At 34.8% G+C, this 57,671-nt stretch carries 56 protein-coding genes and 3 tRNA genes (2 of these 59 cut by a window edge); 18 read left to right on the top strand and 41 right to left on the bottom strand.

The window, feature by feature from the left end:
• From BA768_RS02035 to BA768_RS02010, 6 genes are all read right to left on the bottom strand, one after another.
• On the bottom strand, nt 1–1,213 hold the 5' portion of the coding sequence (locus BA768_RS02035) for a GldM family protein (protein WP_065719500.1). It extends 377 nt beyond the left edge of the window; the window shows 1,213 of its 1,590 coding nt (coding positions 1–1,213); its start codon is at nt 1,211–1,213; its stop codon lies off the left edge, out of view.
• Nucleotides 1,214–1,251: 38 nt separating this feature from the next.
• Nucleotides 1,252–1,944: a gliding motility protein GldL gene (gldL, locus tag BA768_RS02030; protein ID WP_065719499.1), complete on the bottom strand. Its 693-nt coding sequence runs from the start codon at nt 1,942–1,944 to the stop codon at nt 1,252–1,254.
• A gap of 58 nt (nt 1,945–2,002) precedes the next feature.
• Entirely contained in the window at nt 2,003–3,415 is a 1,413-nt protein-coding gene (gene gldK, locus BA768_RS02025) for a gliding motility lipoprotein GldK (RefSeq protein WP_065719498.1), read from the bottom strand.
• Nucleotides 3,416–3,523: 108 nt separating this feature from the next.
• Nucleotides 3,524–5,377, bottom strand: a complete 1,854-nt coding sequence (glmS, locus tag BA768_RS02020) for a glutamine--fructose-6-phosphate transaminase (isomerizing) (RefSeq protein ID WP_065719497.1) — start codon at nt 5,375–5,377, stop codon at nt 3,524–3,526.
• A gap of 28 nt (nt 5,378–5,405) precedes the next feature.
• Entirely contained in the window at nt 5,406–6,971 is a 1,566-nt protein-coding gene (locus BA768_RS02015) for a DUF4270 family protein (protein WP_065719496.1), read from the bottom strand.
• Nucleotides 6,972–6,982: 11 nt separating this feature from the next.
• Nucleotides 6,983–7,753 carry a glycogen/starch synthase gene (locus tag BA768_RS02010; RefSeq protein ID WP_034674040.1) on the bottom strand — a complete coding sequence of 257 codons (771 nt, stop codon included), beginning with the start codon at nt 7,751–7,753 and terminating at the stop codon, nt 6,983–6,985.
• 167 nt (nt 7,754–7,920) lie between these two features.
• Between BA768_RS02010 and panC the strand changes: the two genes are divergently transcribed.
• Nucleotides 7,921–8,769: a pantoate--beta-alanine ligase gene (gene panC, locus BA768_RS02005; protein ID WP_065719495.1), complete on the top strand. Its 849-nt coding sequence runs from the start codon at nt 7,921–7,923 to the stop codon at nt 8,767–8,769.
• Between the two features lie 89 nt (nt 8,770–8,858).
• On the opposite strand, the gene BA768_RS02000 is transcribed toward panC, so the two are convergent.
• From BA768_RS02000 to BA768_RS01990, 3 genes are all read right to left on the bottom strand, one after another.
• A tRNA-Lys gene (locus BA768_RS02000) sits at nt 8,859–8,931 on the bottom strand.
• Nucleotides 8,932–9,012: 81 nt separating this feature from the next.
• Nucleotides 9,013–9,095, bottom strand: a tRNA-Leu gene (locus BA768_RS01995).
• Between the two features lie 35 nt (nt 9,096–9,130).
• A tRNA-Lys gene (locus BA768_RS01990) sits at nt 9,131–9,203 on the bottom strand.
• A 116-nt stretch (nt 9,204–9,319) separates the two neighbouring features.
• Here BA768_RS01990 and BA768_RS01985 point away from each other — a divergent pair.
• Nucleotides 9,320–9,835: a shikimate kinase gene (locus tag BA768_RS01985; RefSeq protein WP_034674037.1), complete on the top strand. Its 516-nt coding sequence runs from the start codon at nt 9,320–9,322 to the stop codon at nt 9,833–9,835.
• Between the two features lie 22 nt (nt 9,836–9,857).
• Here BA768_RS01985 and BA768_RS01980 read toward each other — a convergent pair whose 3' ends face one another.
• Nucleotides 9,858–10,301, bottom strand: a complete 444-nt coding sequence (locus tag BA768_RS01980) for an RNA-binding S4 domain-containing protein (protein WP_034674035.1) — start codon at nt 10,299–10,301, stop codon at nt 9,858–9,860.
• Between the two features lie 55 nt (nt 10,302–10,356).
• Here BA768_RS01980 and BA768_RS01975 point away from each other — a divergent pair, with 55 nt between their 5' ends.
• Nucleotides 10,357–11,088 (top strand): hypothetical protein, encoded by a 732-nt coding sequence (locus BA768_RS01975; protein WP_034674032.1) that lies wholly within the window; start codon nt 10,357–10,359, stop codon nt 11,086–11,088.
• Nucleotides 11,089–11,141: 53 nt separating this feature from the next.
• On the opposite strand, the gene BA768_RS01970 is transcribed toward BA768_RS01975, so the two are convergent.
• The 3 genes from BA768_RS01970 to BA768_RS01960 form a co-directional block, all read right to left on the bottom strand.
• Nucleotides 11,142–12,644, bottom strand: a complete 1,503-nt coding sequence (locus tag BA768_RS01970) for an FMN-binding glutamate synthase family protein (RefSeq protein WP_034674030.1) — start codon at nt 12,642–12,644, stop codon at nt 11,142–11,144.
• Between the two features lie 57 nt (nt 12,645–12,701).
• Entirely contained in the window at nt 12,702–14,048 is a 1,347-nt protein-coding gene (gene mtaB, locus BA768_RS01965; protein WP_065719494.1) for a tRNA (N(6)-L-threonylcarbamoyladenosine(37)-C(2))-methylthiotransferase MtaB, read from the bottom strand.
• A 66-nt stretch (nt 14,049–14,114) separates the two neighbouring features.
• Nucleotides 14,115–14,705, bottom strand: coding sequence for a DUF1572 domain-containing protein (locus BA768_RS01960; RefSeq protein WP_065719493.1), 591 nt, complete (start codon nt 14,703–14,705; stop codon nt 14,115–14,117).
• A gap of 58 nt (nt 14,706–14,763) precedes the next feature.
• Between BA768_RS01960 and BA768_RS01955 the strand changes: the two genes are divergently transcribed.
• On the top strand, nt 14,764–15,123 hold the full coding sequence (locus BA768_RS01955) for a nuclear transport factor 2 family protein (protein WP_034674024.1): 360 nt from the start codon (nt 14,764–14,766) through the stop codon (nt 15,121–15,123).
• 50 nt (nt 15,124–15,173) lie between these two features.
• Here the strand turns inward: BA768_RS01955 and BA768_RS01950 are convergent, their stop codons facing one another.
• Nucleotides 15,174–17,273: a T9SS type B sorting domain-containing protein gene (locus BA768_RS01950; protein ID WP_065719492.1), complete on the bottom strand. Its 2,100-nt coding sequence runs from the start codon at nt 17,271–17,273 to the stop codon at nt 15,174–15,176.
• Nucleotides 17,274–17,408: 135 nt separating this feature from the next.
• On the bottom strand, nt 17,409–18,206 hold the full coding sequence (locus tag BA768_RS01945) for a hypothetical protein (protein WP_065719491.1): 798 nt from the start codon (nt 18,204–18,206) through the stop codon (nt 17,409–17,411).
• A gap of 326 nt (nt 18,207–18,532) precedes the next feature.
• On the opposite strand from BA768_RS01945, the gene glgP reads away from it, so the two are divergent.
• Entirely contained in the window at nt 18,533–20,197 is a 1,665-nt protein-coding gene (gene glgP, locus BA768_RS01940) for an alpha-glucan family phosphorylase (RefSeq protein ID WP_065719490.1), read from the top strand.
• 74 nt (nt 20,198–20,271) lie between these two features.
• Here the strand turns inward: glgP and BA768_RS01935 are convergent, their stop codons facing one another.
• Nucleotides 20,272–20,463, bottom strand: a complete 192-nt coding sequence (locus BA768_RS01935; RefSeq protein WP_034674020.1) for a DUF6496 domain-containing protein — start codon at nt 20,461–20,463, stop codon at nt 20,272–20,274.
• Nucleotides 20,464–20,474: 11 nt separating this feature from the next.
• Nucleotides 20,475–20,948, bottom strand: coding sequence for a hypothetical protein (locus BA768_RS01930; protein WP_034674019.1), 474 nt, complete (start codon nt 20,946–20,948; stop codon nt 20,475–20,477).
• Nucleotides 20,949–21,064: 116 nt separating this feature from the next.
• On the opposite strand from BA768_RS01930, the gene BA768_RS01925 reads away from it, so the two are divergent.
• Entirely contained in the window at nt 21,065–23,194 is a 2,130-nt protein-coding gene (locus BA768_RS01925) for a S9 family peptidase (RefSeq protein WP_065719489.1), read from the top strand.
• A gap of 68 nt (nt 23,195–23,262) precedes the next feature.
• Here BA768_RS01925 and BA768_RS01920 read toward each other — a convergent pair whose 3' ends face one another.
• Nucleotides 23,263–23,541 carry a type II toxin-antitoxin system RelE/ParE family toxin gene (locus tag BA768_RS01920; RefSeq protein WP_065719488.1) on the bottom strand — a complete coding sequence of 93 codons (279 nt, stop codon included), beginning with the start codon at nt 23,539–23,541 and terminating at the stop codon, nt 23,263–23,265.
• Nucleotide 23,542: 1 nt separating this feature from the next.
• Nucleotides 23,543–23,803 (bottom strand): DUF2281 domain-containing protein, encoded by a 261-nt coding sequence (locus BA768_RS01915; RefSeq protein WP_051882612.1) that lies wholly within the window; start codon nt 23,801–23,803, stop codon nt 23,543–23,545.
• 84 nt (nt 23,804–23,887) lie between these two features.
• On the opposite strand from BA768_RS01915, the gene BA768_RS01910 reads away from it, so the two are divergent.
• The 6 genes from BA768_RS01910 to recG all read left to right on the top strand — a co-directional run bounded on the left by BA768_RS01910 (nt 23,888) and on the right by recG (nt 32,646).
• Nucleotides 23,888–25,540 carry a peptide MFS transporter gene (locus tag BA768_RS01910; protein ID WP_065719487.1) on the top strand — a complete coding sequence of 551 codons (1,653 nt, stop codon included), beginning with the start codon at nt 23,888–23,890 and terminating at the stop codon, nt 25,538–25,540.
• A 132-nt stretch (nt 25,541–25,672) separates the two neighbouring features.
• Nucleotides 25,673–27,181 carry a peptide MFS transporter gene (locus BA768_RS01905; protein ID WP_034674015.1) on the top strand — a complete coding sequence of 503 codons (1,509 nt, stop codon included), beginning with the start codon at nt 25,673–25,675 and terminating at the stop codon, nt 27,179–27,181.
• 66 nt (nt 27,182–27,247) lie between these two features.
• Nucleotides 27,248–28,243 carry a YhcG family protein gene (locus tag BA768_RS01900; protein ID WP_034674013.1) on the top strand — a complete coding sequence of 332 codons (996 nt, stop codon included), beginning with the start codon at nt 27,248–27,250 and terminating at the stop codon, nt 28,241–28,243.
• A 39-nt stretch (nt 28,244–28,282) separates the two neighbouring features.
• The gene (locus BA768_RS01895) at nt 28,283–29,794 is read left to right on the top strand and encodes a peptide MFS transporter (RefSeq protein WP_065719486.1); all 1,512 of its coding nucleotides are present in this window, start codon (nt 28,283–28,285) and stop codon (nt 29,792–29,794) included.
• A 21-nt stretch (nt 29,795–29,815) separates the two neighbouring features.
• Nucleotides 29,816–30,349 carry a thioredoxin family protein gene (locus BA768_RS01890; protein WP_051882611.1) on the top strand — a complete coding sequence of 178 codons (534 nt, stop codon included), beginning with the start codon at nt 29,816–29,818 and terminating at the stop codon, nt 30,347–30,349.
• Between the two features lie 212 nt (nt 30,350–30,561).
• Entirely contained in the window at nt 30,562–32,646 is a 2,085-nt protein-coding gene (recG, locus tag BA768_RS01885; RefSeq protein ID WP_065719577.1) for an ATP-dependent DNA helicase RecG, read from the top strand.
• A 10-nt stretch (nt 32,647–32,656) separates the two neighbouring features.
• On the opposite strand, the gene BA768_RS01880 is transcribed toward recG, so the two are convergent.
• From BA768_RS01880 to dapA, 3 genes are all read right to left on the bottom strand, one after another.
• The gene (locus tag BA768_RS01880) at nt 32,657–33,319 is read right to left on the bottom strand and encodes a hypothetical protein (protein ID WP_065719485.1); all 663 of its coding nucleotides are present in this window, start codon (nt 33,317–33,319) and stop codon (nt 32,657–32,659) included.
• Nucleotides 33,320–33,338: 19 nt separating this feature from the next.
• On the bottom strand, nt 33,339–33,836 hold the full coding sequence (locus BA768_RS01875; protein WP_065719484.1) for a GNAT family N-acetyltransferase: 498 nt from the start codon (nt 33,834–33,836) through the stop codon (nt 33,339–33,341).
• A gap of 277 nt (nt 33,837–34,113) precedes the next feature.
• On the bottom strand, nt 34,114–34,986 hold the full coding sequence (gene dapA, locus BA768_RS01870) for a 4-hydroxy-tetrahydrodipicolinate synthase (RefSeq protein ID WP_065719483.1): 873 nt from the start codon (nt 34,984–34,986) through the stop codon (nt 34,114–34,116).
• A gap of 107 nt (nt 34,987–35,093) precedes the next feature.
• Between dapA and BA768_RS01865 the strand changes: the two genes are divergently transcribed.
• The 4 genes from BA768_RS01865 to recO are packed head-to-tail and all read left to right on the top strand — an operon-like array spanning nt 35,094 to nt 39,738.
• On the top strand, nt 35,094–35,849 hold the full coding sequence (locus BA768_RS01865; RefSeq protein ID WP_065719482.1) for a 5'-nucleotidase C-terminal domain-containing protein: 756 nt from the start codon (nt 35,094–35,096) through the stop codon (nt 35,847–35,849).
• Nucleotides 35,849–36,799 (top strand): bifunctional metallophosphatase/5'-nucleotidase, encoded by a 951-nt coding sequence (locus BA768_RS01860; RefSeq protein ID WP_065719481.1) that lies wholly within the window; start codon nt 35,849–35,851, stop codon nt 36,797–36,799. The genes BA768_RS01865 and BA768_RS01860 overlap by 1 nt, the downstream gene beginning before the upstream one ends.
• Nucleotides 36,800–36,802: 3 nt before the next feature.
• Nucleotides 36,803–39,052 (top strand): T9SS type A sorting domain-containing protein, encoded by a 2,250-nt coding sequence (locus BA768_RS01855; protein WP_065719480.1) that lies wholly within the window; start codon nt 36,803–36,805, stop codon nt 39,050–39,052.
• A complete protein-coding gene (gene recO / locus BA768_RS01850) occupies nt 39,052–39,738 on the top strand; it encodes a DNA repair protein RecO (protein ID WP_065719479.1) in 687 nt (228 codons plus the stop codon). The genes BA768_RS01855 and recO overlap by 1 nt, the downstream gene beginning before the upstream one ends.
• A 1-nt stretch (nt 39,739) precedes the next feature.
• Here recO and BA768_RS01845 read toward each other — a convergent pair whose 3' ends face one another.
• From BA768_RS01845 to BA768_RS01820, 7 genes are all read right to left on the bottom strand, one after another.
• Nucleotides 39,740–40,549, bottom strand: coding sequence for a glucose 1-dehydrogenase (locus BA768_RS01845; RefSeq protein ID WP_065719478.1), 810 nt, complete (start codon nt 40,547–40,549; stop codon nt 39,740–39,742).
• A 68-nt stretch (nt 40,550–40,617) separates the two neighbouring features.
• The gene (locus tag BA768_RS01840; protein WP_262484163.1) at nt 40,618–40,929 is read right to left on the bottom strand and encodes a GNAT family N-acetyltransferase; all 312 of its coding nucleotides are present in this window, start codon (nt 40,927–40,929) and stop codon (nt 40,618–40,620) included.
• A complete protein-coding gene (locus tag BA768_RS21405) occupies nt 40,908–41,105 on the bottom strand; it encodes a hypothetical protein (protein ID WP_228388261.1) in 198 nt (65 codons plus the stop codon). Before BA768_RS21405 ends, BA768_RS01840 begins: the two co-directional genes overlap by 22 nt.
• A gap of 2 nt (nt 41,106–41,107) precedes the next feature.
• Nucleotides 41,108–41,755, bottom strand: a complete 648-nt coding sequence (locus BA768_RS01835) for a DUF1684 domain-containing protein (protein ID WP_083206565.1) — start codon at nt 41,753–41,755, stop codon at nt 41,108–41,110.
• Nucleotides 41,756–41,773: 18 nt separating this feature from the next.
• Nucleotides 41,774–42,169 carry a hypothetical protein gene (locus BA768_RS01830; RefSeq protein ID WP_034673983.1) on the bottom strand — a complete coding sequence of 132 codons (396 nt, stop codon included), beginning with the start codon at nt 42,167–42,169 and terminating at the stop codon, nt 41,774–41,776.
• Nucleotides 42,170–42,257: 88 nt separating this feature from the next.
• On the bottom strand, nt 42,258–43,763 hold the full coding sequence (gene mqo / locus BA768_RS01825) for a malate dehydrogenase (quinone) (RefSeq protein WP_065719476.1): 1,506 nt from the start codon (nt 43,761–43,763) through the stop codon (nt 42,258–42,260).
• Nucleotides 43,764–43,932: 169 nt separating this feature from the next.
• Nucleotides 43,933–44,973, bottom strand: coding sequence for an NAD(P)H-dependent glycerol-3-phosphate dehydrogenase (locus BA768_RS01820; RefSeq protein ID WP_034673980.1), 1,041 nt, complete (start codon nt 44,971–44,973; stop codon nt 43,933–43,935).
• A 221-nt stretch (nt 44,974–45,194) separates the two neighbouring features.
• On the opposite strand from BA768_RS01820, the gene BA768_RS01815 reads away from it, so the two are divergent.
• Nucleotides 45,195–46,211 carry a M23 family metallopeptidase gene (locus BA768_RS01815; RefSeq protein ID WP_083206563.1) on the top strand — a complete coding sequence of 339 codons (1,017 nt, stop codon included), beginning with the start codon at nt 45,195–45,197 and terminating at the stop codon, nt 46,209–46,211.
• A 152-nt stretch (nt 46,212–46,363) separates the two neighbouring features.
• Here the strand turns inward: BA768_RS01815 and BA768_RS01810 are convergent, their stop codons facing one another.
• From BA768_RS01810 to BA768_RS01785, 6 genes are all read right to left on the bottom strand, one after another.
• Entirely contained in the window at nt 46,364–47,017 is a 654-nt protein-coding gene (locus BA768_RS01810) for an NAD(P)-dependent oxidoreductase (protein WP_065719475.1), read from the bottom strand.
• Nucleotides 47,018–47,129: 112 nt separating this feature from the next.
• Complete coding sequence (locus tag BA768_RS01805) at nt 47,130–47,540, bottom strand: Rrf2 family transcriptional regulator (RefSeq protein WP_065719474.1); 411 nt, start codon at nt 47,538–47,540, stop codon at nt 47,130–47,132.
• A 69-nt stretch (nt 47,541–47,609) separates the two neighbouring features.
• Nucleotides 47,610–49,076 (bottom strand): serine hydrolase, encoded by a 1,467-nt coding sequence (locus BA768_RS01800; protein WP_065719473.1) that lies wholly within the window; start codon nt 49,074–49,076, stop codon nt 47,610–47,612.
• An 86-nt stretch (nt 49,077–49,162) separates the two neighbouring features.
• Nucleotides 49,163–49,735 (bottom strand): helix-turn-helix domain-containing protein, encoded by a 573-nt coding sequence (locus BA768_RS01795; protein ID WP_065719472.1) that lies wholly within the window; start codon nt 49,733–49,735, stop codon nt 49,163–49,165.
• Between the two features lie 210 nt (nt 49,736–49,945).
• Nucleotides 49,946–50,896, bottom strand: coding sequence for a hypothetical protein (locus BA768_RS01790; RefSeq protein WP_065719471.1), 951 nt, complete (start codon nt 50,894–50,896; stop codon nt 49,946–49,948).
• Between the two features lie 90 nt (nt 50,897–50,986).
• On the bottom strand, nt 50,987–51,421 hold the full coding sequence (locus BA768_RS01785; protein ID WP_074958698.1) for an FKBP-type peptidyl-prolyl cis-trans isomerase: 435 nt from the start codon (nt 51,419–51,421) through the stop codon (nt 50,987–50,989).
• A gap of 230 nt (nt 51,422–51,651) precedes the next feature.
• On the opposite strand from BA768_RS01785, the gene BA768_RS01780 reads away from it, so the two are divergent.
• Entirely contained in the window at nt 51,652–52,653 is a 1,002-nt protein-coding gene (locus BA768_RS01780; RefSeq protein ID WP_065719469.1) for a catalase, read from the top strand.
• A gap of 119 nt (nt 52,654–52,772) precedes the next feature.
• Here the strand turns inward: BA768_RS01780 and BA768_RS01775 are convergent, their stop codons facing one another.
• From BA768_RS01775 to BA768_RS01750, 6 genes are all read right to left on the bottom strand, one after another.
• Entirely contained in the window at nt 52,773–53,822 is a 1,050-nt protein-coding gene (locus BA768_RS01775; protein WP_065719468.1) for a TerC/Alx family metal homeostasis membrane protein, read from the bottom strand.
• A gap of 108 nt (nt 53,823–53,930) precedes the next feature.
• Entirely contained in the window at nt 53,931–54,542 is a 612-nt protein-coding gene (locus tag BA768_RS01770; protein WP_065719467.1) for a TerD family protein, read from the bottom strand.
• A gap of 232 nt (nt 54,543–54,774) precedes the next feature.
• Nucleotides 54,775–55,698, bottom strand: a complete 924-nt coding sequence (locus BA768_RS01765; RefSeq protein ID WP_034673965.1) for a hypothetical protein — start codon at nt 55,696–55,698, stop codon at nt 54,775–54,777.
• Between the two features lie 39 nt (nt 55,699–55,737).
• Entirely contained in the window at nt 55,738–56,907 is a 1,170-nt protein-coding gene (locus tag BA768_RS01760; RefSeq protein ID WP_081874526.1) for a toxic anion resistance protein, read from the bottom strand.
• A gap of 8 nt (nt 56,908–56,915) precedes the next feature.
• The gene (locus BA768_RS01755; protein WP_034673963.1) at nt 56,916–57,470 is read right to left on the bottom strand and encodes a TerD family protein; all 555 of its coding nucleotides are present in this window, start codon (nt 57,468–57,470) and stop codon (nt 56,916–56,918) included.
• Nucleotides 57,460–57,671: the final stretch of a phosphoribosyltransferase family protein gene (locus tag BA768_RS01750; RefSeq protein ID WP_065719466.1), read on the bottom strand. Its footprint extends 613 nt past the window's final position; the window shows 212 of its 825 coding nt (coding positions 614–825); the start codon falls outside the window, past its right edge; it ends in the stop codon at nt 57,460–57,462. Before BA768_RS01750 ends, BA768_RS01755 begins: the two co-directional genes overlap by 11 nt.

The raw sequence follows: 57,671 nt of genomic DNA, 5'->3' as shown, positions 1-57,671 counted from the left end.
GAGTTAAGTTAATTGTATTACCGGTTGTTGGTTTTACATTCCACTTGCCTTTACCTGCACTAGATACATTTCCACTAGAAGCTGTTAATGATAGTTGAGCATTATCTGCACCAAGAATAGATCCTGAAACAGGGTTTTGTAATCCTCTATACATTACATTCATCTTATCAGCAGAAAGCAATAATCCTTGCTCAAGTTTTACCTGTTGAGGACCAGCGATTACATTATAAGTATGTGTGAACGGGAATTGCTGAGCTTTTCCTGTAGCATCTGTTAATGTAATTACACCACCGATCTTTTTCTCCCCAAGACCTCCTGTATTTAAAGGAAGATAACCTTTACCGTTTTCTTGTCTGCTTACTCCGCTAATACTGATCTTGCTACTGTTTGAATAGTTACCTAACATTACAACTGCTTCGGCTTTTTTACCAGCCTGAACATCTGTAGGCGCAGAAACGATCGCTTCATAACTTGTAAACTTGATACTTGCATCAACTTTTTCCTGAAGCATCAACGCCAATGCATCTGACTGTACGTTTCTTGCATCATTCTGAATAATCTCTAAATTGGAAATTGCAGCGATAAGTGGTTGGTGGTAGAATTTATTCTGAAACCAAGTTTTACCGTTCGGAGATTTTCCGTTTGCATATTCTGCACTTAGAGAAGCATTTGCTCTGTCAACTAATTTTTGTAACTGAGGATTCTTTCCGAAAGTAGCATTGATATAATTTTTTACATCATCCATTTTCTTTTTCAGTTCCATCGCATTCGCAGAAGGAGTGTTCTCATCACCTTCTTTGAAAAAATATTCAGTAGTCGCTTCATTATTGTTCAAAGCAGAGAAATTCTCGCTGATATCCATATCTTTTCCGGTTTTCGGATCTTTATCATGGAAATCTGAATTTTTCTTAACAGCATCTTTGCTATCCTGAGCATATTTTACCAAGACATTAATTTTCTCTCTAAGCGTTTTATACTGTTCCCATGGTTCAGCGTAAGTATCTGGTACTTGCTGAGCTTTCGCCTCAAGAGTTTTCTCGAAAATATCTTCGTTCTTCTGTTCTGTTAATAATCTCGTTGCATTTAATGATCTTGTAGAATCATAGTACGATCTGATAATTTCAACATCAATATTTAGGGCCATCATCGCGATGAACACCAAATACATAAGGTTGATCATCTTCTGACGTGGAGTCTGTTTTCCTTTTGCCATTCTCTTTTCTTTAGTTTTGTTTAATTAATGGTTAAGGATTATGACTTCATAGCAGTTAACATACCACCGTAAACTCTGTTTAAGCTGTTTAAGTTAGTTGTTAAACCTTGTAATTCTTGATTAAACTTCTCAGATTGCTCTGCTGATTTCTGCATATCTTCAACATATTTCTTAGCGAAATCAGATTGTTTCTGACCATTTTCCAACTGCATAGCATAAAGAGCATTCATGCTTTCCATGTGTTGAGCAGCTTTGTTTAATTGATCATTGTATTTGTGAGTAGAAGCAGATACATCCACAGTTTGGTTGATCTGATCTACAGAGCTTGAAAATTTATCGATACCTGTTCTTAATCTGTCAAAAAGTTGCACATCAAGTTTAGCATCCTGAAGCATTTTATCTAACTTCCCTGAAAGAGAGTTTTCTAATTCTGCCAAATGCGAATTAGCATTTTTTGAAGACACATTAGAATGTAAAGGGTTGGGGTTTGCATGCTTATCTAATAATTCAGGATAAACATTTTCCCAAGCATAAGACTCTTCGTTTTTTGGAGGGTCGAAAGCAAAGATGATGAAGATAATTGCCTCAGTAATAAGCCCCACTGTAAGAGCGATGTTACCATTAATTGGTCCCAGAGTAATGTGAGTAATTTTAAGCCAAGCTCCAAGAATTACAATTGCAGCACCGAATGAATAAAAGAAATTCATCCAAGCATCTTTAGTCTTAAACATATAAGTTAGTTTTTTTTAAGTTTTAAAATAAATTGATAGTAAAATAATTTGAGCAAAATTATCTGTTAACTCTTTTCGCTTTAACAGCAGCTTCAGGAATATCTTGTACTGTTCTGAAACCGATATAACTTCTCGCAGAGTCTTTGTATTCCCAGTCTCTTGCTCCTGTCATCAACATATAACCAACATCTTTCCAAGAACCTCCTCTTACAGATTTCTTAGTATCTGTTTTAGATTTTGTAGAAGGATTTAAAGTAGAAGAGAATGTGTAAGAAGAATTATCATATCCTGAAATCGTCCACTCAGAAACGTTACCTGCCATATCAAATAATCCGAAAGAATTCTTTTTGAATTTCTTCACTGGAGCAGTGTAAGTGTACGTTCCTTTTTTCTCGTCTTCCATATAGCTACCTCTTTTTGGTTTGAAGTTAGCCAAATAACAACCTCTGTCATCCATTAAATAAGGACCACCCCAAGGATAAGTAGCATTTTGCTTACCTCCTCTTGCTGCGTATTCCCATTCCATTTCGTTTGGTAAACGGAATACTAAAGGTCTTTGTTTTCTTCTTTTTAAGCTTTCGTTATAATCAGATTTCAATTTAGATCTGAAGTTACAGTAAGCTCTTGCCTGATCCCAAGTTACACCAACTACAGGGTAGTCTTTGTAAGCTTTATGCCAGAAATACTGCTCGAATAACGGTTCATTATAAGTAAAGTGGAAATCGTTTACCCAAACTGTTGTATCAGGATAGATTGCAATACTTTCGCTTCTAAGGAAGTTTACACCTCTCTCATTATCAGCGATTGCAGCATCCATATCTCCCCACTTGTAATTGTATTTTAATTTACTTACATCAATAAGTCTTTCGCTACCAACTCTTGAAGAAGCCGGTAAATACATAGACTCCAAAACTTCAGCATATTCAACATCCGGATATTTAGACGTGCTCCAATGCAATGGAATTTTCCAGTCTAATCTCTTTGTATCATCATAGTCATCTCTACCTCCTGCTCCTTCTAAATATTCCTGATATGGTGTTAAATTTTCTTCTTTTTTAGCAAGATAAGCATAGTCTCCGATGCTTTGTCCTCTACCACGACCATCACCTCCTTCACCTGCAGCTTCAGCAAGCATTGTTCTAGCGATAGAATCTCTTACATAATTAATGAAAACTCTGTATTCTGCATTTGTAGTTTCAGCTTCATCCATAAAGAAAGGAGCTACAGTTACCGTTTTCAATGGTGCAGTTTCGCCATTATTGGTAAATGATTCATCAGCCATACCTGCAATAAAGGAACCGCCAGGAATTGCCACCATACCATAAGGTCTTTCTGCAACAAATGATTTTGTTTTTTCTCTTGGTATCAATTCTCCTTTTGTTCCCGGTTTACCTACCGAAGAGGCTCCCCCACCTGAACAAGATACCGATGCTACCGACGCAGACAATAATAAAAGAAATATCCTTTTCATGTTAATTTTTATAATTAAGCCGTAAATATATAATTTTTTTAAGAAACTTTTAAGATTTTTTTTGGAATAACGAAAAAAATCTAAATTTATTTTATTTCCAAGTACATTTTACTCTACTGTTACCGATTTTGCAAGATTTCTTGGCTGATCGACATTCGCTCCTCTGTATACTGCTATATAATAAGCCAGAAGTTGTAGTGGTACTGAAGCAACAATCGGAGAAAAACATTCTGATGTTTCAGGGATTTCGATCACATAATCTGCCATCGCGCTTACCTGAGTATCTCCCTTGTTTACTACAGCGATCACTTTTCCTTTTCTTGCTTTAATTTCCTGTACATTGCTCACAATCTTATCATAATGTCCTTTTTTAGGAGCAATGATAACAATCGGCATGTTTTCATCGATCAATGCAATCGGACCGTGCTTCATTTCTGCAGCAGGATATCCTTCGGCGTGAATGTAAGAGATTTCTTTTAATTTCAGAGCACCTTCCAAAGCAGCAGGATAATTATAGCCTCTTCCTAAATAAAGGAAGTTTGTTGCGTTTATAAAGTCTTTAGCAATATTTTGACTAAGCTCGTGAGTTCCTTCTAATACCTCTTCAATTTTTTTAGGTATTGCATCCAATTCAGAGATAAGACTCATGAATTCTGCATTTCCTAAGTTTCCATTATGTTTTCCTAATTTTAATGCAATTAAAGAAAGAATAGTCAATTGAGCCGTAAATGCTTTTGTAGAAGCCACACCAATTTCCGGTCCTGCGTGCGTATAAGATCCCGCATCTGTAATTCTTGCAATCGAAGAATCTACAACATTACAGATACCATATATAAATGCACCTCTCTCTTTAGCCAATTTCAAAGCAGCCATTGTATCTGCCGTTTCTCCTGACTGAGAAATTGCGATAACAACATCTTTATCGGTAATAATAGGATTTCTGTATCTGAATTCTGAAGCATACTCTACTTCAACAGGAATTCTGGCAAATTCCTCAATTAGATATTCACCGATGAGACCAGCATGCCAAGAAGTACCGCAAGCGATAATAATAATTCTGTTGGCATTTTTAAACCTTTCAACGTGATCCCAGATTCCTGCCATTTTAATGACTCCTTCATTTACAATAAGTCTTCCTCTCATTGTATCGTGGATCGATTTTGGCTGTTCGAAAATTTCTTTTAGCATGAAATGCTCAAATCCTCCTTTTTCGATTTGCTCTAAACTTAATTTAAGCTCCTGAATTTCAGGAATAATTTTAGAGTTATCCTGAATTGTTCTGATGTCAACACCTGATTCTAAAGATATTGTCGCCATATGACCTTCTTCAAGATAAATAGCTTCCTTAGTAAATTCAACGAAAGGAGATGCATCTGATGCAATGAAATATTCTTTTTCGCCAATTCCGATTGCTAAAGGCGAACCTAATCTTGCAACCACCAAAAGTCCAGGATAATCTTCGTGCATTACTGTAATTGCATAAGCTCCGTAAACTTCGTTCAGCGCATATCTTACCGCTGTAGGAAAATCTGTTTCAGCATTTAAATCAGTAAAATACTGGATCAAATTAACCAAAACTTCCGTATCGGTTTCAGATTTGAATGAAAATCCTTTATCAATAAGCATTGTTTTAATTGTATCATAGTTTTCGATGATACCATTATGAACAATTGCAATTTTTCCGTTATTAGAAACATGAGGATGGGAATTTCTGTCACTTGGAACTCCGTGAGTTGCCCAACGCGTGTGTCCCATTCCTATTTTCGCCGTTCCTTTTAAATTATTTGAAATATTTACAAGGTCATCAACTTTACCTTTAGTTTTTTCTACACTAAAGCTGTTGGCTGTATTTTCTAAAACAATTCCGGCACTGTCGTAGCCTCTGTATTCTAATCTTCTAAGACCATTGATAACAATATCATAGGCATCCTGAAAACCTGTATAACCAACTATTCCGCACATAATTAAATCAAGTGTATTTTTTTAAATATTATTTTGTACCGTAAGTTACTCTTAACTTAGCATTTTTAACATTTGAAGGATCCGTCCCTACGAAAACGGTTCTTCCCATAGAGAAAGGTCTTGATGTATATTTGAACCCTGCAAGACTACCCGCTGAAGTAGAGATAAACTGTGCAAGATCAATTTTATAAAATTTGTCTTTATAATCTTTCCCAGATTCAACAATATCTTTTAAAGATTGTGTAACAGTGAATTCATAATAGTATCCTTCTGTTGTATCATAAGTTCTAAAAGGAACAAATGTAGATGCACTTCCCAAAACACTGTAATCTGTTGTATAATCAAAAACTGTTTTTCCATTTGTGTCTTTATCTCCCTGAAGGATTGTAAAGGCAGAAGGTTTTGCATAAGGATTCGACCAAACAGTATCATCGATATACAATCTGATTTTTGCACTGATAATGGCAGCTTTTTGATCCTGATACATTTTTTTAAGCTTATCGATGGTAGGTGCTGGTAATTTTACTCCTATTGAGTTTCCTCCCATTCCTTGAGCGTATAGTTTTTTGTCTCCTATAGTTTGATCTCCGAAACTATACTGTAGTGCACCGCTTCTGTCATACTGATAATATCCAGAATGTGCGTTTGCACTTCCAATGGAGAATGAATATTTTAACTGAGGCCTTGTGTTTGTACCATTTTCATCCTTATCATTTTTATAATACATGATCAGTTCCATATCGTTTGGATAGAACTGGAAAAGGTAACCATCACTTTCCTCTACAGAAATTTTCAATCCTCTGAAATATCTGATGAAGTTGGAAACATCTTTCAATTCCGGCTGACCTTTTTTAGCGATAATTTTAGACTGGAAAAAAGTAGGAGATAAAGGAATTCTGAAACCAGCTGCAGAGGAAAATAGTGAAGAACCATCAGAATCTTTAGTAATCGTAATCGCATTTACGTTACCCGAAAATTCTTTTGAACCTAAAACCGTTGAGTTTACAGCGAAATTTGTATTAGAATAGACAGGGTCATTATATCCGTTCATGAAATCAATAACTTCCTGTACTTGAATGTTCATTTTTTTCTTAGCCTTACCGTATTTTACAGCTGGATAAGTATTGACAACTTTTTTAGCATCGACATTACCATCCGAATAGACATAATTTTCATCCGTGGTTGTAGTAATTGAATCTGAACGATAAATAGGCTTAAGAACCAAAACTACAGAATCCACCACCGCATTTGTTCCGAAGTCGGGATCATTTGCAGGTAATCTCAACTGGGTAAAGTAGGTCGCTTTCTGCATCCCAAACTGACTTTCATTAAAAGCACCCAAAACACCTGTAGCAGAAGTATTGGCTGTAGAACCCAAAAGATTATACAGTGTATTTGCATCTGCTCTGATGGTATCATTATTACTTATATTATAAGCAGTAATATCATAAGGAACTTCTTTTCCGTTTGCCGCACCATCCAAAAACAGCTGCTCACCAAGAGAATCCGGTTCCGGCTCACAATTATAAACCAATACACCACCTAAAATCATTAAAGAAAGGATGGTGAAAATTTTTCTAATATTATAAATCATCAAAATGTATATTAATATAATTTACTGATAGAATCTACATCCAGGTATTCAGATTTTGATGTAGAAGTTTCGTTGAATGCTTTGTCCAGTTCTCCGTCTAAGAATTCATCTCCTTTTACCACTTCATCCACATAGTTCATACTTTCGATCACGAAACTTTGAAAGCTAGGATTATTTAACGCATTTAAATCTGAAATATTATCAAACTTCAGTTTTTCTCCTACGTTTGAAGCCAAAGGCGCATCCTTTTCATTATATAATGAAAGAACAATTTTAGCATCTTTGAAGTAAGAATCAGATTTGTAGTAAGTTTTAAGGTATACAGGCACGAATGAAGACATCCACCCGTTAAGATGAATAACATCCGGAACCCAGTTTAGTTTTTTAATAGTTTCAATCACACCGCGTGCAAAGAAGATGGCTCTTTCGTCGTTATCCTCAAATGCTACACCTTCGTCATCGAAATAGTATTGTTTTCTTTTGAAGTATTCTTCGTTATCGATGAAATAAACCTGAAGTCTTTCCCCCGGTAAAGAAGCTACTTTAATAATTAAAGGCTGATCTAAATCGTTAATAATAATATTCATTCCCGAAAGGCGAATCACCTCATGAAGCTGAAATTTCCTTTCACTTATCTGTCCGAATCTTGGCATAAAAACTCTTACATCATTGCCTTCTTGGTGCATTTTAAGTGCCATTTTGTTTACCACCGCTGCTAAATTTGTATCTTCCTGATAAGGGTACATCTCTGTGGTAATGTACAGTATTTTCTGATTGGGCATATAATTTTATCTAATTTTGAATAATGCTTTAATGTGCAAAATTACGAAAAAACATTCAACATTATTGTAATTAACATTTTTTTACGATAGTTGTAGGTATTATTGTATTAAAACTAAAATTGAATCCCTCAATATTTAGTATTTTTGAATTGTTATTAAAATAAACTATGGAAATTCTAAAAAACAGAAAAACGCTTCAGGATTTCGTTGAAAGACAGAAAGAAATGGGTAAAAGAATTGGTTTTGCTCCGACAATGGGTGCTTTACACAAAGGCCATCTTTCGCTGTACGAGGCTGCAAGAAAAGAAAACGATCTTGTAATTTCTTCAATTTTTGTTAATCCAACACAGTTTAACAATGCTGAAGATCTGGAAAAATATCCGAGAGATGTGGAACGTGATATATTAATTCTTGAAAATTCAGAATTAGTAGATGCTGTTTACATCCCGCAGGTTGAAGACATTTATCCTGAAAAAACAGAAAGCCAGCATTATGATTACGACGGACTGGAAAATGAGATGGAAGGAAAATCAAGACCGGGACATTTTGACGGTGTAGGAACCGTAGTCGAAGAACTTTTCAGACAGGTAAAGCCAGACAATGCTTATTTTGGCGAGAAAGATTTTCAGCAATTGGCCATCATCCGAAAAATGGTTGAGAAAAAACAGCTCCCTGTAAAAATAACAGGAGTTTCAATTTACAGAGCAGAAAGCGGTTTGGCATTAAGCTCTAGAAACCAACGCCTCAGTGAAGAGAGAAGAGAAGACTCAAAAATCATCTATGAAATTCTGGTTAGTGTGAACCGTTGGTTCAAGTTAAAATCAATCGCAGAAATCAAAGAAAAAGTGAAAGAAATTCTCAGCACGCAATCCGGAATGGAATTGGAATATTTTATGATTGCAGATGAGAATACTTTAAAAGAAACCGAAACTGTTGAAGATTCAAAATCGTACAGAGCATTTATAGTAGTGAATGTAGACGGAGTACGCCTAATCGACAATATGCATGTAGGTTAATACAAAAATCAAAGGCTTCCTGACGGAAGCCTTTGAACACCAAATCACAAAATATTAATATGAAAAAAATTTACTTTTCAGTAAACTTGTGACCCGGCTGGGATTCGAACCCAGGACCCATACATTAAAAGTGTATTGCTCTACCAGCTGAGCTACCGAGTCGGTCACATAAAATTAACGTTGACAAATATAAAAATTTATTTTACATAATATCAATTATTAATTAAATATTTTTTTCTGCAGTGCCTGCGACTGGACTCGAACCAGCACATCCTTAGGAAACCACCCCCTCAAGATGGCGTGTCTACCAATTTCACCACGCAGGCAAAAAAATTACTTGATTTGTAATATTTTTTGCTAGTGACCCGGCTGGGATTCGAACCCAGGACCCATACATTAAAAGTGTATTGCTCTACCAGCTGAGCTACCGAGTCGGCCACTTTATTATCAAGTTTCATTGTTAAGTAATGTCCCTTGTTTTTAGTGGTGCAAAGATAGGACTTTTTTCATTATCTCAAAACTTTTTCGCAAATTTGTTTAAAATAAATTCATGGTAATTTCACTGATTGGATACATGGGAAGTGGCAAATCTCACATTTCCAAAATATTAAGCGACAAAATAAATTTTAAACTAATTGACCTCGATAAAGAAATTTCCTGGCGAAATAAATTAACCATCCCTGAAATTTTCGAGAAAAAGGGCGAGATCTACTTTAGAAAGCTGGAAAGAGAGACGCTGGAAGAAATTCTGGCAACCCAGGAAAACATTGTTTTGAGTCTTGGAGGAGGAACTCCGGCTTATTATAATAACATGGAAATTATCAACCATAATTCTAAAAGCATTTTTCTGAGAGCTTCTATCTCTACACTGGTTGAAAGACTTTCGAAACAGAAGGAGAAAAGACCTTTGATTGCCAAAATAACGGATGAAGATCTTCCCGAGTTTATTGCAAAGCATTTGTTTGAAAGAAATATTTTTTACAGTAAAGCTCAGTTTAGCATTAGTACAGATAACAAAACTCCCGAAGACATTGTAAAAGAAATAACAGAAAAGCTCTATCTCTAGAGCTTTTTCTTTTTAAGTATAATTAATTGTCGTTTTCAGATTCTGAATCATCACCTGTTTCTCCGAAGAAATCGTCCCAATCTGTAAAATCTGCTGCCACATCATTTTCCACATAATCATCCATATCACGTCTGTCTTTTTTAGTAGGACGCCCTTCACCTCTGTTTCGGTAATAATCCTGAGACATTTTACGCATTTTCAATAATTCATATTGTTCTTTGTCGGTAACATCTTTGATATGAAGCGGAACCAACTTAGCTCCAAGTCTGCTTTTAGGAATCTGAATGACTTTAATCTTATAGTCGATTTGATTTTTACGGATCTTAATCACATCGCCTTCTTTCACCTCCTTCGAAGACTTCACCACAGACTCACCTATAGAAACCCTGTTCTTCTTTATTTCGTCGGTAGAGATGGTTCTGGTCTTATAAAATCGAATACTCCATAAAAATTTATCTATTCTCATATTTTTTTATACTTTTGTCGTTATATTATTTGTAAAGTAATTAAAGTTTTTTGAAATGAAAAAAATATTTTTGTATATCCTTGCAGGATCATTGTGTTTCGCGGCTTGTAAAAAGGATGATGAAGTGGAAACTTTTGTAGAACCCGAAGACATTAATGTAAGAAACTCATACGATGAGCAGGCTATACAGAAATTCATGGATAACAACTATCTGGATTCTCAGGGAAATATAAAAGCTTTCAGCAGCACAGACGCATCTGATGATAATGAGAAAAAGCTTTCTCAATTAAGCCCACAAACGCTTCCTTCCGGAGTTATCTATATTAAAAGAGACGGGGCTCAGCCCAACCCGGGAGTGACTTTGAATACCGATTCATCATCTACCGATGCAACTCTTATTAAAACAATGATGAGAGCCAACTATTATCTTGCAACAGATGCAGACGGAAATGTAGCACTAACGTATTACGGAAGCTTACTGAATACTTTGGACGGAAGCGGTTCGCCTTATACAGATCCTACATTTTATTATGCTAAGAAAAGTCTTCTATCAGATACGAAACCTCGTAGTTATTATGAAATTCCAGGGTTTAAAGAGGGCTTAAAATACTTTCAAGGATATAACAATCTTCCTAATAGTGAACTTCCCAACCTGCAAGGTGTGATTATTGTTCCGTCAAAAGCGGCTTTCGCAAGAAACGACAATTATTACGGTCTTAAAAACATTACTTTTGTTTTCAATTTCCAAATTTATAATGCACAGACAAGACCTGCAGATCAGCAATAAAACTAAAACTTATAAAAAACACTTCAGACATCTGAAGCGTTTTTTGTTTGGTTCTATCTTACATTTCCTAAAATATCAGGGAAATATTTATCTGAAAGATGTTCAAATTCATCACCTCGCATAAACATTGAGGCATCAACTTCTTCGTAAGAGCTTCTTCCTGCCGCGGCAATCAGTTCATTACAAGTATGAAGCGTATTTTTATGGAAATGATATACTCTTTCTGCTTTGTCGGTTACATCAAGTCCTTTGATCAACATTTTATCCTGAGTTGCCACACCGGTGGGACAGTTATTATTATTGCACCTCAAAGCCTGAATGCATCCCAGAGAAAACATAAATCCTCTTGCATTGTTACACATATCCGCTCCCATCGCAACAGCTCTCAGAATATCTAAACTGGTGAGAACTTTTCCGCTTGCAATCACTCTTAGTTTATCTCTTAAATTATAATTTTTCAGTGTTCTGTTTACGAAAATCAAAGCCGGTTCCAAAGGCATTCCTACTCCGTCTGAAAATTCGGGTGGGGCAGCTCCTGTTCCACCTTCTGCCCCATCAATCGTAATAAAATCAGGATAGATTTTTAAAACATTCATCTGAACGCAAATGTCTTCAAATTCTTTAGTATCACCAATACACAATTTAAATCCAATAGGTTTTCCACCGGAAAGCTCTCTCAGCTGTTTTACAAAATTTAATAATCCTGCTGCATTAGAAAAAGATGAATGGGAAGGTGGTGATATGATCGTCATTCCCGGTGTGACGTGACGAATTTTTGCAATCTCAGGCGTATTTTTTACTCCGGGTAAAACTCCGCCATGACCTGGTTTTGCGCCTTGAGATAATTTAATTTCAACCATTTTCACATTCGGAAGTGTAGAATATTTTGTAAACAATTCAGGATTAAATTTACCTTCATCATCTCTACAGCCAAAATATCCCGTCCCGATTTGCCAACAGAGATCTCCTCCTTCCAGATGATGTGGAGAAATCCCTCCTTCTCCTGTGTTATGATAAAAGTTTCCTTTTTTTGCCCCTCTGTTTAACGAAATCTGTGCTCTATCACTTAATGCCCCGAAACTCATTGCCGAAATATTAAATAATGAAGCATGATAAGGCTGAGAACACTGCTCTCCACCCACCCAAACCCGAGGAAGTTCTTCTTTGGGAGACTTTGCATAAATAGAATGTTTTATTCCTTCATATTTTCTGTGATTCACCTCTAATTGAGTTCCGAAAGGAACGGTATCGCTAAGGTTTTTTGAACGTCTGTACACAGCAGAACGCTGATTTCTCGGAAAAGGTTTTCCGTCTGTTTCTCGTTCGATAAAATATTGCTGCATTTCGGGCGAAATACTTTCGAAAAAATACCTGAAGTATCCTAATACAGGGAAGTTTCTTAAAATAGCGTGCTTGGTTTGATATGTATTATAAACACCTAAAATATAAACCGCTGTCAAAAAAGTTGGAATCCAATAATGTGCTCTGATCAGCAATGCTATCACCCATGTAGCAATTACCAATACAATTCCCCAAGATAAAAACTTATCTCTCATAAGAATGTAGATTTAAAAATGTTAAAGAATAAATTTAATAGAAATAAAGCAAACAGACTAAACTTTTGCTAAAAAACTTTCGTAAGACGATTGCACAGAAACCGTGCCATCTGACAGGATTTTTTCTAAATTCAGAAATTCTATTTGGTTAACGGAGGCCAGATCAAAATCTTTCTGAACTCTCACATAATTTTCTGTGAAACCGAACATTTTACCATCTTTATTTTCGTGTTCCCAAAGTACAGGAAGAGTCTTTCCAAGCTGGGTTTGATAAAATGCCATCTTTTTCTTTTCGGATAATATTCTAAGCATTTTATTACGCTTTTTTCTTTCAGGAATTGGCACAACTCCCTCCATTCCGACAGCTTCGGTGTTTTCTCTTTCAGAATAGGTGAAAACGTGAAGATAGTTAATCGGAAGTTCGTTCAGAAAATTATATGTTTCCATAAATCTTTCTTCAGTTTCACCCGGAAAACCCACAATAACATCCACACCGATTGCAGCATGAGGCATTACTTCACGAATTTTATTAACTCTGTCGTTGTACAATTTCGTTAAATAGCGGCGTTTCATTTTTTTCAGCAAATCATCACTTCCCGATTGCAAAGGAATGTGAAAATGTGGCACAAAGCTTTTGCTTTTAGAAACCAGCTCAATACTTTCATCTTTCAAAAGATTGGGTTCAATAGAAGAAATACGGATTCTTTCAATGCCTTCAACCTGATCCAGTTCAGAAATCAAATCCAGAAAAGTATGCTCGTGTCTTTTGTTTCCAAATTCACCTTTTCCGTAATCACCGATATTTACACCCGTCAGAACAATTTCTTTGATGTCTTTTGCAGCGATTTCTTTAGCATTATTCAATACATTCTCGATGGTATCCGAACGTGAAATTCCTCTTGCCAAAGGAATTGTACAATAGGTACATTTATAATCGCAACCGTCCTGAACTTTTAGAAAAGCTCTCGTCCTGTCTCCGATGGAATAACTTCCTATAAAGAAATCGGTTTCCTCAATCTCACACGAATGAACAATACCTTCACTTTCAGATTTCTCCAGATCATCAAGATAACTCAGAATATTGAATTTTTCTTTAGCTCCAAGAACCAAATCTACTCCTTCAATTTGTGAAATTTCTTCAGGCTTCAACTGTGCATAACATCCAACAATCACTACCAAGCCTTCCGGATTGGCTTTCATTGCACGCTTTACGTGAAGTTTACATTCACGGTCTGCATTTTCTGTCACCGAACAGGTATTGATAACATACACATTAGCCTTTTCATCAAAACTTACTTTATCATAACCAGCATCTGTTAATTGACGGGCAATGGTAGATGTTTCCGCAAAATTTAATTTGCAGCCAAGGGTATGAAATGCGGCAGTTCTGTGAAATTGAGACATTTATTGATACTGAATTTTGTGGGTGCAAAGATAATCAATTTAATATGAATTCTAAATCGATTGAATCTATTGTTTGTATTCATCACGAATTTCCGGGCTGTTTTGATAGCAAACCGGAGAAGAATTCAAACCCGAATTATTCTCAGAAAATTGAGTTTTCATATCTGAATTAAATTCATCTGACTTATTTCTTGCTATGGAAAGTGTTTTCCAGTCTTCATTTCTAAGCATTTTAGCAATAAAAACAATCTGCCCGATATGATAAGGATAATGCGCCAACTGACGGAAAACCGCATCAATTACCGAATGCGGCTCGTTTCTGATATAAATGGTTGAGTGTAAATTTTCATTAGTAATTTGCTTTAAAGCATCAAAAAGGCATTTCCAGCCTTTTTCCCAATAGGCTAAAACCTCATCTTTTGTTTTAAAAGTATTGATAAATTCTTCATCCCGGTTTCGCCAAGATTTTTCTCCGTCTTCAGTCAGAAAGTTCGTCCATCTCGACAGCATATTTCCTGCAATATGTTTTACAATAATTGCAATCGAATTGCTTTCTTCATTAAACTGCCAGAAAATCTGCTCATCCGAAAGCTGCCCAAATGATTTGTCACCAAGCATTTTGTAATACTCAAAACGTTTTATGAATAATTCAGTCATATAATAATTTTAAAACCAAGTTAGCTTTTTTCGCGTATATAAAAGTAAATTACAGCCTATGAATTGTAAGATCAGCCATTTTATGCAGGATTTAAATTCCTTAAATATCGAGAAGCTTGAAAAATGGTTTACAGATGAAACTGTGATATGGATCCCGCCTGCAAAAGAAATTTCCGGAAAAAGCAGAATCTTGGCATTATTTCGAGCAATTTTCAGACGCTATGAAAAAATACAATGGAATGTTGCCGAGATTTTTCATTTGGGAAACAACAAATATTTTTACCAGACATCATCCATTGGAAATATGACAGGAAAGGGAATGTATAAGAACGAAATCTGCACCGTCGTACAGTTTTCGGAATGCGGAAAAATAGTTTATCTCTCTGATTACTTTAAAGATACAAAAGTTTTTAAATAACAAAATCCATCTTTTGGGAGATGGATTTTGTTTTTATAAATAATCGTTAATTATTCTCTATTTTTCACTAATACCCAACCGGTATATTTAATTGGAGTACCTTTTTTATCATTTTCATTCCAGGATACAGAATACCAGTAATTTCCGGTAGGAACTTTTTTGTTTCCTGTGGTTCCGTCCCATTTATAATTATTCATTTTATCTGCCTGGAAAATTTTATTTCCGTATCGGTCGAACACATTGAATATTAAATTTCTTTTATTTGCCAAAGCAGAATAATCGATGATGTCATTTATGCCGTCTCCGTTTGGTGTGATTACATTCACGAGATTGGGAACAACAATTCCGATTTCGATAGGCTCACAATCATAAGCGTCTTTTACATAAATTTTGTGATCACCTCTTTTAATATTCGCAAACACATTAGAATCCTGCCAAGCAATATTATCCATAGAATATTGATACGGAGCTGTTCCGCCATTTACATTTACTGTAACCGTAGTGTTAGAAATATCAACACTTGTAATAACCGGCTGTTCGGAAGAATATACATTTACAGGCTGAAGAACAATACATTCGCCCGTTTTCAGCTCTACCCAATAGCTTCCGACACCAACATCAGTAATGGTTTGTGTTGTTGCACCTGTACTCCATTCGTAGCCGTCAAATCCGGCTCCTGCATCAAGCGTCGTTCTGTCTTCCATACAAATTGTTTTGTCTTTCAGCACAGAAGAATATACAGGAGGAATTACTTCTAAGGTAATCTTGGCAATTCCGTAACAACCTTTTTCATCAATTACTTTTACATAGACTACGGCATTTGGGGAAATAAAATTGTTGGAAGGTATTATTTCGTTTGTACCATTCGTAGCATCTGTAAGAGAAGGATAAAATTTCTTGGTAACACCAGACTGACCTGTCACAGAAGCTATATTAAGATCAAAAGAGGCTGTTTTTAGCTTAACATCATAGGTACAGGCTCTTATTTTAGCATCATTCACGATTACTTCCGGATAAAACTTCAGTGTTATAACAGCATAATCAGAACATCCATCGTTTGTTTTCACATCAGCATACACCGTTCCTTCCGCCGACAAATGGATGATTGGATTAGAAATTTGTCCGGTTCCTGCATTTAATGCAGCCAATGTAGGATAATACGTTATAGTCACATTTGGTCCGCTGAAAACATTGGCAAGGGTTAAATTAAATGTAGCCTGACCGCTTTTATTATTATTACACGCATAAATTGTAGTATCATTTGCGGTAATATTTCCTAATTTAAACTTAAATGCACCAATCTGTCTGCAAGAATTGAGCGCACTGTTCGGGTTTGTAGGATCGTTATAATGAATACTGTAATAGTAAGTAGTTGTCGTATTTACAATGATAGGCGTTGTAATCGGGCTTGCTCCTGAAAGCGCATCATTTTGTGAAGTGTGGTACGAAATCGTAAAATTCGGATTACTGTTTAGAATACCTGCAGAAAGCGAAGTAAAATCAAACAACGCCGGGCTCGAACAAATAAGGATTTCACGAGGGTCGCTAGGATTAGCTCCCGCAACTCCCGGTGGAACAAACGGATTCGGCTGTAGCGCAGGATCTGTGAACGGAGAAGCCAAGGTTGCGGTTCCGCCCCAGGTTAAGGAAAAAGGAGCCGTTGTTGAGCTTCCTGCACCAACCCAATTATCTATATACAGATAATAAGTCTGTCCGGCCACAACATCCAAATATTTACAATATGGAGTAAGAGATCCTCCTGCCGCACTTGTAATAGTACTTGTCATGTTTAATCCTGTTGATGCACCAGCTCCGAATAAAACCGTTGCCGCATTACATCGGATCGGAAAACCTAGAGCGCCACACGTAACATTCGGTCCGTAAACCGCCCAGTCATAATCTGCATCTGGATCATTTGGCACCAAATTGAATGTAAGAGTTCCGCTGGTTGCAATGGTAAGTTTATACCAAATAGAATTATGTTCTCCGGTACTGAGACAATCGCCTAAAGTCTCATTGACCAAGCCGATTCCTGTAGGGCTGTATGTAATATTCGAGTTCCCACACACTGCTAAAGCGGTAGAGCAATCTGCCTGCGAATAAAAAGTCTGAGAAATACAAAATAGAATAAAAAGTAGAGTTTTTTTCATGTCTAATTTGGTTATAAGGTTAAAAGTGAATCAAATATAATAAAATTTAATTAAAATCACCAAATATTGACAAAAACAAAATATTTAATAAAAAAAATATTAATCGATTGAATTTTATGCACTAAATCACAGAAATCACTTGATACTCGTAATATTCCCACAAAGGTTTTCAAGGTGGAAAATCTTATGAAACGGGCTTTTAACTTCGTTTAGATGTTCCTTATCCTGAATGAAAGTATATCGGGAAGCAATAGAATTCATATCCGAAACAATAACGAGCCAACATTCATCTACAGACGTATCGTAGTAAGGAAATTTCTCGTTCTTCTTTTCTATTAATTCTAAAATTTTCTCTGAACACAATTCATCAAAAAGATTCATGCTGTATTCATGAGTTATAAAAACATTTCTTCGATGGAGAGATTTCCTTATAGATTTTACGCAGCCAAAAGGTTTTCCTTTTTTAATGCTTTTATAAATATTCAGAATGATTTCCTGCTGATATTCGAGAGAATCAAACTTAATGTTTGTGTGAAATTCTAAAAAATAAACACCACGATATTTCGTAGTGTCTTCTTGTTCCAATAATATTTCAGCCTGACGGAAAATCTTGTTTAAGCAGCTTTCAACCTTTTTCATTTCAAGATGATTGATCACTTCCGTTAGCTCGATTCCTATTTTTTTATCATTAAATTTTGCAATAAAATCAGGGCTTTCACAGGTGAAATTTTCAAAAGTTACATCGGGAAAATGATGCATAAAAGAATTGAGCAATAAAATCTCTGCTTTTTTCTTGTATTTTTCTCTGTCGTGAAGTTTAGATTCATCAATTTTACGATGATATTTTTCCATCGGCTTTTTTTTCAAATGCCGGTTGAGATAATATAAGCTGAGATTTTTAATTAAATCTTCATCCGAAAACGCCTTTTTCATGTGGTCTTTTTTAAAATTAATAACAACACATGGTTTTCACGGTTAGCCCAAAACTTTTGATTATCAAAAATTTATGAATTAAATATATGAAATTATAGAATACATTTATTAAAAATCAGAAAATTTAAACTTCATTTAATATTTAATTTTTCATCCGAATTTTTATCTTTGAATAAACTATCTTACAAAAAAGTAAGAATTAGCGCAAAATAAAAGAAATAGACATTGATAAAAACTACAATTTTAAATATTAGGCACAGTTTTTCCAATACTGTTTTCACCATCAAATTAATTAATCAAATTATATTTAACAAAATACACATTTAATGGATTTCAGAAATTTTCAGATGCCGTTCAGCATCAACCCAAAATACTCAAAAAGAGTCGCTTATTTTTCAATGGAATTTGCCATTGAGCAGGTTTTGAAAATATATTCAGGAGGATTGGGATTTTTAGCAGGTTCTCATATGAGAAGCGCGTACAACCTTAATCAGGATCTTATCGGAATCGGAATTCTATGGAAATTCGGATATTATGATCAGGCGAGAAATCATGACCAGACTTTACAGCCAACCTGGACAAAGAAAATGTACAGTTTTCTTGAAGATACAGGTATAAAGTTTCAGATTGAGATTCACAGTGCGCCGGTTTGGGTAAAAGTATGGTATCTTGATCCGGAGATCTTCAATACCGCTCCGATGTTTTTACTTTCAACGGATGTTCCGGAAAACGATCATGTCTCAAAAACCATTTGTCACAGATTGTACGACGCCAACGAATCCACAAAACTTGCCCAATATATTTTGCTTGGAAAAGGTGGTGCAAAACTTTTAGATGAAATGAATATCGAAAGAGATGTTTATCATCTAAACGAAGCTCACGGACTTCCCGCTGCATTTCATTTATTAAAAAAATACAACGGAGACATTCAAAAAGTAAAAGAAAAACTGGTCTTCACAACCCATACTCCCGAAGAAGCAGGAAACGAAAAGCACAATCTAAGATTATGCTACGATATGTCTTATTTTTCAGGCTTAAGCATGGAAGAGGCAAAAAAAATCGAAGGCTCAGATGGTGATTTATTTAATCACTCGCTGTGTGCACTGAAAATGGCCAGAGTGGCCAACGGAGTTTCTAAACTTCATGGTGAAGTTTCGAGAGCTATGTGGAGCAAATATCCCGGAATCTGCGAAATAAAATCGATTACCAACGCTCAAGAATTTAAATATTGGGGCGATAAGGAATTGTATATTGCTAAAGATGAAAACAACGATACGCTTTTCGATTACCGAAAGAAAATTTTAAAGAAAAGATTATTCAGGATTGTAGCCGACCAGACCGGAAATTTATTCGATCCGAATGTCTTCACAATCGTTTGGGCAAGAAGATTTGCAGGTTACAAAAGGGCAGATTTGCTTTTACATGATAAAGAAAGATTCAGAAAGCTACTGAACAATCCGAAATATCCTGTACAGATTATTTGGGCCGGAAAACCTTATCCGATGGATTATTCTTCAATTTCTATGTTTAATGTTTTGGTGGAAGAAAGCAAAAACCACAAAAACATGGCGGTTCTTACAGGTTATGAACTTTCTTTAAGCAAATCTTTAAAACAAGGTTCAGATTTATGGCTGAATAATCCGAGAGTTCCTAGAGAAGCTTCAGGAACTTCAGGAATGACTGCCGCAATGAACGGTTCTATAAACCTTTCTACTGATGACGGCTGGATTCCTGAGTTTGCAAAACCTGGAGAAAACTCTTTCGTTGTTCCAAAAGCAGACTATTTGAACATGAGTATTTACGAGCAGGATAATTATGATTTAAATAAATTATATGAAATTTTAGAAAATGAAATTCTTCCTACCTATTATGACCAACATGACAAATGGAGAAAAATTCAGCACAATTCGATGAAAGATGTAAAAGAAAATTTCAATAGTGACCGAATGGCAGATGAGTATTACAATCTTTTGTATAATCATAAGGTGTAATATTTTTGGTTAACATTTCACAGTTCTACAAAATAAAAATCAGCCTGAAAATTTCAGGCTGATTTTTTATTGAATTAATCTTTTTTCTTTTTCTGTTTGGGAACTTTCAGTCCGGCTTCTTTTGCTTCAGAAATACCGATGGCAACTGCTTGTTTTTTGTTTGTAACTTTGTCACCAGAAGAAGATTTTAATTTACCTTCTTTAAATTCCTTCATCACTTTTCCTACTTTTTTCTGAGCTTTTTCTGAGTATTTTGTCTTGCTCATGATTTTAAATATTAAGATTTTGATACTGATACACCGATTTCATACACTTTTGCGTGCTTCAAATATTTTGAGCGCTCTCTGGAAGTTACCGATTCGAATTGGTCATTTTTCAAAACAATAATCGGATCTTCTGCATTCTCAATCTCAAAATTTGCCAAATATCTTTCATCCGGTGGAGATTGGGTAAGTTTAGCTTTAATCTTTTGCAGCTCGTCTGCATATTTTCTGAATCCTGGATCTGTAGAATGAATAAATTTATATTCATCTCCCGCATCTACATAATAATGTAATTTCTTATCAATCAATCCAGCTTCATCTGTAATATAAGGATTGTCGTTTCCGTCTTTAAAAGCCACTTCTACAAGTTTACCACCTTCATGCTGTGTATAGTTTTCAGCATCTGCAAAATTTGCAAATCCTGTAAATACGGTCTGATCATCTAGATCATAACGGTTGAGTTTTCTTTTGTTTTCCTTAGTTTCCATAATTATCTTCTTTATTACCTATAACCTATTCAATTTTTTTGCCAAAACACTTACAATATTGCTTTTTAAATTCGGTTTAATAAAATTATTATCTTTGGATTTCCTTAAAATTAGAAATGAAAAAATTCTTACTTACTTTAACTGTTCTTGCGGCATTTCAGAATATCTCTGCGCAGGAAATTACTTTAGATAAAATATATTCAGGATACTACCGTGGAAAAGGCATTGCCGGAATTACGTCTATGAAAAACGGTGAAAATTATCTTGTGATCGAGCCAACAGGTATTGCAAAATATTCTTATAAAACCTCTCAGAAAGAAGGGAATTTAGTTGACGGAAGTTTCGAAAGCTATGAATTTTCTGATGACGAATCGAAGATTCTTTTGTTAAAAGAGAGTCAGCCGATCTACAGACATTCTTTTTTGGGTGTTTATGATGTAAAAGATTTAAAATCGGAGAAAAATTTAAGTTTAAACGATGGAAAACCTGTTCAGGAACCAAGATTTTCTCCGGATGCGACCAAAATTTCTTTCATTGTAGATAATAATTTGTTTTATCAGGATTTAAATTCAGGAAAAATCACGCAGATTACGGAGCACGGGGTAAAAAACAAAGTTTTGAACGGTTTGGCAGACTGGGTGTATGAAGAAGAATTCGGTCATGCAAGATTATATGAATGGACAAAAAATTCCGCAGATATTTTATTCGTAAAACTGGTTGAAACCGATGTTCCGGAAATTTACATTCCAATTTACGGGAAATCGCTTTATCCGAATGAAATGCGCTACAAATATCCGAAAGCAGGAGAAAAAAATTCTGTAGCTTCAGCGTACATCTATCATTTGGCAGACGGTAAAAAATCAAAAGTTAATCTGGATAATTTTAAAAACTATTACATTCCAAATGTTTTCCAAACGGCAAATCCGGATGAGATTGTTTTAATTACTTCACAAAGAACGCAAAATGCTTCTGATGTTTTAAAAGTAAATACAAAAACAGGTCAGGCAACAAAATTATTCACGGAGAGTGACGACAAATGGATTGATACTGATAATGTAACTTTAGAATTTCTGGAAGACAATTCTTTCCTTTGGGCTTCTGAAAGAGATGGTTTTCGTCATTTATACTGGTACGACAAAGACGGAAAGCTGAAAAAACAGGTTACAAAAGGCAACTGGGAAGTAACAGAATATTACGGTTACAATCCGAAATCTCAGGAAATTTTCGTTCAGACCACAGAGAAAGGAAGCATTAATAAAGTGGTTTCAAAAATTAATATTCAAAACGGAAAATCTCAGCTGATTTCAAATGCAGACGGAAATAACTCTGCAAATTTCAGCAAAAACTATAATTATTTCATCGAAACTTCTTCTACAGCTGCAAAACCTTACACTTATATTTTAAAAGATGGTAATGGAAAGCAACTAAAAGAACTTCAAAACAACGATGATCAGCTTAAAAAATTACAGGCAGACAATTTCTCTGTAAAAGAATTTATCACCATTCCAAATGCAGCAGGAGATCAGATGAACGCATGGATTATTAAGCCTAAAAACTTCGATCCGAATAAGAAATATCCTTTATTCATGTATCAATATTCAGGACCGGGTTCTCAACAGGTTGCCAATTCCTGGGATAACGGAAATGCGCTTTGGTTTGAAATGTTAGCTCAAAAAGGGTACATTATTGCTTGTGTAGATGGTCGTGGAACGGGCTTTAAAGGAGCGAAATTCAAAAAAGTTACTTATAAAAACTTAGGAAAATACGAAATTGAAGATCAGATTGCAGCTGCAAAATGGTTGGGTAATCAAAAATATATTGATAAAACAAGAATCGGAATTTTCGGATGGAGCTTCGGAGGTTATATGGCGAGTTTAGCAATGACAAAAGGTGCGGATGTTTTTAAAACAGGAATAGCCGTTGCACCGGTTACGAACTGGAGATATTATGATTCTGTTTACACGGAAAGATTTTTGCTGACCCCACAGGAAAACCCTGCAGGATATGATGAAAATTCACCAACAACTTATGCGAATTTATTGAAAGGGAAATTCTTATTAATTCACGGAACTGCCGATGATAACGTACATTTTCAGAATTCCATGGAGTTTTCTGAAGCGTTGATTCAGAACAAAAAACAGTTTGAATTTATGGCTTATCCTGATAAAAACCACGGAATTTACGGTGGACAGACGAGACCGCAGCTTTACCAGAAAATGACTGATTTTATTTTGGAAAACCTTTAATAATGGTGGAAGTTGGAAGACGGAAGCTGGAAGTAAAAAATCACTCAGAATTTGAGTGATTTTTTTATTTAGTAACTGTGTGAACTTTTATTATCAATGATAGCAACCAAAAAAATCACATTATTAACTTCCTGATAAATAAGCGAATTGTTTTTATCAATCAAACACCTTCTATAATTCAAAAGTAATGACTTAGGACAAATTTCTTTATGATTCTTTAATCTCAAAATTAAATCTTCAAATCTACTTTCAAAATTTTCAATCTCTCTTAAAGACCATTTTTCAAGTAAATAATCCAAAATACGAAAGTAATTTTGCAAACTCTCTTCAGACCAAACAACTTCCATGTTATTTTGATTTTTCTAAAAGATATTGTTTAATTTTTTCCTTTGCTTCTTCATGAGAATAGGTTTTCTCATTTTTTATATCGTCAAATCCTTTGTTAATTGATTGCTTTTGAGAATCCGTTAAATTATCAGCCCAATCTCTTTCTGTTTTCGCTTCTGAATATTTTGACTTCAAAAATTCAATATAATCATTCACCTGTCCTAAAAATTCTTTCGGGAGAGATTTTAAATTTTGCTCTATCTCTTTAATGCTAATTTCCATCTCATTTAAATTTTACTCAAAGTTAATAAAATTCAAATATTGTTTTTAAAATTTTATATTTGTGAAATTGTAAAAATCTTATACATGAAAACCAAACATCCTAAAGGGCTTCCCTATCTATTTTTTACAGAAATGTGGGAGCGTTTCGGCTATTATCTGATTCTCGGAATTTTTGTGCTGTACATGATCGACAGTGAAAAAGGCGGATTGGCTTTTGATGATAAAAGCGCTGATGATATTTTCGGAACTTTTATCGCATTAACTTATTTAACACCATTTTTAGGTGGATTTTTAGCCGACAGAGTTTTAGGATACATCAAAGCAATCTACATTGGCGGATTCTTGATGGGATTAGGTTATCTCGGAATTGGTTTTTTTAAAGAACTACCTCTATTTTACGCTTCTTTAGCTTTAATCATAATCGGAAACGGATTTTTCAAACCAAGTATTTCTACACTTTTAGGGAACTTATACAACGAAGAACCTTACAAAGCCAATAAAGATGCAGGTTACAATATTTTCTATATGGGAATTAATATTGGGGCTTTTGTCTGTAATATTATTGCTGCTTTCATGCGTAACAAATACGGATGGGGACCCGCATTTATGACCGCGGGAGTCGGAATGTTTGTTGGACTTTTGGTTTTCACCATCGGAAGACAGCATATTCTTCAGGCAAATGTTTTGAAACCTGCACAAGAAGGAGACACTAAAATTTCTGATGTTTTAGTAAAAGTATTTTTACCTGCAGTAATTTTTGGATTGATTGGTTGGTTTATTCCAAACAATATTTTTGGAAGCGACAGTACAGATGCATTTATTTTCGCGTGTATTCCAGTGATTTATTTCTACGTTATGCTTTATGTAAAGGCAAATGCAGAAGACAAAAAGCCAATCGGAGCACTATTGGCAATTTTTGCAGTAAGCTTAATGTTTTGGGCAGTTTTCAAACAAAACGGAACTGCTTTAACGCGTTGGGCAAATTATTATACTGAAAGAACCGTTCCTGCTGCCGTAGAAAAACCTTTAGAAGCAATTTTCTTAGTTGATAAAAAGGATTATCAGGATAAAGAAGTTTCGGTTTACGACGATCAGTATCAAACAGTAAAAGATGCTTCCGGAAAACCTCAAAAAGAGCAAGGAAAAGATATTTATTTCAGAAATGTTTCTGAAGCTGACAAAACGAAATTAGAAGCAAATCCTTCACAAACAGTGAATCTTTACAATACAGAACTATTCCAGTCGATTAATCCGGGTTGGGTGATTTTATTGACTCCGGTTGTCGTTGCATTTTTCATGATGCTTCGCAAAAAAGGAAAAGAGCCAAGTACACCGTCGAAAATCGTTTTGGGACTATTTATCTCGGCTTTATCGTGCTTAGTAATGGTCGGAGCAGTTTATGCAGGACAAAATGGTTGGGTAAAAGTTTCAGCTTTGTGGCTGGTTGCAGCGTATGGAGTTATTACAGTCGGCGAATTATGTCTTTCTCCGATGGGATTATCTTTAGTCTCTAAACTTTCACCGCCAAGATTAACAGCATTGATGATGGGTGGATTTTTCCTTTCAACGTCAATTGGAAACAAACTTTCAGGTGTTTTAGCAAGCTTCTGGTATGATTATGACAATAAAGCCAATTTCTTTATCGTGAACTTTGGGTTATTACTTTTAGCTACCTTACTCGGACTCTCAATCCTCAAAAGATTGAATAAAATTATGAAAGAAAAGGGAGTAAATTAACTTCTAAAAATTCGAAATAATAAGCCGCAGACAATTCTGTGGCTTTTTTATTTTAAAAATAAAATTAAAATCTTGCCAAAAACACAAAAAAAACTATATTTGTGGGTCTTAACAGAAATTTAACAATTACATATGGATACAGCAAAAACAGCAAAAGGTCACCCTAAAGGACTCTACCTTTTGTTTATGACTGAAATGTGGGAACGTTTCTCATATTATGGAATGAGAGCTATTTTCGTTCTATACATGACTAAAATGCTTTTGATGGGAGATGCAGAAGCTTCCGAAATCTATGGAAGTTATACCGGTCTCGTTTATTTAACTCCATTATTGGGAGGATATTTGGCAGATCGATACTTAGGAAACAGAAGAAGTATTGAAATTGGCGGAATATTAATGGCAATTGGTCAGTTCATCCTATTTTTCAGTGCTTCGGCAACCGGAGCAAGTGCTGTAACCTTGATGTGGATGGGATTAACAATGTTGATTATTGGAAATGGTTTCTTTAAACCAAATATTTCGACAATGGTTGGGCAGCTTTATCCTCAAGGAGATCGTCGTGTAGATTCTGCGTTCACGATTTTCTATATGGGTATCAACCTTGGAGCATTTATGTCACCGCTTATTTGTGGTACTTTAGCTGAAAAAGTTGATTTCAAATGGGGATTTTTGGCAGCTGGAATCGGTATGTTGATCGGTCTTGTTACTTTTATTATCTCTAAAAACAAAGTTCTTGTAGATGCCGACAATAAACCTATCGGATTGCCTACAAACAAGTTCGGAATCGCACAATGGGGAATGGTAATTGGATCTATTGGTTTAATTTTCTTTTTAATGAACTTTAAAACAATGTTCAACAGTGATTTGGATGTCATCGGCTACCTTATTTACGGAGCGATGATTCTTATGCCACTGATTGTTTTAACTGATAAAAGCCTTACAAAAGACGAAAAAGACAGAATTATCGTAATTTTCATCTTGGCATTCTTCGTAATTTTCTTCTGGGGAGCTTTTGAGCAAGCTGGTGCATCACTAACGATTTTCGCAGACAGACAAACAGACCGAAATCTTTTCGGATGGGAGATGCCTGCAAGTTATTTCCAGTCGGTAAACGCATTGGCGATTTTACTTTTAGCTCCTTTATTCTCATCTATCTGGTTGAGATTGGGTAACAGAGGTAAAGAGCCTTCATCACCAAAGAAAATGGCTTATGGTTTAGCTTTAATATCTTTTGGATATTTGGTAATTGCTTATGCAGTTTACGGATTAGGAATGATGGATAAAGTTTCCATGTTCTGGCTAATTGGTCTTTATGTAATCCATACAATGGGAGAACTTTGTCTTTCACCAATTGGTCTTTCGATGGTTTCTAAACTATCACCTGTAAGATTCTCATCTTTATTAATGGGAACATGGTTTTTGGCAAATGCTGCGGCAAACAAATTTGCAGGAACATTATCAGCATTAATTCCCGGAGGTGGAGAAAGCGGAGAAGCTCCAAAAACAACATCTTTCATGGGATTCCAGATCACAGATTTATTCGATTTCTTCATCGTTTTCGTTATTATGTGTGGTGTAGCTGCTTTAATCCTTTTCGTTATCAGCAGATGGCTTGAAAAGAAAATGCACGGAATAAAATAAATAACATTATTTCAAAATAATAATTAAACCTCTGATTTTTTCAGAGGTTTTTTTTACATTCGTAAGATGGAAATTTCCGAAGATATTTTATTTCAATCCATAAAGGAAATTATTATTCAGTCGCGCGAAAAGGTTTTTCGGATTGCGAACTCTACTCTACTGCTCACTTACTGGCAAATCGGACAACTCATTATTGAAAACGAACAAAAAGGCAAAGAACGGGCTGAATATGGAAAATTTATCCTTAAAAATCTCTCTAAGAAACTTACTTTAGAATTCGGAAAAGGTTTTGATTATACGAATCTCTCCAATATGCGAAAGTTTTATACCGCATTTCCAATTGTTGACGCATTGCGTCAACAATTGAGTTGGACACATTATAGGCTATTAATAAAATTAGATAATTCAGACAAAATGAATTATTATATTAATGAATCCATACAAAACAACTGGAATTACAGAGATTTAAAAAGACAAATTAATTCATTAGCTTACGAAAGAGTTTTAGAACATAAAAAAACTTCTACAGAAACTATTCAAAGCGTTTTAAAAGACCCTTACATTTTTGAATTTTTAGGATTAAAACCCAGTGAAAAAATTTCTGAAAAAGAAATTGAAACAGGAATTATAGATCACATTCAAAAGTTCCTTTTAGAATTCGGAAAAGGTTTCGCTTTTGTTGCAAGACAGCAGCATATTTCCACAGATACATCAGACTTTTATATTGATTTGGTATTTTACAATTACATTCTTAAATGTTTTGTTATCATTGATTTGAAGACAGGAGAACTTTCGCATCAGGACATTGGTCAAATTGATATGTACGTAAGAATGTATGATGATTTGAAGAGAGGCGAAGGTGACAATCCAACCATAGGAATTCTTTTATGTTCAGAAAAAGATGAAACGATTGTAAAATACTCTGTGCTCAACGATCAAAATAATCTTTTTGCAAGCAAATATTTGCTTTATCTTCCAAAAGAAGAAGAATTGAAACAAATTATTGATCAGGATAGAATACGTTTTGAACTCGATCAACAAGACAAAAACTCAGAATTATAAAATTATTCTCATTTACTCATTATAAATTACTTTTCACTCATGAACTTAACGCTCGACGAAATACAAAACTTCAAAGGAAAATATCCAAAACAAATCTGGTCATTATTTTTCTCCGAAATGTGGGAACGGTTCTGCTTCTACGGAATGCGCGGAATGCTCGTTTTCTTCATGATTTCCCAATTAAATTTCCATGAAAAAGAAGCCAATCTTCAATATGGTGCAACACAGGCATTTGTTTATGCCTTCACTTTTGTAGGCGGGCTTTTTGCTGATAAAATTTTAGGATTTAGAAAATCACTCTTTTGGGGCGGATTATTAATGATTGTCGGAAGTTTAATTCTCGCTGCAGATCCACACCAATTTTTCTTTTTAGGAATTGCATTTACCGTGGTAGGAACCGGTTTTTTCAAGCCAAATATTTCCTCAATGGTAGGTCAGCTTTATAAGCCCAATGATTCAAGAGCAGATGCAGGATTTTCGCTGTTTTATGCCGGAATCAATCTCGGTGCATTACTAGGCGGATATTTATGCATTGCTATCGGTAAAGGAGAACTTTTTGGAAGCATTATTTCAGAAGGAATAAGATGGAATATCGCCTTCGGATTAGCGGCAATTGTAATGGTCATTAGCTTAATTAATTTCGTTTTCACTCAAAGAACCTTAGGAACAATCGGGCTTCAGCCGGGACATCCGTTACAAGAAGTAAAATCTGCGCCGATGCCAAAATGGAAAGAATATGGAGTTTATATTTTATCCCTGATTTTTGTTCCGATTATTATGAAAATGGTTTCTGTTCCACAATATACAGACTACTTCATGTGGACAGTAGGGCCATTAACTTTGATTTATCTCTTCTTTGAAATGTCAAAAGTAACGACCGCTGAAAGAAACAAACTTTGGGCAGCTTTGATTTTTATCATATTCTCTATTTTATTTTGGGGAATCTATGAGCAAAGTGGGGGTTCATTAAGTATTTTCGCAGCCAAAAATTTAAATAAAGACCTTTTCGGATTAGATCCGAATGGCGTCAATAATTCAGGGGGGGCATTTTTCATTATTTTCCTCGCTCCGTTACTTGGGTTATTATGGATCTGGATGAGTAAAAGAAAAATTGAACCGAATACAATCATCAAATTTGGTCTTGGTTTCATCTTTTTAGGATTAGGATATTACGTTTTATTTGCCACAAGATTATTTGCCGATTTACAGGGAATTACTTCATTAAATTTCTTCACATTGGCTTTATTGGTCATCACTTTGGGGGAATTATGCCTCTCTCCTATCGGATTGTCTATTATGACTAAACTTTCCACAAAAAATCTTCAGGGAATGATGATGGGAATGTGGTTTCTCGCTTCAGCTTACGGGCAATACGTTGCGGGAATTATCGGAGCCGGCTTGGCTGATGCAAAAGAAGGTTCAACAAACTATGACGCTCTAATGACCTATACTGAAGGTTACAAACAACTCGGACTTTACGCGGTAATTGCCGGTGTGGTATTAATTTTGATTGCACCGTGGGTGAAAAAACTCATGCAGGAAGTTCGCTAATGAATTAATATTAAAACAATTATGAAAAAAATATTCGCATTCATCTTTATCATCCAATCTTTTTTTGCCTTTTCACAAGTAAAATGGATGACGATTGAAGAAGCATTAAACGCACAGAAAACTCAGCCCAAGAAAATACTGATTGATTTTTATGCTGATTGGTGCGGCCCATGCAAAATAATGGATAAAAAAACATACGGACATGCCATTATTGCTGAATTTTTAAATGAAAATTATTATCCTGTAAAATTTGATGCCGAAGATAAAAGAACCATCGAAATTTTCGGTAGAAAGTTCTCCAATGAAAATACAACTCATAAGAAAGGAAGAAATTCGCTTCATGAGTTTACTCAATATATGAATGTAAATGCCGTCCCAAGTACGGTTTTTCTTGATGAAAACGGAAGCCCTATTACAATTTTGCAGGGCGAATTATCTGCAAAAGAATTAGAACCCTATCTTTCATTGATTTCCGGTGATCTGTATAAAAAAATTAAAACCCGTGAAGAATGGGAAGATTATCAGAAGAAATTCAAATCAAAGATAAAAGACTAATTTTTTTGGCTGATAGCTTTTAGCTTTAAATTGGTACAGCCCCGAATGCACGAATCCTTTTCTTAATTATTTTGTGTATTCGTGGCAGATTAATCAATAAAATATGCTGCATCCGCATAATCAGCGAGAGCAAAACAAAAACAAGGCTTTCACATCTGAAAGCTTTTTTTATTCCTGAAATTTCACGAAATTCGTGCTTCAAAAATTATTTTCTGACTTTAGAAACTCCCATAGAATTTGTCAAAGGAATCGGTTCCGATCGCGCCAAACTCATTAAAAATGTGTTGGGAATTTCTATCGTAGAAGATTTTCTAAATTTTTATCCGATCCGATATTTAGATAAAAGTAAAATTTTTACAGTTTCTACTCTTCAGGAAAGCACTATTGAAGTTCAGTTAAAAGGAAAAATTACTTCTGTTCAGGAAATTCAGACCGGAAAAACAAAAAGGCTTTCAGCAAAATTCAATGACCATACCGGAACGATGGATCTGGTTTGGTTTCAGTATTCAAAATGGCTGAAAGAACAGATTCCCATTAATCGGGAAGTTTATATTTTCGGAAAAATCAATGTTTTTAACAATCAGTTTTCGATGCCGCATCCGGAAATTGAAGCGGAGGAAAATAAAGAAACCGAGACAAGATTAAAACCCATTTATCCAAGCTCTGAAAAACTGAGCAAAAGAGGTTTAAACCAGAAATTCTTTCAAAACATTTTAAGGAATATTTGCAAAGAAATACCGAATCTGATTCAGGAAAACCTTCCGGAATACATGATTCGTCACTATCAATTTTTATCGAGGCAACATACCTTTCTGAACATTCATTTTCCGAAAGACCAACAACATTTTGAAAAAGCAGACAACCGATTGCGATTTGAAGAATCATTCTTTTTTCAGTTGGGTTATGCTTTAAAAAAACTTCATCATAAAACACAATCCATTGGAAATCCTTTCCCGATTGTGGGCGATTATTTTACCGGATTTTACGAAAATCATCTTCCTTTTGAACTGACCAACGCACAAAAAAGAGTATTGAAGGAAATCAGAATAGACATGAAAAAGCCGATTCAGATGAACCGACTTTTGCAGGGCGATGTTGGTTCGGGAAAAACAATGGTGGCTTTGTTAACAATGCTGATTGCTTTAGATAATGGATTTCAAAGCTGTTTAATGGCACCGACAGAAATTCTTGCACAACAACATTACAACGGAATAAAAGATTTATTAAAAGATACGGAAGTTAAAGTCAGTCTTTTGACGGGTTCTGTGAAAGCTTCCGCTAGAAAAATACTTCATGAAGAGCTTGAGAATGGTGAACTTTCTATTTTGGTAGGAACACATGCGGTTCTGGAAGATAAAGTGAAGTTTAAAAATCTTGGACTGGCAATTATTGACGAACAGCACCGGTTTGGCGTTGCTCAAAGAGCTAAACTTTGGGCTAAAAATAAAATTCCGCCTCATATTTTGGTGATGACCGCTACACCGATTCCAAGAACTTTGGCGATGAGTTTTTATTCTGATCTTGATGTTTCAGTAATTGATGAATTGCCAATCGGAAGAAAACCAATTATTACGGCTCATCGAAGAGAAAAAGACCGGGCTTACGTCTATCATTTTTGTCATGAAGAGATTCGAAAAGGCAGACAAATTTATTTTGTGTATCCACTTATTGAGGAATCTGAAACGCTAGATTATAAAAATCTGATGGAAGGCTTGGAAAATGTGATGGATAATTTCTCAAACTACAATGTAACGATGCTTCACGGGAAGATGAAACCTGATGAAAAAGATGCCGCAATGAATTATTTCGCATCAGGAAAGTCTCAGATTATGGTTGCAACAACCGTAATTGAAGTTGGAGTGAATGTTCCCAATGCTTCGGTAATGGTCATTGAAAGTTCTGAGAGATTTGGACTTTCGCAACTTCATCAGCTTCGTGGAAGAGTTGGAAGAGGTGCTGAACAAAGCTATTGCATTCTAATGACTTCCGATAAGTTATCGAGCGACAGTCGAACCAGAATTAAAACAATGGTTGAAACGAATGACGGCTTTAAAATTTCTGAAGTCGATATGCAATTGCGTGGTCCGGGAGATATTTTGGGAACTCAACAGAGCGGTGTCGTTGATTTTAAAAGACTTGATCTGGTGAATGATGCGCCCATTATTAAAGCCACAAAAAAAATGGTTGAAAAAATTTTGGAAGCCGACCCTCATCTTTCAAGACCTGAAAATATGATTATTAAAAATTATTATCTGCAGAATTATAAAGGGAAAAATAAGTGGAGTAAGATTTCTTAGATTTCAAAATTCACTTATCGTTATAAACCTCATAAATTAAAGGAATTTTATTTGAAAATATCTGTCCCACAAAAATAGAATCCTTACTATTTTTATCTCTAATAGGTTGATAATATATTTCGACAATCTCTTTTGGAGTCTTCAGACTGATTTGAAAATAATATTCAGATTTATTTTTCAAATCTATGAATCTACTTTTATAACTTGGGAAATTGACTTTTGTCGAAAAATGTCTTTCCTCTCCAGGTTTTAACCTTATAATATTTTTACTAATTCGGAATGCAATTTCTAAATCTTCATCACTAAATAATTTAGAAAATGATTGTTCGAATCTTTTAAAATCTATATGAGTATTATTTACATCAAATTTATTTTGTCCATTATGAAATGCATAATCACTTTTTAGCAATACATTTTTTTCAAAAATATAGTAATCTGGAAGCCCTAAGAATCTGGGTTCTACATAATATTCATCAGCTTCATTGAATTCTTCAGAATCTAAAATAATTAAGTAACTTTTATCCGAAACATTTTTAATAGTATAAACGATATTATTGTTATCAAATACTGAAACTTTTTTAATCGTGTCATTAATTATTTTAAGCTCTACATCATTTTGTGCAAAAAAATTGCTAAATAAAAAAATTGTGATAATTACAAACAGATGTTTCATAAAAAAGTAATTTCTTTTTTTAAAGCGATTTCCCCATCAAATAATCATCCATTACATAACCATTTCCGATATCAAAAACGCCTTCGTCATAGATTTTATAGCCTTGAGATTCGTAGAATTTTTGCGCTGAATTGTATTTATTTACATTTAAAATAATTCGATTATCACCACTTTCTTTTACTTTTTCGTTTAGAAAATCAAGCGTTTTCTTTCCTAAACCTTTTCCTTTGCTTTCCGGAACTAAATAAATTCGATGCAGTTTTGTCGTGTTTTCTTCATAATGATTTTCAAAGCCTAGGAATCCGTCGTATTCATTTGAATTTTCATCAAAAACAAGATAATAATGGTAATGAGGATTTTTTAAATGTTCTGAAATTTCAGTTTCTGAATACATGGTTTCAAGCATATAATTCATCTGCTCTTTTGAAAGAATTTCGGCATAGGCATTTTCCCAGGATCTTTTGGCTAAATCCTGAATTAAAGGAATATTTTCTTCGGTTGCTTTGATTAATTTCATTTTATTTTTTTACCACAAAAGTCACAAAAGTTTTTTTTAAAATATTTAAGTTGTAACGATTTCCTTTTAAAAGTTCACAAAACGGATAGCTAACTTTAAAAAACATAACGCTTTTTGAACTTTAAGTGATAATTAATTAAAACTCTATGAACTTTTGTGACTTTTGTGGTTTAATATTTTAGAATTAAGATTAAAAAAGTGAAAAGCATTAAACTTTTCACTTTAATTTTATTATAAATTTAAAAATTCACAATTGACATATTGACAATTGACTTTCTTAAATTTTCGCCATTTCAGCTTTAATTTTAGCATAAAGTCCTTCTGAAGCAGGCACCAAAGGAAGTCTTAGATAATTTTTAACAATTCCCTTTTCTGCTAAAACCGCTTTAATTCCGCAAGGGTTTCCTTCTGCGAAAATCAGTCTTGTAATTTCAACCAACTTGTTGTGAATCTCATAAGCCTCGTCTACTTTTTTATCAAAAGCCAACTGAACCATCGCTGAAAATTCTTTCGGATAACCTTGTGCAATTACAGAAATCACTCCTGCACCACCCGCTAAAGTTACAGGAAGTGTAAATTCGTCATCCCCGGAAACCAAATTGAAACCTTCTGGTTTTTTTCTCAAAATATCAAAATATTGAAGAATATTGGGTGCTGCTTCTTTAATTAAGAATAAATTTCGGAATTCATTTGCCAAACGTAACGTTGTTTCAGCTTCTAAATTTTGTCCTGTTCTTGACGGAACGTTATAAATGATAATATTTTTCCCTGTAGAAGCTAACGCTTTATAATGCTGATAAAGCCCTTCCTGATTAGGTTTGTTGTAATATGGAGAAACCGATAAAACAGCCGTAAAATCTGAAAGATCTGTTTCTTCAATCTGTTTTTTAACTTCAAGCGTATTATTGCCACCGATTCCCAAAACCAGCGGAAGACGTTTACTGTTTACCTTAATGATGTGATCTACCACCTGTTTCTTTTCCTCAGCTGAAAGCGTTGCAGCTTCTGCTGTAGTTCCCAAAACAACTAAATAATTGGTTCCGTTTTCGATATTGTACTCAACAAGTTTTGTCAAGCTGTCAAAATCAACGGATAAATCTTCATTAAAGGGTGTAACTAATGCTACACCAACTCCTTTTAAAATGCTCATCTGTTAAAATTATTTTCCCCAAATTTAATAATTTAAGATAAGAATTTAGAATAATTACTGATGTTTTATTATACATATAATTATATTTGCATATACTAAAAGATATTATGCAAAATAAATTCTTATTACTAGGAATTGCTTTGGTTTCGCTTACTGCCTGCAAAACGACTTCGTTACAGGTAGCCAATATTGAAACTCAGAAAAACATTTCCATTAATAATGAGCTGAAGAATGACGAGGAATTTGCCAAATTTATCGCGCCTTATACTGAAGAACTCAATAAAGAGATGAATCAGAAAATCTCTTACACAGCAGTTGATCTTACAAAAGAGGGTGATAACAGTAATTTGGGAAATCTTTTAGCCGATTTTACATTTGATGGAGCTGATGTTTGGGCGAAAGCCAATCTGAACAAAAATGTAGATGCTGCTCTGATCAATATCGGAGGAATTAGAACGACAATTGGGAAAGGCGATATCATGCTGAAAAATGTTTTTGAAGTAATGCCTTTCGAAAATGAAGTGATTATTGTAAAATTCAAAGGTTCAGATTTGCAGGGACTTTTTGATTATTATGCTCAAAATGAAACCAATAATCCGGTTTCTCATTTATATATTGAAACTCAAAACAAGCAGGTTGCTAAAACTTTAATCAATGGAAAGCCGGTAAATCCGAATCAGGATTATTATGTGGCAACCTCTGATTATTTAGCTTTAGGGGGTGATAATATGAAGTTTTTCAGCAAAGGGGAATCAATTCCGACAGGAATTAAGCTGAGAGATTTATTTATTGACTACTTTAAAAAAAATCAGCAGATCAATCCGAAAGAAGAGGTTCGTTTAAATTTTATTGGGAAGAAATAATGGATAGAAAGCGTTTTTTAAAAACAGTAGGTGGCGGAACTTTAGCAATGTCTTTAGCTCCCAATTTGATGATGGCGGAAAGTTTAGATTTAAATCCATTCAAAGAAGCCAAAAAACTGACGATTCTTCATACTAACGACCAGCACAGCAGAATCGAACCTTTCGACTCAAGCTATACAAAAAATCCTAATCAGGGTGGTTTTGCGAGAAGAGCAACTTTAATTCAGAAAATCAGAAATGAGGAAAGCAATGTTTTATTGCTGGATTCGGGAGATATTTTTCAGGGAACGCCTTACTTTAATTTTTTCGGAGGCGAACTTGAATTTAAACTGATGTCGATGATGAAATATGATGCTTCCACCATGGGAAATCATGACTTCGACAATGGTTTAGATGGATTTCTAAAGGTTTTGCCTAATGCTAAATTTCCATTTATCTGTTCGAATTACGACTTTAAAAATACCATTTTAGACGGAAAAACTTCACCGTATAAAATTTTCAACAAAAACGGAATCAAAGTAGGAATTTTCGGAGTGGGAATTCAGCTCGAAGGTCTTGTTGGAAAAAAACAGTATGGCGAAACCATCTGGAATAATCCTATTGATGTTGCGCAGCATTATTCAAATTTTTTGAAAAATGAGCAGAAATGTGATTTGGTAATCTGCCTTTCACATATCGGATATGCTTACAAAGGAGAGCCCGAAAAACTTTGTGACAAAATTTTAGCCGCACAAACAGAAAATATTGACTTAATTTTAGGCGGTCATACCCATACTTTCTTTCCTGAACCTGAAACCTTCACCAACAGACAAGGCAAAAAGGTTTTGGTCAACCAGGTTGGTTGGGCCGGACTTCTTCTAGGCAGGCTCGATTTCTTTTTTGATCAAAATAAAAACGTAAAACAAATTTCCTGGAACAATCAGGCAATAGACAGCAGTATAATAGCATAGTATATGAAAAAAATCTCACTACTTTCTTTTGGTATTTTCGCAGCATTACAGTTTGTAAAAGCGCAGAATATTTCTTCAAAAAAATGGGCAGACATGTTCTCTTACAATAATGTTCTGTCGATAAAGGAAGATAACGGAAAAATCGTTGCCGCCACAGAAAACGGGATTTTTTATTATACGATTTCCACAGGAGAAATCACTAAGCTTTCTAAAGCAAACGGCCTTCACGATGTGAAAATTTCGGCATTCGATTATAATCCGGAAACCAAAATAGGTCTAGTGGGTTATCAAAACGGATCTTTAGATGTTATTACTCCACAAGGTGTAACGTATGTTGTAGATATTCCGATTGCGACAGGATATAATGCGAGCAAAAAAATCAATCATATTTCAATAACCGGCGACAGAGCTGTAATTTCTGTCGGATACGGAGTTTCTATTTTTGATCTCAAAAAGAAAGAATTCAACGATTCTGCATTCTTTATAACCGGAGGCGTTTTTGAAGCAAGTAACGAAGCAACCATATTCGGAAATAAAGTTTTTTCTGTGACCAATACAGGGCTAAAAACGCATGAATTAAACACAACATTTCCTGTTTTCTCCACGTGGACAACAGAAATGCCGGGAAATTTCATAGATATCGATTCGGAGTCTGCTTTAGCATTCTCATCTGCAAATACAACTTACGTTTACAATAACGGAACTGCAACACCCATCGTTCAAAATTTCGGGGGCGTAAAAGATGTTGTTTTAACGGCAAACAATATTATTGTAACTGACGGAGCAAGAATTTATACCTACAATACCAACGGAGCTCCTACGGGAAATACAACCGTCGGTGAAGACTGTAATACTGCTACTACAATTGGTTCAAAAATATTTGCGGGAACAGTTTTATCGGGTGTTAAAACTGAAGATAACATCGTATATAAACCAGATGGACCATACTTTAATTATGCTTACAAAATAAGATTATTTAATGATAATCAGCTTTTGGTTTCCACGGGAATCAGAGCGAATGGTTACAATGAGCCACAAGACAACCCAAGAAATCCCGGTTTTTATTATTACACAGGAACAGAGTGGGTATATTCATCCTATTTTATAAATAATACGGGACCTTTTAATGTGGTTGATGCTTTTGCAGATCCTGCGAATCCCGGAGATGTGTTCTTTTCGAACTATACATTTAATCCAAGCTATGGCGTTTATAAAATGAAATACAATTCATCTTCCAAAGATTTTGAATTTGTAAAACGCTATACAATGGGTTCAGACAGCGGATACGGTCGAAGACCTGTTGGTTTTACAGCAGATGATCAGAATAATATATTTTCTACACTGGCGTTTTCCGGTCCGGGATCAGGTTTAGCTTTTTATGACCGAGCGACAGACGACTTTTTAGTAAAAGACCTGAACACGAGTGCAGGGATTCAATACCCTGTATTCAACAATGATCTATTGTGGATTCCCATTCCAAGGTCAGCCAATTTCTTGGTTTATGACACCAAAAAAACAGCAACGTTCTCAGATGATACTCAATATTATTTAGACCAAACCAATAATATTCCTGCAAACACAGTTTCTTTTGCGATGGATAAATCCGGCGATGCGTGGATCGGAACGGAATTAGGGTTAAGAATTCTTCCGAATGCAGTTTCAGAAGCGAAAAATGATCCGCAACTGGAAGCTATTGTTATCGAACAAAACGGACTTGCTGAAGAGCTTTTCAGAGATTCAACAATTTTACAGGTAGAGGTTGACGGCGGGAACCAAAAGTGGGTATCTGTAGAAGATGGTGGCGTTTATTATTTATCGGCTTCAGGAGAACAGACCATCATGCATTTTACCAAAGACAATTCTCCACTCCCTACCAATACCGTAACAGATATTAAGGTTGACAAAAAAACAGGAAAAGTTTATTTTGTTACTTTTGACGGAATTGTAACGTATCAGGGAAATGTTGCAGATGTCACTTCAAATTTCGGTAATGTTTTGGTTTATCCAAACCCTGTAGTTTATTCCCAGTTTAAAGGAAATGTAACAATCAAAGGTTTAGCAGAGAAAACAAACATCAGAATTACTGATGCTGCCGGAAATCTGGTACATTCTGCAGTAGCAAGAACAGGATATTATGAATGGAATCTTAATAATCTAAAAGGAAAAAGAGTGGCTTCCGGAATTTATTTTGTTCTGATGACCAACGAAGACGGTTCAGACAAAGCTACAGCGAAAATAGCCGTAGTAAATTAATGACTTCTCAGAACGGATTTCTACTTTCATTCATAAAATATGGAGAAAACGATGCTGTTCTCCATTGCTTCACTGAAGAAGATGGTTTTCAGACTTATTTTCTAAAAGGAATTTACAGCAAAAAAAACAAGAAAAAAGCATTTTTACTTCCATTGAATAAGCTTAATTTTTCCATTAATACAGGAAGAAATACAGGTATTCAGACTGTTTCAAAATTTGAAATGACCGAAGTAAGTGATATCTATACTGATATTAAAGCCAATACTGTCATTTTTTTTATAGCCGATTTTCTGAATCAGATTTTAAGAAATGAGCATAAAAATCCATTGCTTTTTAGTGCAGTTGACGAATTTATTCATCAGCTTGGTCAGCAAAACTATCGTTCACATTTGATTTTTTTAATTAAAATTTTAAAAATTCAGGGTGTTGCACCGCTTTTAGGAAACGAGAATTACCTTGATCCCGAAACCGGAACTTTTTCACCTATCGGGACTCATCATTTTTTCGACAGTGAAAGCTCGTTGCTTTGGAAGCTAATTTTATCCGCACAAAATCCTTATGAGATTAAAATTCCACAAGCTCTGAGGAAAAACTTTTTAGACAGTATTCTGGTATATTACCATTACCATATTACCGATTTCAAAACACCCAATTCACTTGAGATTATTCAGCAGATTTTTGAATAAATTATCCGCCGTTTGAGAAGCTTTCAAGGCTTGTCATCCCACCATCAATGAAAATACTTGTTCCCGAAATATAATCTGCCAGATCGCTCACCAAAAAAGCAGCTAGATTTCCCACATCTTCAGGCTGACCGATTCTGTTGTATGGAATTAATTTTAATAAATCATTCATCGCTTCGGGAGTTTCCCAGGCTTCTTTATTAATCGGAGTCTGAATTGCTCCGGGGCAAATAGAATTTACACGAATCTTATCCGCACCATGTTCCTGAGCCAAAGTCTGCATCAGCATTTTTATCGCACCCTTACTTGCCGCATAATTGGCATGACCTGCCCAAGGAATAATTTCGTGAACCGAACTGATATGAATAATTTTTCCGCAGGCAACTGAACGGGTTTTATCGATTCCTCGTCTTAGAAATTCTTTGATAGCTTCTCTTGAACAAAGAAACTGCCCACGAAGATTTACTCCCATTACGGTATCCCATTCTTCAAGCGTCATATCGATAAACTTTGCATCTTTTTGAATTCCTGCATTATTAATTAAAATATCAACAGTTCCATAGGTTGATATGACATCAGAAAACATTTTCACCACCTCATCTTCTTTAGAAACATCACACTGATAGATCATTCCTTCTCCGCCGGTTTCCTGAATTTCGTCTAAAACTTTTTGGGCTTCATCTTTAGATTTTTCAGATGAATGATTGATAATTACCACTGCTTCGGCTGAAGCAATCGATTTTGCGATTCCGGTTCCGATTCCGCTGGATGCTCCGGTAATGACAGCAACCTGATTTCTTAATGAAACTTCCATAATGTGATTTTAATGATGTTTAAAACCAATTGAAAGTATCACGCCAAACTCTTTGTTTGGTTTTTAATTTAATCTAAAACTTTAGACATCACCAGTTGTGGTCCGCTTCTTCCGTTGATTCTTTTACCATTAAATACATATCCTGTTTTCAGGTAAATTTGAAAGGCTAAATTATTCGTTTCATTAACCGACAAAACGATTTCATTACAATCTTTGTCATGTTCTTTTATAAAATCGTCGAGTATTGCCATCATCGACTGACCAATTCCTTTGCCCTGAAATTCGGGGTTTACTGATAATGCACGAAGCAAAACCGAATCAGGATTATCAGTCATTTCAAATTTATCATCTCCGAAATCTAAGACACAAAAACCTGCAATTTTTTCATCATAAAAAATAGTAACAGGATAAGCGAAAAAATCTTCATTCTGGTTTCTGGATTCAATTTTTTTTCTAAAGCCTGCTTTGGCAATGCAGAAAACTGCGACTGAATTTCATCAAGCTTATAATCAAGCTCAGAATGATCTTTTGGTGCAAAAAACTTTAACTCAACCATAATTAATGATGATAAATATCGTTGTACATCACTCCTGCCCTAATTTCTACAGAGAGTTTGTTTTCCTCAGGGACAATCGGGCAATTGTAATCATAAGCATTATAAGCACAGAAAGGTTGATACGACTGATTAAAATCGAGCACGATTGTATTTCCTCCTTCCGGGATTTTCAAATCCATATATTTTCCGCCGCCGTACGTTTCTTTCTGATTGGTTTCATCACGAAAAGGCAGAAAAAGATGGTCTTTATATTTTTCCATTTTCATTAAATCTAAACTTTGATAAACCGTTAAAGTGTAAGACTTTCCGTCTAATGAAAATGTGGCTTTTCCATATTCTTGATACGATTTTGATTTTCCTGAAGAAGTTGGTAAATCAAAGGGTTCAGGTTTTTCATTCTTTACAAATTTTGCAGTAACACGGTATTTCAGATCGATTGGAAAAAACGGATGTTGCTTGAAATTGGTATAATTATCTCCACGCAAAGGTGTTTCTTTTTTGTCGAGATATTCTTTATTTAAATCATCTTGGAATTTTTTGATTTCTTTAATTTCTTTTGAATTATTTTTTGATGAATCAGTGTTTTTCTTATTCTGAGAAAACATTAATAACGGAAAAACAGCAAAAAGAACGAATATGATTTTCTTCATTTTAGTTTTAATTTAAATCTATTCAGAAATTTTTATCCTGTAAATATCTGATGAATTTCGCTTAATTGACTTCACAAAAAAACCTCCCTCTTCGGGAATTTCTTCTTTAAAATCAAAACTTGTACAATCTTTTGGCAATCCGGAAAAAACCAAAGTAAACCAAAAATCTTTCATAAACGGAACGGGCGTCCAGTTTGGGAAAATACTGATATTTTCTGCGTGTATCAGTTTACTTTTGTGGGAAGAATTCTGGTCGATGAGAACAGTTGTATTCCAAATCCTGATTAGATTTCCCAAAAATGGCGATGCAGGAAAACAACAGTGCACAATCACCTGCTTCTCTTCTTCAATTTTTGTCTGAAGAGACTCCAGCAATTCTTTTGAAATAATTGGTTTTACAATAACTTCTGCCATGATTTATTGATAATAAGTAATGAGTAATTGGAAATGAGCAATAACGAACTGCAAAATTACTTATTGCTCATTACTGATTACCTATGTTTTAATGTTTTAATTCTAATTTCTCCTTGCTGTATGCTCTGACTTGCTTTGTCAGTTCCGGATTTTCGGATAGTTTTTGTCCGTATGACGGGATCATTTCTAATAATTTATCTTTCCATTCGCCATGAAGTTTTTCAGGGAAGCATTTTTCCAAAACATTCAGCATTGCATATACCGCCGTTGAAGCTCCTGGAGAAGCGCCTAAAAGAGAAGCAATGGTTCCTTTATCATTGACAACAACCTCAGTTCCAAATTCCAGCTTTCCGCCATATCGATCATCTTTTTTGATGATCTGCACGCGTTGTCCGGCAACTTTCAGTTCCCAGTCTTCTTCTTTAGCATCTTTTACAAATTCTCTTAAATGCTGTATTCTCTGGGCTTTGGTCATTGCTACCTGCTGCACCAAATATTTTGTAAGAGGAATATTGTGCCACCAAGCCCCGAATAACGAACGGAGATTTTTAGTATTAACACTTTCCGGTAAATCAAGATAGCTTCCTTCTTTTAAAAATTTAGTAGAAAATCCCGCAAACGGACCAAAAAGCAAAGCTTTTTTACCATCAATAATCCTTAAATCCAAGTGCGGAACAGACATGGGCGGTGCATCAACAGTAGCCTGAGTATAAACTTTTGCCTGATGCTTTTCTACCAATTCCGGATTATGCGTGACGAGCCATTGCCCAGAAACCGGAAAACCACCGTAACCTTCGCTTTCTTTAATATCTGAACTGTCGAGTAACGGCAATGCATATCCTCCTGCTCCGATGAAAACAAAATCAGCAACAACTTCCTGTTTATGTCTGTTGATACGGTCTTTCACTTTCATTTCCCATTTCCCGTCTTCTCGCGGATCGACATCTTTTACTTCGTGATAAAGAAAAACTTCCACATGAGAATCTTCGAGAAGATGACGCCCCATTTTTCTTGTTAGGCTTCCGAAATTCACATCAGTTCCTAAATCCATTTTGGTAGCTGCCAAAACTTCAGATTGATTTCTTTTGCTCATGACCAGAGGAATCCATTCTCTGAGTTTGTCATGATCGGTAGAAAATTCCATATCTGAAAACAAGGGTGAATCTTTCATAGCTTCGTGTCTTTTACGAAGATATTCTGCATCTTTTTCACCAAAAACCAGACTCATGTGTGCACAAGAATTGATAAATTCCTGCGGTTTTTCAATATAATTTTTATTAATCAGATAAGACCAGAACTGTTTTGAAACCTCAAACTGTTCAGCAATTTTTTCGGCTTTTGAAATATCGATTGTTCCGTCTTCATTTTCCGGAGTATAGTTAAGCTCACAAAACGCGGAGTGACCTGTTCCTGCATTATTCCAGGCAGCGGTGCTTTCTTTGGCAAACCTTCCGAGTCTTTCGAAAATGGCGATCTCTAAATTAGGATCAAATTCATGAAGTAAAGTGGCTAAAGTGGCACTCATAATTCCGCCTCCGATAAGCACAACATCGTACTTAGGCTTCGGAGTTATGTTCGTAATTCTATGTGGCATTCTGTGAAATTTACTACGAATTTCGGGAAAAGTTTTTAGATTAAACCCTATAAACGATGATTTTTACCATGATTTATTTTTAGAAAAAATCAATGAAAATTTAATTGTAGTCATAAAAAAAACACCAGTATGATGTACTGATGTTTGTATATTTTTTAAATTTAAGATTTTAATTCAGCTTTGTTGTCAATTTTTTAAACTGTTTTTCTGCATTTTTGCCTTCATATAAAATCCCGTAGATTGTATCAATAATTGGAAGTTTAAGACCCTTATCCTTTGAAGTTTTATAAATAGAATCTGCAGCATAATATCCTTCAGCAACCATGTTCATTGATTGTATCGCAGATTTCACCGTATATCCTTTTCCGATAAGATTTCCTAAGTTTCTGTTTCTTGAGAATAATGAATAAGCCGTAACAAGTAAATCGCCAAGATAAGCACTTTCGTTAACATCTCTTGGTGCTTCATAAATCGCTTCAAGGAAAATTTCCATTTCACGGATTGCGTTTGAAACAAAAACTGCCGTAAAGTTGTCTCCGTAGCCTAAACCGCTTGCAATTCCGGCTCCGATGGCAAAAATATTCTTAAGAATCGCACTGTATTCATTTCCTAAAATATCTTTACTCGAATGAACTTTTATAAAATCTGAATTGAAAATATCAACCAATTTTTGTGAAGTTTCGTCTTCTACCGTAGCTACCGTAAGATAAGAAAGTCTTTCCATGGCAACCTCTTCTGCGTGACAAGGTCCTGCAATAACTGCCTGATTTCTGAAGCCGATCTGGAATTCTTCTTTCAGATAATGTGCAACCACATCATTCACTTTCGGAATAATTCCTTTGATTGCGGAAACGAAGATTTTATCCTTGTATTCGCAATTCATCTTATCCAAAGTATCTGACAGATAAATCGATGGTGTCGCCAAAACTACAACATCACAAGCCGAAACAAGTTCATTGACATCGGTTGTAAGCTTTAAATTTTTAAGGTTAAAATTAACCGCCGTAAGATAAGTAGGGTTGTGACCTCTAAGCTCAATCGCTCCTTTAACAAATTCATTTCTTACGCACCAATGCACAGTTTTACAGTTTTCAACAAGCATTTTTACGATTGCTGTTGCAAAACTTCCGCTTCCTACAACGCCAACTGCAACGTCATTTTTTGTTTTTTTCGATGATGCGGAGTCTGAGTTGGTTTTCTTTTTCGCCATAATTGAGATGTGAACTGCAAATATATTAAAACCGGGAAATATCAGAAATTATGCCACAGAATTATATCCTATTTTATAAATTTTAACATTCGCACACAATTAAATATATAAAACTCCGTTTATTACAAGTATTTATAAATTTTTGTTAAGAATAATGACCAAAGTTTATTTTTAACTAAATTTGCACCCTTAAAACCTTTTTAATTCTAAGAGAAAGAAAAATGAAGAAATTTTTAGGAAGCAAAAAGAAAGTAACCGTTCTTATTGGAGGACTTTTATTTATCGTTTTTGCACAAAGTATTTTCATTGCCAAATTGTTTTCGGAGAAAGACGACAAAAATTATGAAGTAAATTTGGTAAAGATCAATACAGAGAAAGACAGCGTTGATTATCTGAAAATGAAGACCGATCTTAGCTTAGTAGATCAAACGGTTTCCCAACTAAACTCTTTTCTGAAATCAAAAGATATTAAGAACGAAAAACTGATGGTTCTTGATAACGACAGTATCTCAAATTCAATTTATCTGGCAAAACAATCAAACAGATACAGCCAATATCTGATGGATCTTCAGCAAAAACTAATGCAGGTTCCTTTAGGAATGCCAACCGAAGGCTATATTTCGTCGAATTTCGGAATCAGAAAAAACCCGATCCCTTTCAAAACAGTATATGCATCGGTGAAACCTGTTGCAGAATCAGCTTCAAAAGTTGCAGCAACAACTCCAAAGCCCGAAGTAAAAGCTGAACCGGTAGAAAAAATCGTAGAATTGACAGACAGCTACGGAAATAAAAGAGAAGTCAAAGTAATGGTTACTATGAAAACGCCAAGTGCGCCAAGTTCTTCTCCGACAAATTCAACGGGAAAAAATACCGTTGCTTCTAAAGTTCCGGCTGAAAAAAACAATGCTCCTGCAGAAGCCGACCAAATGCAGTTTCACAAAGGTTTGGATATCGCTGTTCCTTTCGGATCTGATGTTGTGGCTACAGCAGCAGGAAAAGTGATCTTCGCAGGGCAAAAAGGCGGTTACGGAAATTGCGTAATTGTATCCCACGGAAATGGTTTGGCAACACTTTACGGGCATCTTTCGCAACTGGTAGCAAAAACAAATGATAAAGTGAAAGTAGGGCAGGTTATTGCTAAATCCGGAAATTCAGGACGTTCTACAGGCCCGCATTTGCATTATGAAGTGCATAAAAACAATGTCCCTGTAAATCCTAAATTATTTATGAATTTATAATTTTTATTTATTGTTAGTATAAGTTTCGGCGGCACCAAAGGTGCCGCCGAAACTGTTTCTGATTGTCTTATTTATTCATCGGGTTTTACCCGATGCTTTAGAAAGTCGCCACTTTGTGGCTCTTTTCTTAAACTCTAAAGCAAAATTTTTAATTAATAAGCTGCAGTGAACCTTTCACGAATGTGATTGTTTTGCTCCAATTCATCTACCAAAACGACTGCAACATCTTCTACAGAAAGCACACTTCTACCCTCTTCATTGAAAACAGGATTCTCAAGAGCGGTTCTGTATTTTCCGGTTCTTATTCCTGCTGTTCCCTGATGCATTTCGATTGCGGGACTGAAGAATGTCCAGTCTAATGTGGTATTTTCTTTGATTTTATTTAAATAATCTCTTGCTGCGATTGCTCCAGGTTTGATGTCTGCGGGAAAATCCGGTCCGTCAACCAATTGATTTCCGTCAATGAACAAACTTCCTGCTCCACCAACGGTAATAAATCTTTTTACCCCCGATTTTTCAACTGCTTTTTCGATATTGATTGATCCGTTCAGGAAGTCATCGTAAAGATTAGGATTCGTCCATCCTGCGTTGAACGTATTGATTACGGCATCATTTCCTTTTAAAGCTTCTGCTAAATCTTCAACATTATTTACGTCGATGCTTTTTGCTCTTACTTTTTCAGTTTCGTTTACTTTTGATGCATCTCTTACAATAGCTTCAACCTCATAACCTCTGTTTGAAAGTTCTTTTACGACCTGCGTTCCTACGAAACCTGTTGCTCCGATTACTGCTACTTTTTTGTTCATACTTTTTTATTTATTTTTAAAGGAATTCACGAACCTTTCGGTTTCATTTGATATTATTTTATATTTAAACTAAAATGTAATAAATTTTGTTACAATTATGGTTAAAAAAATTTTATTTGAATTGTTCGCTGAATTCTTTCAACGATTTATTTCCTAAAAACTGTAAAACCAATTGATCTGTCTCCGAAAATAAATTATTAAGATGAGTATTTATTTCTCTTCCAACAGCGCAGACAGGATTCGGATTATTATTTTTCTTCCCTAAAACCTCAGTATTCTTTACGGCTAAGTAAATATCAGAAATGCTTATTAAATCTGCACTTTTGGATAACTGAGATCCTCCTACTTTCCCTTGTCTGCTTATAATTAAGCCCGCTTCTTTTAAAACTCCTATTTCTTTACGAACAATAACCGGATTAATATTAATACTTCCCGCCATCCATTCGGAAGTGAGCCACTCTTGCGGACTTTCTGCCAATAAGGTCATAATATGTATTGCCGTAGCAAACCTTGTATTGTTCATTGTAATTATAGTGCAAATATACAAATATTTTAAATGTAACAAAATTAATTACAATTAAATTTCATTTAATTATCTTGTTTCAATATCAACAATCTTTTTACCCGCATTTCCTAAGTAATGATTAACAATCGGTTCGTATATTTTATAACCGTTTTCAACATTTGTAAAGATTAAAAGCCCTTTCTTTGTTTTTGGCAGAAGAAAAAAAATGGTATTAACTCCTTGATCAGAACCACCGTGACACAAAGCTGTTTCGCCGTTTCCTAGATTGTAAATTTCAAAGCCCAGACCGAAAGATTTATTTTTTTTAGTTTCTACTTGCCCGGTTTTCATTTGTTCAAAAATACTTGAAGTCAATAGGTCATTGTTCATCACAGCTGTCAAAAACTTCCCGTAATCTTCTACTGTTGTGATTAAATCATCGGCTGCATTTGAAGTTTTATTTTTTACAATATCATAGGGCTTTCCGTTTTTGTCATAACCGACAATCATTCTTTCGGAAAACTTTTTTTCATTCCAAATGTAACTTGTATCTTTCATTTCTAAAGGCCGAAAAACAAGTTCTTTTGCCAGTTCTTCAATACTTTTGTGAAGTTTTTTTTCAACAGCTTTTCTTAAATATTCGAATCCCTCACCGGAATATTGGTATTTTGTTCCCGGTTCAAAATCGAAATAAAGTTTGTTATCTTTATTCATCGATCTCCAATTTGGAAAACCTGTCTGATGACTCAAAATCGACCTCGTCGTTAACTTTTTATGTCTCGGATCTTTTACAATATCAGGATCAACAAAATATTTATCAAGAGGTTCATCCAGATTCCATTTGCCCAGACTTACCAATCGCAAAATTGTTATTGCAGTCACTGGTTTTGTTAATGAAGCGACATTAAAAAGACTATTGTAAGAGGCTGAAGTTTTATCGTTTAATTTTCCATAAACTTTAATTTCCGTCAGTTTTCCATCTTCGATAATTCCTAAACCTAAAGTTGGGATACGATTGTCTTTCAGTAATTGCTCGAAATTATCCATAAGCTGTTTTTTACCCGGTTCACCATGATCATAACTGAGAATATCACTCATGACCCAATCGCTATTTTGTTTCGTCCAAACCGTTGTAAATTTTGCCTGACCTCCTAAAACGTCCTCTTTATTTTTTTCACGGATAAAAAACTGATGCTCTCCTGTCTGAATTGCACCATACAATTCTCCATTATTATACAAGGGAAAAACTTCCAAACTGTTTTCAATAACTTTTCGGATAGGTTTTTGAGCAGGATTTGAGCAGATATTTTGTTTTGTTCTTTCAAGAAATAATTTTTTATCCTGAAAACCTCCGTTGTCATGATAGAATTTCAAATTATCATCCATTTTCTTTTCTAAAAAAACAATATCACAATTATTGAATCCACGTTCGAAAAAGATGCTATCTTCCTTTTTCAATTCTAAAAATAATGGGGAATTTATCTTTATTTGCGCACTTGCGTTTCCGAAGAAAAAGAAGAGAATAAAAATACTGATGTTAAGTTTTTTTGTCATTGAATTATTTTTGGCAAAGATTCAGAATTAATTAATTTTAAGTAAGAAAATGAACCCGACAATTACCCGACAATCGCAATTCAAATTTATAATAAATTGAAATTCAGTTTAAAATAAAGACATTTCTTATTATCTATTTCGTAAGCATTTCTCAGGATAATAAACACATTGATGAGCGTTAAAACGATCATTGTGACAAGAACTGAAGCTTTACCTAGTTTAAAAAAAACAACAGTCATAAAAATAATCGGACAGATTACCGCCAGAAATATCTGAAGAGAAATAATTTGTTTTACGATCGGGTTTCTTTCTTTTGTAAATAACATGATAAGGATTGGAGGCAAAAAATTAGCAATCGGAAGCCACGAAAAAGGAAGCGAAGAGATATTGATAATTTTAGTAAGTGTAAAGTTGGAAGCTTCTTTATTTTCTGCGGAAATTATTTCTTCTTCAATGACATCTTCTTCAATTATAATTTCCGGAATCAGTAAATCTTTCTCAGAAATACCAAGCGTTGCGGCTAAAGTTTTCAGCGTATAACCTTTCGGTTCTGTTCCAGCTTCAATTCTTTGAATTGTTCTTGCAGAAATCCCTGATTTTTCAGCTAATTCTTCCTGAGTCAGATTTTGTTGTTCTCTGATTTTTTTTAATTCCGACATTCTTTAAAATAGATTAAAGCAAAATTACAGATTCAAATCTCTATTAATCAATATGCTTAAAAATTTATTAGTTTAAAATTTTCAAACGCGAAGTTCACAAAGTTTTTTTGACCACTAACAGCTTTTAAGTTACACAAAAGCGTTCCACTTAAATAAAATCACAAAGATTCCTTAACATTAAATTTGAAGTTTAGAAAATGATCTTCAAAATTATAAAATCAATTTATCTAAATCTAAGAGCAGATAATTAATGGTTTGGTTAATAGTTCTTGTCGCCGATTGCATCTGATTCAGCATTGCCGCACGATTATGAAGATCATCTGCTCTATATAAACCGCCATCTTTGAAAATTACCGATTGATCTGCCGCATTTTTATCATCGTCAAACTGATAATGCAGCCATCTTTCTTTCATACTCGAAATAATGGAATGTTTTTCTTTATTCGAAAACCTTTTCTCACTGTACATATACCAAATAAAAGGTGGGAAATTGGGAGATTCTAACTTTTCATGCCAAATGTCTCTCAACAAATTTCTCTGATGAATAAATTCTACTTTTTTACCTTTAGGATTTAAAGTTGCCAGACCAAAACCAGCTCCCAAAGCACCACCGGAAATATCAATTGTACTGCTCCAAGCATCATCTTTCACAATTCCGCCTGCAATTGAAGCAACAGCTCCGGCTGCGATAGAGTATAAAATAAGCTTATTATTTCTGGAATCATTCAGATTATCTACATAATTTCCGATTTGTGCAACACGTTCTCCTTCACAATCAAATTCGGCTGCAACTGCATCCAATTCTGTCAGAGCAATGGTAATTTTGCTGTTTATTTTCATTTTCAATTGCAGAACTTTAACCTGAGAAGTTAATGAAGAATCTTTTTTAAGCTTCATGATTTCATTCACTTCATCCAAATTATCCAAAGCATTTAAAACCAAAATACTCTGATCAGAAAAAATAGTTTTTAGTTGTTGATTAGCCGAAATAATAGAATCTGAATTGTATGAAGGCAATTTTTCTTCATAATTATACTTGAAAGGTGCTTTACAATAGCTGTCTCTCAATGTCAAAATATTTTGTTTGATGGTCTGATTTTTCTTTGAAACACACGAAGTCATCAGAATAAAAGCAGCAAATAAACAGTATATTTTTTTCATTTCAGTCGAGTTTCATCATATTACTAAGATAGCACAAATAAAAAAAATCACCTGAAATCAGGTGATTTTTTAATTTATTTTTAAGCTAAATTATTTGATTTCTAATAATTCCACCTGAAAAACCAGTGTAGAATTCGGCCCGATTTCTTTGCTTATCTGCTGATCTCCGTACGCCAAATGCGGAGGAATAATCAATTTCCATTTGCTTCCAACGGGCATTAATTGCAATGCTTCCGTCCACCCTTTAATAACTCTGTTCAAAGGAAATGAAGCTGGAGTTCCTCGCTTTACAGAACTGTCGAAAACTTTTCCGGTAATTGTAGTTCCGTGATAATGGCATTTCACTGTTGATTTCGGACCTGGTTTTGCTCCTTCGCCTTCTGTGATGATTTCGTATTGTAATCCACTCGGCAACTGTACAACGGTTTCTCTTTTCCCATATTCAGCCATATATTCCTGACCGTCTTTCAGGTTTTTTTCTGCCAATTCTTTTTTACGTTTAAATAACATATCTGCTACTCCCATAATTTTTTTTACAAAGATAAGGTTTATAGATGGATGATGGAAGCTGGAAGTCAGAAGTCTGATTCGCACGTATATAAAACTGATAATCAATACAAAACGCCAACTTACTCCATCAAATCTCCAACGTTTTTTATCGCTTTTGTTTACAGCATAATAAACATTAAAAAATGTTTAATATTCTCGTAACGTAGAATTAAAAACTTGGCGTTATCATTGAGTTTTTAAAATATATGCCAAATCCACTACGATATAATAAGAACTTTGAAAAACTCAGCTATGAAGAAAAACAACTCCTTGAAGAAGCCAAAAAGAGCATTGCCGATTTTGTAGAACACTCATCTTTAATCAGTGATGTCAATTATGCAACCAGAAATGCTCATGCAAAAACCTATGCTGTCTTAAAAGGTGAATTTATAATCAGCAAAGATATTCCACAAGATTTGAAACATGTGTTCGATAGCGAGAAGTACGAAATTATTGCACGATTGTCTAATGCTCATTTAAAAATTAAAAAAAGTGGAAAAGATATTCCTGCTTATGGTTTTTCGATCAAGATAAAAGATGAATCGGGAAGAACGATTTCCAATTACCCATTGGTAAATTTTCCTTTGTTTCCTATCGATTCTGTTTCGGTGTTTTTAAAGCTTTTTACTTCTGTCAATCGGTTTTTTCTGAAAAAATGGAGCAATTGGTTTTCTATTTTAAAACAGATTTATAAGATCATTCCGTCAACCTTGAATCCTTCATTTTTGAAAAATGTCTGGAAGTTTGTTTTAAATAAGAACAACTTTATACTTTCATTTGATTATCATTCAGTTGGAGCTTATCGTTTTGATGATAAAATGATTAAGATTAAAGTATGCCCAAAAAATATTCAGAAAAACTTCGGAAAAAGATCAAAACTAAAGCAGTCGGTCGAAAACTATTGCATTTCTAATGATTATGTGGCAGATGTTTTCATTCAGTTTTGCTATGATTTAAAAGATCAGCCGATCAACAAACTCAATGTAGAATGGAAAAACTCGCCATCGATTAAAATAGGAGAAATTAAAATCAAAAAAAACTCATTGCTCAACCCAAAAGGATGTGAGAATGAACTTTTATCATTCAATCCGTATGAAAGTGCGGAAATTTTTCAGCCGGTCGGGAAAATACAGAAACTGAGAGATGAAGCGTATAAAGTTTCACTACAGACGAGGAAGAAGATTAATAAGCTGTTGAAGTATAAATGATGGTTGGTGGTTTTTAGTTGCTGGAATTTTTAATGGTGAATTTTGCTTCGCAAGTGAATGGTGCATTTCACAATAACCAAATAAAAAAGGCTTTACGATGTGTAAAGCCTTTCAGTTTATTAATTTTCTTCTAATCTTTCTTTTTCTTCATCATCTTTCTTGTCAGGGAACATGATTGAAATAAGTACCGAAAGCACCAACACTCCGCCCACAATTCCTAATGAAACCGGAGATGTGATATGATACCATGGAGCAATAAGCATCTTAACCCCGATAAACGCCAAAATAATTGCCAGACCATATGGAAGCTTGCTAAACATATGAATGAAGTTGGCCAACAAGAAATACAATGATCTTAATCCTAAAATTGCAAAAATATTTGAAGTATAAAGGATGAAAGGGTCATTAGAGATTGCAAAAATCGCAGGAATAGAATCTACTGCAAAAAGTACATCCGTAAATTCGATTACTGCTACAACGACCAAAAGTGGTGTTGCCATTTTGATTCCGTTTTGAACAGTAAAAAACTTGTCACCATCATAATTATCTGAAACTTTCCAAAAGCTTTTGATCAGTTTTGCACCTGCTGTATCGCTGTAATCTTCATCGTCATCGTCGCCACCGTCACCCCAAGATTTGATTCCCGCATAAATAAGAAACAACCCAAAAAGTGTCATTACAACATTGATTCTTACTGCATGACCAAAAACATTCATCTCCGGCAAATATGTTAAGTCAATTAATTCAACTCCAGCAAAAATAAAGATTGCTCTGAAAATAAGTGCCCCTATAATTCCCCAGAATAAAACTTTGTGATGTAAGAATTTAGGCACTTTAAAGAACCCGAAAACGAGGATAAATACGAAGAGATTATCTACCGAGAGTGCTTTCTCAATCCAATATGCCGCTTGATACTGCGTGAATTTTTCCACAGCCAAAGCGTGACTTTGGGGAGATCCATCTGTGTTGAAAACCCAGTAAACCACTCCGGAAAAAACCATTGACAGCGAGATCCAAACAATTGACCAAATGGTTGCCTCTTTGGAAGAAACCTCATGACTTTTTTTGTTGAAAACTCCTAAATCGAGAAGTAACATGATAACAACCGTTATCGCAAATCCCCAGACCAACCCGGGATGCAGTTCTAAAATACTTTGATGTTGTTCCACTTTTAATTTTGTTTATTATATGATAAAAGCAATAGCTATGAAATATACAGCTATTGCTAATTATGATTTGTCTAAAATAATATAATTTCAGATAAATTTTTAATATTCTTACAAATATTTTTGCTGGACAGTCTGAACCGTCTGTTCTAATTTTTTATCTGAAGTAGCATCTCCGATTGCGTTGAATTTCCATTCACCGTTTCTCTTATAAAATACTCCCATCACCATTGAAACATGACCGCTGAAAGATTTATCGTTTGCAATATCGTATTTTGCGAAAACTTCTCTTACGTTTGTTGGAGTTCCTTCATAAATTCTGATCGATGCAAAAGGAATCGTTCCGAAATCCTGACCTCTGTAGCTGTGCAAAACCATCGCAACGTGCTCCACTGCAGGATCTAAGTTTGCAAAATCTACTGTGATTACTTCATTATCCAATCCGTCATCACCGTTTACATCACCTGTTAAATCATCACCACTGTGTTTTACAGATCCGTTTCTAGATTTTAAATTCCCGAAATAGATTACTTCTGTTGCATTCTTGTTTGAATCATACAAAATGCAGCTTCCATCTAAGTCTACTGCTTCTTTTGAAGTTCCACCGAAGAAACTTTTCTTTTCGATTGCACCCCAGTTTATTCCTACACAAGCTTGGGAAAGTGTCGTTCCGTTTTCTTTGGTAAGGTTTATTCTTTGTCCTTTTTGTAAGTTAATAGCCACTATTATATTTTGTTTTTATGTTCGAGTAATTCAAGTAAATTATTTTAACGCAATGTTCGCAGGGATTTTATTACATTCGTTCTGCATATTTTTAGTTCGCAAAGGCGTTTGACTTCGTCGAATCTTCGATTTCACTCAGCAAATGATAGCTGTGCAAATAAAAGCAGAAGTATAAATTAGAATTTATTTACACTTTTTACTTTTTACTTTTTACTTTTTACTTTTTACTTTTTTAATTATTTATATTCAAATTGAGCATTGCCCGAAGAATATTCGTTTCTTCGTTTACATCAAATATTTTGCTCATAATATCAATGCTTTCGAGATTTCTGAGGTAGTCTTTCAGTACCAATTCAACGTCTTCAGAGAGTGATTTTTTCTTAAACTCCATCGTTTCTTCCAAATCTTCGTTCTTTCTTTTCAGCTGATTGATAATTGAAATCTGATTGGATTCATTTTCATTGGTATTTAACGATTCTAAATCTTCATCATCAATTAAGTACATCTTTTTTTCTTCTACATTGAAAACGAAATGCTCATCCGACTGAAAGATTTTAAATAACTCATACTCATCTCTTTCCACACGATAACCGCATACAAAACGAACTTTAAAATTCTGAATATTGAGTTTACCCAACAGTTTTCTTTCAATACAGTAATCCTGATATTGGTAAAACGGAACAGAATTAGGCTTCAGTTTCTCTTCATCAAACTCTGTTCTGTAAAATTCTGCAGCATATTTCTTATGAAAATACAACACATCATTCCAGTTCAGCATGGCTCTGTCTTCTGTAAGATCTTTGTAAAGATTTTTCAGATGTTCAGAAAAAATTCCGCTGTAGATTTTTCTGTCAGTTTCAAAACTGTCGTTCTTTTTTTCTTCGAAAGCCTCAATATATCGGTTATTGATATTAATCTCGTTGATAACAGCCAGCGAATCGTTTTCCTTTTTCTTTTTTATCTTGGTTAACAATTCAATCAGACTGTCGGTGTATTGCAGATGAAAAAGTTCAAGTTTGTTGTAATCTAATGTCTGATTTTCATTAAATAAATTATGAATGATATCCGTTTTGATATAAATCGCAATAATATCAACATTTTCAAAGAAATTAGCCAGAAGTTTAAGCCTTGTTAATCTTCTTTTGCTTTGAGACATTATGATTGTAACCTCCTCATTCACCTTTTTACCCTCTTATTAACCTCTGATGTTTGCTTTTAATTCGTGTTCCAGAGTCTGAAGATCCTGATCCAGTTTTCTTCTGCTTTCTGTACCCTGTTTCTGAATCTGTTTTACTTCATTCAATGTATTAATCAGCATAGCCGTTGTTTCTTTCAACGTTTCAGCTGAGACGATAGTCTGTTCGTTCGCTCTCGCTACATTTCTTGAATTCTGACCAAGACGCTCCGCATTTTTTCTTAGAATATCTTCAGTTGTTTGCGAAACTTTCTGCTGAATTTCGATATTCTGCTGTTGTCTGTGCATTGCAACTGCTAAAGAAAGCTGATTTTTCCAAACCGGCAGAGTCGTTGTTAAAATGGTTTGCGCTTTTTCAGCAATCGAAACGTTGTTATTCTGTACCAATCTGATTTGCGGAAGAGACTGCATCATAATCAAACGTACAACCTTCAAATCTGCCAATCTTCTGTCTAATCTGTTGATAAAATCTCTTTTGTCAGCAATCTGATAATCGGCAAAATTCTGAACATTCGCTTCCATTTGAGCCAATTCCAAAGCAGCTTTTTCCATTCTTAAATTTCCGGCAATCACTAAATCTTCAATGGCTTTAATTGAATTCACATTGCTGTCGAAAATCGTCTGTAAAACCGCATTATCTTTCGTTGAAGTAATAATTCCTGCGTTTACTTTATGCGAAATCTGATCGATATTGCTTGTAATTTTATCATATTTAGCAAAAAGATTATCAACCTGAGTCAGCATTTTTTTCATAAATGGAATTTTGCTTAAAAAACCTTTTACTCCGCCGTTGTTGATTTCATCTACGTCAACGTAATTTAATTCAATCAACAAGTTATTAATTAATTCTCCTACTTCTCCAGAATTCGAACGTCTTACATTTCCTAAAAAGCTATCACTTTGGTTGGCAAGCGTTTTTTGTAATTCTGACCCGAAATTTACAATCGATCCCGGATTTGTTTCGTCAATAGAATTGGCAACAAGTTCGTACTTTGCACGATCCTGTTCCTGCATCTGATTTAAGTTTACATTTCCATCACGGTCGATCAAAACTGCGGGAGCTGCAGGATCAGGCTGTAGCGACTGATTTGTTGAAGGCGTTGGATCAAAACTTTTTAAAGGCTCAATTGATCCTAACGGATCGTTTGGGTTATTCTGCTGATTATCCATAACATTAATTATTGATACATTGATACAAATTTCTCAAGACCTTCTCTTTGCCCGCTTCCTACAGCTTCAAATTTCCATTCTCCGTTTCTGTTGTAGACTCTTCCGAATTCTACGGCAGTTTCGATAGAGAAATCTTCATCCAATTCATATTTCAAAATTTCTTCGTTGGTATCTGTATTAAAAATTCGGATGAAAGAATTTCTTACCTGTCCGAAATTCTGTCTTCTTGTATCTGCATCGTGAATCGTTACCACCACAGAAATTTCTTTTACAGCTGCATCGATTTTAGTTAAATCAATTTTTATTTGCTCGTCGTCACCGTCACCGTCACCTGTAAGGTTATCACCAGAGTGAATCACGGCTTTATCCGGAGACTCTAAATTATTGTAAAAAATAAAGTGGTTGTCTGAAACCAGTCTTTTGTTGTCACCCAATAAAAAAAGTGATGCATCAAGGTCGAAAGCCCCACCTGTAGAAGTATTGTTGACATCCCATCCTAAACCAATCGTAAATTTTGGTGCGTTTATATTTTCTCTCTGTCCTTTCTGTAAATTAATTGCCATAATAGATTTCTGTTTGTGTTAAAGTGTTTATGTTATTTTCGTATTCTTTTATTAAATGATAATTGTTGCTTATTGCAAGCTCTACCAGATCATCAGTATGTTGTTTTTTTACATTTGAGGTAAGATACTCAAAATTTTCGGAATTTAAGCCTAAAATATACTTTACAATTCTCGTATTGAACTGAAAACTTTCTTTAGACA

Origin of the sequence: Chryseobacterium sp. CBo1, from assembly GCF_001693475.1 — a bacterium.
GTDB classification, from domain to species: domain Bacteria; phylum Bacteroidota; class Bacteroidia; order Flavobacteriales; family Weeksellaceae; genus Chryseobacterium; species Chryseobacterium formosense.
The sequence above is the reverse complement of the archived record's forward strand: the minus strand, read 5'-3'. Positions and strand labels throughout refer to the sequence as shown.

Coding starts and splice junctions, on each gene's coding strand:
- gldL (WP_065719499.1), bottom strand. CDS start 1,944: ATGTTTAAGACTAAAGATGCTTGGATGAATTTCTTTTATTCATTCGGT.
- gldK (WP_065719498.1), bottom strand. CDS start 3,415: ATGAAAAGGATATTTCTTTTATTATTGTCTGCGTCGGTAGCATCGGTA.
- glmS (WP_065719497.1), bottom strand. CDS start 5,377: ATGTGCGGAATAGTTGGTTATACAGGTTTTCAGGATGCCTATGATATT.
- BA768_RS02015 (WP_065719496.1), bottom strand. CDS start 6,971: ATGATTTATAATATTAGAAAAATTTTCACCATCCTTTCTTTAATGATT.
- BA768_RS02010 (WP_034674040.1), bottom strand. CDS start 7,753: ATGCCCAATCAGAAAATACTGTACATTACCACAGAGATGTACCCTTAT.
- panC (WP_065719495.1), top strand. CDS start 7,921: ATGGAAATTCTAAAAAACAGAAAAACGCTTCAGGATTTCGTTGAAAGA.
- BA768_RS01985 (WP_034674037.1), top strand. CDS start 9,320: ATGGTAATTTCACTGATTGGATACATGGGAAGTGGCAAATCTCACATT.
- BA768_RS01980 (WP_034674035.1), bottom strand. CDS start 10,301: ATGAGAATAGATAAATTTTTATGGAGTATTCGATTTTATAAGACCAGA.
- BA768_RS01975 (WP_034674032.1), top strand. CDS start 10,357: ATGAAAAAAATATTTTTGTATATCCTTGCAGGATCATTGTGTTTCGCG.
- BA768_RS01970 (WP_034674030.1), bottom strand. CDS start 12,644: ATGAGAGATAAGTTTTTATCTTGGGGAATTGTATTGGTAATTGCTACA.
- mtaB (WP_065719494.1), bottom strand. CDS start 14,048: ATGTCTCAATTTCACAGAACTGCCGCATTTCATACCCTTGGCTGCAAA.
- BA768_RS01960 (WP_065719493.1), bottom strand. CDS start 14,705: ATGACTGAATTATTCATAAAACGTTTTGAGTATTACAAAATGCTTGGT.
- BA768_RS01955 (WP_034674024.1), top strand. CDS start 14,764: ATGAATTGTAAGATCAGCCATTTTATGCAGGATTTAAATTCCTTAAAT.
- BA768_RS01950 (WP_065719492.1), bottom strand. CDS start 17,273: ATGAAAAAAACTCTACTTTTTATTCTATTTTGTATTTCTCAGACTTTT.
- BA768_RS01945 (WP_065719491.1), bottom strand. CDS start 18,206: ATGAAAAAGGCGTTTTCGGATGAAGATTTAATTAAAAATCTCAGCTTA.
- glgP (WP_065719490.1), top strand. CDS start 18,533: ATGGATTTCAGAAATTTTCAGATGCCGTTCAGCATCAACCCAAAATAC.
- BA768_RS01935 (WP_034674020.1), bottom strand. CDS start 20,463: ATGAGCAAGACAAAATACTCAGAAAAAGCTCAGAAAAAAGTAGGAAAA.
- BA768_RS01930 (WP_034674019.1), bottom strand. CDS start 20,948: ATGGAAACTAAGGAAAACAAAAGAAAACTCAACCGTTATGATCTAGAT.
- BA768_RS01925 (WP_065719489.1), top strand. CDS start 21,065: ATGAAAAAATTCTTACTTACTTTAACTGTTCTTGCGGCATTTCAGAAT.
- BA768_RS01920 (WP_065719488.1), bottom strand. CDS start 23,541: ATGGAAGTTGTTTGGTCTGAAGAGAGTTTGCAAAATTACTTTCGTATT.
- BA768_RS01915 (WP_051882612.1), bottom strand. CDS start 23,803: ATGGAAATTAGCATTAAAGAGATAGAGCAAAATTTAAAATCTCTCCCG.
- BA768_RS01910 (WP_065719487.1), top strand. CDS start 23,888: ATGAAAACCAAACATCCTAAAGGGCTTCCCTATCTATTTTTTACAGAA.
- BA768_RS01905 (WP_034674015.1), top strand. CDS start 25,673: ATGGATACAGCAAAAACAGCAAAAGGTCACCCTAAAGGACTCTACCTT.
- BA768_RS01900 (WP_034674013.1), top strand. CDS start 27,248: ATGGAAATTTCCGAAGATATTTTATTTCAATCCATAAAGGAAATTATT.
- BA768_RS01895 (WP_065719486.1), top strand. CDS start 28,283: ATGAACTTAACGCTCGACGAAATACAAAACTTCAAAGGAAAATATCCA.
- BA768_RS01890 (WP_051882611.1), top strand. CDS start 29,816: ATGAAAAAAATATTCGCATTCATCTTTATCATCCAATCTTTTTTTGCC.
- BA768_RS01880 (WP_065719485.1), bottom strand. CDS start 33,319: ATGAAACATCTGTTTGTAATTATCACAATTTTTTTATTTAGCAATTTT.
- BA768_RS01875 (WP_065719484.1), bottom strand. CDS start 33,836: ATGAAATTAATCAAAGCAACCGAAGAAAATATTCCTTTAATTCAGGAT.
- dapA (WP_065719483.1), bottom strand. CDS start 34,986: ATGAGCATTTTAAAAGGAGTTGGTGTAGCATTAGTTACACCCTTTAAT.
- BA768_RS01865 (WP_065719482.1), top strand. CDS start 35,094: ATGCAAAATAAATTCTTATTACTAGGAATTGCTTTGGTTTCGCTTACT.
- BA768_RS01860 (WP_065719481.1), top strand. CDS start 35,849: ATGGATAGAAAGCGTTTTTTAAAAACAGTAGGTGGCGGAACTTTAGCA.
- BA768_RS01855 (WP_065719480.1), top strand. CDS start 36,803: ATGAAAAAAATCTCACTACTTTCTTTTGGTATTTTCGCAGCATTACAG.
- recO (WP_065719479.1), top strand. CDS start 39,052: ATGACTTCTCAGAACGGATTTCTACTTTCATTCATAAAATATGGAGAA.
- BA768_RS01845 (WP_065719478.1), bottom strand. CDS start 40,549: ATGGAAGTTTCATTAAGAAATCAGGTTGCTGTCATTACCGGAGCATCC.
- BA768_RS21405 (WP_228388261.1), bottom strand. CDS start 41,105: ATGGTTGAGTTAAAGTTTTTTGCACCAAAAGATCATTCTGAGCTTGAT.
- BA768_RS01835 (WP_083206565.1), bottom strand. CDS start 41,755: ATGAAGAAAATCATATTCGTTCTTTTTGCTGTTTTTCCGTTATTAATG.
- BA768_RS01830 (WP_034673983.1), bottom strand. CDS start 42,169: ATGGCAGAAGTTATTGTAAAACCAATTATTTCAAAAGAATTGCTGGAG.
- mqo (WP_065719476.1), bottom strand. CDS start 43,763: ATGCCACATAGAATTACGAACATAACTCCGAAGCCTAAGTACGATGTT.
- BA768_RS01820 (WP_034673980.1), bottom strand. CDS start 44,973: ATGGCGAAAAAGAAAACCAACTCAGACTCCGCATCATCGAAAAAAACA.
- BA768_RS01815 (WP_083206563.1), top strand. CDS start 45,195: ATGAAGAAATTTTTAGGAAGCAAAAAGAAAGTAACCGTTCTTATTGGA.
- BA768_RS01810 (WP_065719475.1), bottom strand. CDS start 47,017: ATGAACAAAAAAGTAGCAGTAATCGGAGCAACAGGTTTCGTAGGAACG.
- BA768_RS01805 (WP_065719474.1), bottom strand. CDS start 47,540: ATGAACAATACAAGGTTTGCTACGGCAATACATATTATGACCTTATTG.
- BA768_RS01800 (WP_065719473.1), bottom strand. CDS start 49,076: ATGACAAAAAAACTTAACATCAGTATTTTTATTCTCTTCTTTTTCTTC.
- BA768_RS01795 (WP_065719472.1), bottom strand. CDS start 49,735: ATGTCGGAATTAAAAAAAATCAGAGAACAACAAAATCTGACTCAGGAA.
- BA768_RS01790 (WP_065719471.1), bottom strand. CDS start 50,896: ATGAAAAAAATATACTGTTTATTTGCTGCTTTTATTCTGATGACTTCG.
- BA768_RS01785 (WP_074958698.1), bottom strand. CDS start 51,421: ATGGGAGTAGCAGATATGTTATTTAAACGTAAAAAAGAATTGGCAGAA.
- BA768_RS01780 (WP_065719469.1), top strand. CDS start 51,652: ATGCCAAATCCACTACGATATAATAAGAACTTTGAAAAACTCAGCTAT.
- BA768_RS01765 (WP_034673965.1), bottom strand. CDS start 55,698: ATGTCTCAAAGCAAAAGAAGATTAACAAGGCTTAAACTTCTGGCTAAT.
- BA768_RS01760 (WP_081874526.1), bottom strand. CDS start 56,907: ATGGATAATCAGCAGAATAACCCAAACGATCCGTTAGGATCAATTGAG.
- BA768_RS01755 (WP_034673963.1), bottom strand. CDS start 57,470: ATGGCAATTAATTTACAGAAAGGACAGAGAGAAAATATAAACGCACCA.